The 57,177-nt window shown below is 62.9% G+C and carries 53 protein-coding genes (2 of these 53 only partly in view); 37 read left to right on the forward strand and 16 right to left on the reverse strand.

Annotated elements, in window-relative coordinates:
* The 5 genes in view from ASD12_RS09795 to ASD12_RS09815 are tightly spaced (at most 18 nt apart) and all read left to right on the forward strand, a layout consistent with a single transcriptional unit that may run on beyond the window.
* A protein-coding gene (locus tag ASD12_RS09795) for an ABC transporter substrate-binding protein (RefSeq protein WP_056584813.1) crosses the window boundary here: on the forward strand, nucleotides 1-876 show its 3' portion. It extends 768 nt beyond the left edge of the window; the window shows 876 of its 1,644 coding nt (coding positions 769-1,644); its start codon lies off the left edge, out of view; its stop codon occupies nucleotides 874-876.
* A gap of 18 nt (nucleotides 877-894) precedes the next feature.
* Complete coding sequence (locus ASD12_RS09800; protein WP_056584816.1) at nucleotides 895-1,962, forward strand: ABC transporter permease; 1,068 nt, start codon at nucleotides 895-897, stop codon at nucleotides 1,960-1,962.
* Nucleotides 1,959-2,879, forward strand: a complete 921-nt coding sequence (nikC, locus tag ASD12_RS09805) for a nickel transporter permease (RefSeq protein ID WP_056584817.1) — start codon at nucleotides 1,959-1,961, stop codon at nucleotides 2,877-2,879. Before ASD12_RS09800 ends, nikC begins: the two co-directional genes overlap by 4 nt.
* 10 nt (nucleotides 2,880-2,889) lie before the next feature.
* Nucleotides 2,890-3,723, forward strand: a complete 834-nt coding sequence (locus ASD12_RS09810) for an ABC transporter ATP-binding protein (RefSeq protein WP_056584819.1) — start codon at nucleotides 2,890-2,892, stop codon at nucleotides 3,721-3,723.
* Nucleotides 3,720-4,469, forward strand: coding sequence for an ABC transporter ATP-binding protein (locus ASD12_RS09815; protein ID WP_056584941.1), 750 nt, complete (start codon nucleotides 3,720-3,722; stop codon nucleotides 4,467-4,469). The genes ASD12_RS09810 and ASD12_RS09815 overlap by 4 nt, the downstream gene beginning before the upstream one ends.
* 6 nt (nucleotides 4,470-4,475) lie before the next feature.
* Here the strand turns inward: ASD12_RS09815 and ASD12_RS09820 are convergent, their stop codons facing one another.
* The 3 genes from ASD12_RS09820 to ASD12_RS09830 are packed head-to-tail and all read right to left on the reverse strand — an operon-like array spanning nucleotide 4,476 to nucleotide 9,780.
* On the reverse strand, nucleotides 4,476-7,577 hold the full coding sequence (locus tag ASD12_RS09820; RefSeq protein ID WP_056584823.1) for an efflux RND transporter permease subunit: 3,102 nt from the start codon (nucleotides 7,575-7,577) through the stop codon (nucleotides 4,476-4,478).
* Entirely contained in the window at nucleotides 7,574-8,647 is a 1,074-nt protein-coding gene (locus ASD12_RS09825) for an efflux RND transporter periplasmic adaptor subunit (protein ID WP_056584825.1), read from the reverse strand. The genes ASD12_RS09820 and ASD12_RS09825 overlap by 4 nt, the downstream gene beginning before the upstream one ends.
* A complete protein-coding gene (locus tag ASD12_RS09830) occupies nucleotides 8,644-9,780 on the reverse strand; it encodes an efflux RND transporter periplasmic adaptor subunit (protein WP_056584827.1) in 1,137 nt (378 codons plus the stop codon). The genes ASD12_RS09825 and ASD12_RS09830 overlap by 4 nt, the downstream gene beginning before the upstream one ends.
* A 240-nt stretch (nucleotides 9,781-10,020) precedes the next feature.
* Between ASD12_RS09830 and ASD12_RS09835 the strand changes: the two genes are divergently transcribed.
* On the forward strand, nucleotides 10,021-11,298 hold the full coding sequence (locus tag ASD12_RS09835) for a 4-aminobutyrate--2-oxoglutarate transaminase (RefSeq protein ID WP_056584829.1): 1,278 nt from the start codon (nucleotides 10,021-10,023) through the stop codon (nucleotides 11,296-11,298).
* Between the two features lie 30 nt (nucleotides 11,299-11,328).
* Here the strand turns inward: ASD12_RS09835 and ASD12_RS09840 are convergent, their stop codons facing one another.
* Nucleotides 11,329-12,582, reverse strand: a complete 1,254-nt coding sequence (locus ASD12_RS09840; protein ID WP_056584831.1) for an FAD-dependent oxidoreductase — start codon at nucleotides 12,580-12,582, stop codon at nucleotides 11,329-11,331.
* A gap of 433 nt (nucleotides 12,583-13,015) precedes the next feature.
* On the opposite strand from ASD12_RS09840, the gene ASD12_RS09845 reads away from it, so the two are divergent.
* The 18 genes from ASD12_RS09845 to ASD12_RS09930 all read left to right on the forward strand — a co-directional run bounded on the left by ASD12_RS09845 (nucleotide 13,016) and on the right by ASD12_RS09930 (nucleotide 30,287).
* Nucleotides 13,016-14,305, forward strand: a complete 1,290-nt coding sequence (locus ASD12_RS09845) for an imelysin family protein (RefSeq protein ID WP_056584945.1) — start codon at nucleotides 13,016-13,018, stop codon at nucleotides 14,303-14,305.
* A 114-nt stretch (nucleotides 14,306-14,419) separates the two neighbouring features.
* Nucleotides 14,420-14,731 (forward strand): (2Fe-2S)-binding protein, encoded by a 312-nt coding sequence (locus ASD12_RS09850; RefSeq protein ID WP_056584833.1) that lies wholly within the window; start codon nucleotides 14,420-14,422, stop codon nucleotides 14,729-14,731.
* Nucleotides 14,697-15,182, forward strand: a complete 486-nt coding sequence (gene bfr, locus ASD12_RS09855; RefSeq protein WP_056584835.1) for a bacterioferritin — start codon at nucleotides 14,697-14,699, stop codon at nucleotides 15,180-15,182. The genes ASD12_RS09850 and bfr overlap by 35 nt, the downstream gene beginning before the upstream one ends.
* Nucleotides 15,183-15,194: 12 nt before the next feature.
* On the forward strand, nucleotides 15,195-16,796 hold the full coding sequence (locus tag ASD12_RS09860) for a di-heme oxidoredictase family protein (RefSeq protein ID WP_056584838.1): 1,602 nt from the start codon (nucleotides 15,195-15,197) through the stop codon (nucleotides 16,794-16,796).
* Entirely contained in the window at nucleotides 16,796-17,875 is a 1,080-nt protein-coding gene (locus ASD12_RS09865; RefSeq protein WP_056584840.1) for an imelysin family protein, read from the forward strand. The genes ASD12_RS09860 and ASD12_RS09865 overlap by 1 nt, the downstream gene beginning before the upstream one ends.
* Nucleotides 17,876-17,877: 2 nt before the next feature.
* The gene (locus ASD12_RS09870) at nucleotides 17,878-18,981 is read left to right on the forward strand and encodes a DUF1513 domain-containing protein (protein ID WP_056584842.1); all 1,104 of its coding nucleotides are present in this window, start codon (nucleotides 17,878-17,880) and stop codon (nucleotides 18,979-18,981) included.
* A gap of 104 nt (nucleotides 18,982-19,085) precedes the next feature.
* Entirely contained in the window at nucleotides 19,086-19,763 is a 678-nt protein-coding gene (tsaB, locus tag ASD12_RS09875) for a tRNA (adenosine(37)-N6)-threonylcarbamoyltransferase complex dimerization subunit type 1 TsaB (protein ID WP_056584843.1), read from the forward strand.
* Between the two features lie 61 nt (nucleotides 19,764-19,824).
* Nucleotides 19,825-20,319, forward strand: coding sequence for a ribosomal protein S18-alanine N-acetyltransferase (rimI, locus tag ASD12_RS09880; RefSeq protein WP_056584845.1), 495 nt, complete (start codon nucleotides 19,825-19,827; stop codon nucleotides 20,317-20,319).
* A gap of 20 nt (nucleotides 20,320-20,339) precedes the next feature.
* On the forward strand, nucleotides 20,340-21,140 hold the full coding sequence (locus ASD12_RS09885) for a 1-acyl-sn-glycerol-3-phosphate acyltransferase (protein ID WP_056584847.1): 801 nt from the start codon (nucleotides 20,340-20,342) through the stop codon (nucleotides 21,138-21,140).
* Between the two features lie 73 nt (nucleotides 21,141-21,213).
* Nucleotides 21,214-22,626: a tRNA (N6-isopentenyl adenosine(37)-C2)-methylthiotransferase MiaB gene (gene miaB, locus ASD12_RS09890; protein WP_056584850.1), complete on the forward strand. Its 1,413-nt coding sequence runs from the start codon at nucleotides 21,214-21,216 to the stop codon at nucleotides 22,624-22,626.
* 84 nt (nucleotides 22,627-22,710) lie between these two features.
* Nucleotides 22,711-23,703: a PhoH family protein gene (locus tag ASD12_RS09895; protein WP_023758127.1), complete on the forward strand. Its 993-nt coding sequence runs from the start codon at nucleotides 22,711-22,713 to the stop codon at nucleotides 23,701-23,703.
* An 18-nt stretch (nucleotides 23,704-23,721) separates the two neighbouring features.
* Complete coding sequence (ybeY, locus tag ASD12_RS09900; protein WP_056584852.1) at nucleotides 23,722-24,222, forward strand: rRNA maturation RNase YbeY; 501 nt, start codon at nucleotides 23,722-23,724, stop codon at nucleotides 24,220-24,222.
* A gap of 28 nt (nucleotides 24,223-24,250) precedes the next feature.
* Nucleotides 24,251-25,333: a hemolysin family protein gene (locus ASD12_RS09905; RefSeq protein WP_056584854.1), complete on the forward strand. Its 1,083-nt coding sequence runs from the start codon at nucleotides 24,251-24,253 to the stop codon at nucleotides 25,331-25,333.
* A gap of 116 nt (nucleotides 25,334-25,449) precedes the next feature.
* Nucleotides 25,450-25,875: a VOC family protein gene (locus tag ASD12_RS09910; protein ID WP_244482812.1), complete on the forward strand. Its 426-nt coding sequence runs from the start codon at nucleotides 25,450-25,452 to the stop codon at nucleotides 25,873-25,875.
* A gap of 102 nt (nucleotides 25,876-25,977) precedes the next feature.
* Entirely contained in the window at nucleotides 25,978-27,570 is a 1,593-nt protein-coding gene (gene lnt, locus ASD12_RS09915) for an apolipoprotein N-acyltransferase (RefSeq protein WP_056584858.1), read from the forward strand.
* A gap of 137 nt (nucleotides 27,571-27,707) precedes the next feature.
* Entirely contained in the window at nucleotides 27,708-28,127 is a 420-nt protein-coding gene (locus ASD12_RS09920) for a helix-turn-helix domain-containing protein (protein ID WP_056584860.1), read from the forward strand.
* A gap of 169 nt (nucleotides 28,128-28,296) precedes the next feature.
* The gene (gene metK, locus ASD12_RS09925) at nucleotides 28,297-29,562 is read left to right on the forward strand and encodes a methionine adenosyltransferase (RefSeq protein ID WP_056584863.1); all 1,266 of its coding nucleotides are present in this window, start codon (nucleotides 28,297-28,299) and stop codon (nucleotides 29,560-29,562) included.
* 23 nt (nucleotides 29,563-29,585) lie between these two features.
* Nucleotides 29,586-30,287 (forward strand): tRNA (guanosine(46)-N(7))-methyltransferase TrmB, encoded by a 702-nt coding sequence (locus ASD12_RS09930; protein WP_056584866.1) that lies wholly within the window; start codon nucleotides 29,586-29,588, stop codon nucleotides 30,285-30,287.
* A gap of 164 nt (nucleotides 30,288-30,451) precedes the next feature.
* Here the strand turns inward: ASD12_RS09930 and ASD12_RS32970 are convergent, their stop codons facing one another.
* Nucleotides 30,452-30,616: a hypothetical protein gene (locus ASD12_RS32970; RefSeq protein WP_082525350.1), complete on the reverse strand. Its 165-nt coding sequence runs from the start codon at nucleotides 30,614-30,616 to the stop codon at nucleotides 30,452-30,454.
* Nucleotides 30,617-30,903: 287 nt separating this feature from the next.
* Here ASD12_RS32970 and rimP point away from each other — a divergent pair, with 287 nt between their 5' ends.
* The 10 genes from rimP (at nucleotide 30,904) to ASD12_RS09980 (ending at nucleotide 43,207) form a co-directional block, all read left to right on the forward strand.
* A complete protein-coding gene (gene rimP / locus ASD12_RS09935) occupies nucleotides 30,904-31,551 on the forward strand; it encodes a ribosome maturation factor RimP (protein WP_056584868.1) in 648 nt (215 codons plus the stop codon).
* A gap of 49 nt (nucleotides 31,552-31,600) precedes the next feature.
* Nucleotides 31,601-33,196 (forward strand): transcription termination factor NusA, encoded by a 1,596-nt coding sequence (nusA, locus tag ASD12_RS09940; RefSeq protein ID WP_056584870.1) that lies wholly within the window; start codon nucleotides 31,601-31,603, stop codon nucleotides 33,194-33,196.
* A 38-nt stretch (nucleotides 33,197-33,234) separates the two neighbouring features.
* The gene (locus ASD12_RS09945) at nucleotides 33,235-33,885 is read left to right on the forward strand and encodes an RNA-binding protein (RefSeq protein ID WP_056584947.1); all 651 of its coding nucleotides are present in this window, start codon (nucleotides 33,235-33,237) and stop codon (nucleotides 33,883-33,885) included.
* Entirely contained in the window at nucleotides 33,882-36,446 is a 2,565-nt protein-coding gene (gene infB, locus ASD12_RS09950; RefSeq protein WP_056584871.1) for a translation initiation factor IF-2, read from the forward strand. Before ASD12_RS09945 ends, infB begins: the two co-directional genes overlap by 4 nt.
* Before the next feature lie 126 nt (nucleotides 36,447-36,572).
* Entirely contained in the window at nucleotides 36,573-36,998 is a 426-nt protein-coding gene (gene rbfA / locus ASD12_RS09955) for a 30S ribosome-binding factor RbfA (protein ID WP_056584873.1), read from the forward strand.
* Nucleotides 36,998-37,975 (forward strand): tRNA pseudouridine(55) synthase TruB, encoded by a 978-nt coding sequence (truB, locus tag ASD12_RS09960; protein ID WP_056584875.1) that lies wholly within the window; start codon nucleotides 36,998-37,000, stop codon nucleotides 37,973-37,975. Before rbfA ends, truB begins: the two co-directional genes overlap by 1 nt.
* A gap of 144 nt (nucleotides 37,976-38,119) precedes the next feature.
* Nucleotides 38,120-39,214 (forward strand): magnesium/cobalt transporter CorA, encoded by a 1,095-nt coding sequence (gene corA / locus ASD12_RS09965; RefSeq protein ID WP_056584950.1) that lies wholly within the window; start codon nucleotides 38,120-38,122, stop codon nucleotides 39,212-39,214.
* Between the two features lie 77 nt (nucleotides 39,215-39,291).
* Nucleotides 39,292-39,666: a 30S ribosomal protein S15 gene (gene rpsO, locus ASD12_RS09970; RefSeq protein WP_274533684.1), complete on the forward strand. Its 375-nt coding sequence runs from the start codon at nucleotides 39,292-39,294 to the stop codon at nucleotides 39,664-39,666.
* A gap of 278 nt (nucleotides 39,667-39,944) precedes the next feature.
* Complete coding sequence (pnp, locus tag ASD12_RS09975) at nucleotides 39,945-42,092, forward strand: polyribonucleotide nucleotidyltransferase (RefSeq protein WP_056584877.1); 2,148 nt, start codon at nucleotides 39,945-39,947, stop codon at nucleotides 42,090-42,092.
* A gap of 95 nt (nucleotides 42,093-42,187) precedes the next feature.
* Entirely contained in the window at nucleotides 42,188-43,207 is a 1,020-nt protein-coding gene (locus ASD12_RS09980; protein ID WP_056584878.1) for a class I SAM-dependent methyltransferase, read from the forward strand.
* A 73-nt stretch (nucleotides 43,208-43,280) separates the two neighbouring features.
* Here the strand turns inward: ASD12_RS09980 and ASD12_RS09985 are convergent, their stop codons facing one another.
* The 4 genes from ASD12_RS09985 to fabA form a co-directional block, all read right to left on the reverse strand.
* Nucleotides 43,281-44,825, reverse strand: coding sequence for a bifunctional diguanylate cyclase/phosphodiesterase (locus ASD12_RS09985; protein ID WP_056584880.1), 1,545 nt, complete (start codon nucleotides 44,823-44,825; stop codon nucleotides 43,281-43,283).
* 206 nt (nucleotides 44,826-45,031) lie between these two features.
* On the reverse strand, nucleotides 45,032-45,844 hold the full coding sequence (gene fabI / locus ASD12_RS09990) for an enoyl-ACP reductase FabI (RefSeq protein ID WP_056584882.1): 813 nt from the start codon (nucleotides 45,842-45,844) through the stop codon (nucleotides 45,032-45,034).
* 13 nt (nucleotides 45,845-45,857) lie between these two features.
* The gene (gene fabB / locus ASD12_RS09995) at nucleotides 45,858-47,078 is read right to left on the reverse strand and encodes a beta-ketoacyl-ACP synthase I (RefSeq protein ID WP_056584884.1); all 1,221 of its coding nucleotides are present in this window, start codon (nucleotides 47,076-47,078) and stop codon (nucleotides 45,858-45,860) included.
* A gap of 49 nt (nucleotides 47,079-47,127) precedes the next feature.
* Nucleotides 47,128-47,643 carry a 3-hydroxyacyl-[acyl-carrier-protein] dehydratase FabA gene (fabA, locus tag ASD12_RS10000; protein WP_056584887.1) on the reverse strand — a complete coding sequence of 172 codons (516 nt, stop codon included), beginning with the start codon at nucleotides 47,641-47,643 and terminating at the stop codon, nucleotides 47,128-47,130.
* Nucleotides 47,644-47,886: 243 nt separating this feature from the next.
* Between fabA and irrA the strand changes: the two genes are divergently transcribed.
* Nucleotides 47,887-48,318 carry an iron response transcriptional regulator IrrA gene (irrA, locus tag ASD12_RS10005; RefSeq protein WP_056584952.1) on the forward strand — a complete coding sequence of 144 codons (432 nt, stop codon included), beginning with the start codon at nucleotides 47,887-47,889 and terminating at the stop codon, nucleotides 48,316-48,318.
* A 46-nt stretch (nucleotides 48,319-48,364) separates the two neighbouring features.
* Nucleotides 48,365-48,724, forward strand: coding sequence for a DUF4260 domain-containing protein (locus ASD12_RS10010; RefSeq protein ID WP_056584889.1), 360 nt, complete (start codon nucleotides 48,365-48,367; stop codon nucleotides 48,722-48,724).
* A 49-nt stretch (nucleotides 48,725-48,773) separates the two neighbouring features.
* On the opposite strand, the gene ASD12_RS10015 is transcribed toward ASD12_RS10010, so the two are convergent.
* Nucleotides 48,774-49,334, reverse strand: a complete 561-nt coding sequence (locus ASD12_RS10015) for an SH3 domain-containing protein (protein ID WP_056584954.1) — start codon at nucleotides 49,332-49,334, stop codon at nucleotides 48,774-48,776.
* A gap of 159 nt (nucleotides 49,335-49,493) precedes the next feature.
* Here ASD12_RS10015 and ASD12_RS10020 point away from each other — a divergent pair, with 159 nt between their 5' ends.
* Complete coding sequence (locus ASD12_RS10020) at nucleotides 49,494-50,495, forward strand: D-glycerate dehydrogenase (RefSeq protein WP_056584891.1); 1,002 nt, start codon at nucleotides 49,494-49,496, stop codon at nucleotides 50,493-50,495.
* 38 nt (nucleotides 50,496-50,533) lie between these two features.
* Here ASD12_RS10020 and ASD12_RS10025 read toward each other — a convergent pair whose 3' ends face one another.
* The 6 genes from ASD12_RS10025 to rpsT all read right to left on the reverse strand — a co-directional run.
* Entirely contained in the window at nucleotides 50,534-51,022 is a 489-nt protein-coding gene (locus ASD12_RS10025) for a GNAT family N-acetyltransferase (protein WP_056584892.1), read from the reverse strand.
* 4 nt (nucleotides 51,023-51,026) lie between these two features.
* Nucleotides 51,027-51,782: a molybdopterin-synthase adenylyltransferase MoeB gene (locus ASD12_RS10030; protein WP_056584894.1), complete on the reverse strand. Its 756-nt coding sequence runs from the start codon at nucleotides 51,780-51,782 to the stop codon at nucleotides 51,027-51,029.
* 100 nt (nucleotides 51,783-51,882) lie between these two features.
* A complete protein-coding gene (gene recF / locus ASD12_RS10035; protein ID WP_056584898.1) occupies nucleotides 51,883-53,022 on the reverse strand; it encodes a DNA replication/repair protein RecF in 1,140 nt (379 codons plus the stop codon).
* A 185-nt stretch (nucleotides 53,023-53,207) separates the two neighbouring features.
* Entirely contained in the window at nucleotides 53,208-54,326 is a 1,119-nt protein-coding gene (gene dnaN, locus ASD12_RS10040; RefSeq protein WP_056584900.1) for a DNA polymerase III subunit beta, read from the reverse strand.
* A 304-nt stretch (nucleotides 54,327-54,630) separates the two neighbouring features.
* Entirely contained in the window at nucleotides 54,631-56,106 is a 1,476-nt protein-coding gene (dnaA, locus tag ASD12_RS10045; RefSeq protein ID WP_244482813.1) for a chromosomal replication initiator protein DnaA, read from the reverse strand.
* A gap of 925 nt (nucleotides 56,107-57,031) precedes the next feature.
* Nucleotides 57,032-57,177 carry the 3' portion of a 30S ribosomal protein S20 gene (gene rpsT, locus ASD12_RS10050; protein ID WP_013533694.1) on the reverse strand. Its footprint extends 121 nt past the window's final position, so the window shows 146 of its 267 coding nt (coding positions 122-267); its start codon lies off the right edge, out of view; its stop codon occupies nucleotides 57,032-57,034.

Below are 57,177 nucleotides of genomic sequence, written 5' to 3' on the forward strand. Positions count from 1 at the left end.
AACATGAAGGAAAGCTCGGGCCAGCGCCTGGCGCTCGAAGCCGGCGACATCGACGTTGCCCGCAATCTCGAGCCGAACGACCTCGACGCCATCGCCAAGAACGCCGACCTCACCACCACCAGCGCGCCGAAGGGCACGGTCTACTACATCAGCCTCAACCAGAAGAACGCCAACCTGGCCAAGCCGGAGGTGCGCCAGGCGTTCAAATATCTGGTCGACTATGATGCCTTGAGCTCGACCATCCTCAAGGGTATCGGCGAGATCCACCAGACCTTCCTGCCCAAGGGCGTGCTCGGTGAACTCGACGAGAATCCGTTCAAGCTCGACGTCGCCAAGGCCAAGGAATTGCTGGCCAAGGCCGGTCTGCCCGACGGCTTCAGCGTAACCATGGACGTACGCACCGGCCAGCCGACGACCGGCATGGCGGAATCGATCCAGCAGACGCTCGGTCAGGCCGGTATCAAGCTCGAGATCATCCCCGGCGACGGCAAGCAGACTCTGACCAAGTATCGCGCCCGCAACCACGACATCTATATCGGCCAGTGGGGTCAGGACTATTTCGATCCGAACTCCAATGCCCAGACCTTTGCCTCGAACCCGGACAATTCGGATGCGGGCAAGTCCAAGACGCTGGCCTGGCGCAACGCCTGGGACATTCCGGACCTGACCAAGGAAACGGAAGCGGCGCTGCTCGAAAAGGATGCGGGCAAGCGTGCCGATATGTACAAGGACCTTGAGAAGAAGGTCCTAGACACCAGCCCCTTCGTCGTCATCCACCAGCAGCTGGAAGTCGCAGGGCTGCGCAAGAGCCTCAAGGGTTTTGCGCTCGGCCCGAGCTTCGACAGCAATTTCGTCGGGCCGGTTTCCAAGGAATAGTGTTCGCGGACACGCCGCATGAGCGCGGTTGAAAAAGAAGTGGCGGCGGGGCGCGACAGCGCCCGCGCCGTGGCCATTGCATCGTCGCTTGGCCGTTTCCTGGTCATCGCGATCACGACCTATCTTGGTCTGCTCGCGGTCACCTTCTTCATCGGCCGTGTCATCCCGATCGATCCGGTGCTGGCGGTGCTCGGCGACCGGGCGCCGGCCAATGTCGTCGAGCGAACGCGCCGCGAGATGGGCCTCGACCTGCCGCTGATCGAGCAGTTCTACATCTATGTGAAAAATGCCCTGAACGGTAATTTCGGCACCTCCGTGCTGACCACCAATCCGGTCATGAGCGACATTCGCCGCGCGCTTCCGGCCACCACGGAACTGGCGACGCTGGGGACGCTGATCGGTGCACTGTTCGGCGTGCCGCTTGGCGTACTGGCCGCAGTCAGGCGCGGCAGTCTCATCGACCAGATCGTGCGCATCATCGGCCTGATCGGCTATTCCGTGCCGATCTTCTGGCTCGGCCTGCTGGCGCTGGTGTTGTTCTACGCCAAGCTGCAATGGGTCGCTTTTCCGGCGCGGCTCGACGTCGTCTACGAATACACCTTCACGCCGATTACCGGATTCTATCTGCTGGATTCGCTATGGCAGGGGCAGTGGGATGTTTTCTATGACGCCTTCCGCCACATCATCTTGCCGGCCTCGCTGCTCGGCTATTTTTCGCTTGCCTATATCAGCCGCATGACGCGCTCGTTCATGCTCAACGAACTGTCGCAGGAATACATCGTCGCGGCGCGCGCCAAGGGCCTGTCGGAAACCCGCATCATCTGGGGCCACGCGCTGCGCAACGCGGCGGTGCCGATGGTGACGGTGATCGCGCTCTCCTATGCCGGGCTGCTCGAAGGCTCCGTGCTCACCGAAACCGTCTTCTCGTGGCCGGGCATCGGCCTCTACATCACCAACTCGCTGCAGAACGCCGACATGAATGCCGTGCTGGGCGGCACCATCGTTATCGGCTCGGTGTTCATCGCTATCAACCTTCTCTCCGATCTGCTCTACCGCGTGCTCGATCCGAGGACGAAGTCCGCATGAGCGTCGAGACCGTCCAGAGCCGTCGCGACTGGCTGCTCAGCGAGCGTCCGGCCTCGCGCACCCAGGCCAGGCTCGGCCGCGCCTATGTGGCGTGGCGGCGCTTTTCCGCCAACCGGCTGGCGTTTCTCGGCCTGCTTATCATTATTGCCCTGCTGGTCGTTGCCGCGCTTGCCGGCGTGCTGGCACCCTATTCGCCGACATTCGGCGATCTTAAGAACGCACGTCTGCTGGCGCCGAGCGCCGAGCACTGGTTCGGCACCGACGACCTCGGCCGCGATATCCTGTCGCGCATCCTCTATGGCTCGCGCTGGACGCTCTACGTGGTCATCCTGGTTGCCATCATCGCCGCACCCATAGGCCTCCTGGTCGGCACCGTTGCCGGCTATGCCGGCGGCTGGACCGATGCCGTCCTGATGCGCATCACCGACATCTTCCTCGCCTTCCCCAAGCTGATCCTGGCGCTCGCCTTTGTCGCCGCACTCGGGCCCGGTATCGAGAACGCCGTGCTGGCCATCGCCATCACCTCCTGGCCGCCTTACGCACGTATCGCGCGGGCAGAGACGTTGACGGTGCGCAATTCCGATTACATCAAGGCCGTGCAATTGATGGGCGCCTCGCCCTTCCGCATCGTGCTGCGCCACATCATGCCGCTTTGCATCTCCTCGCTGATCATCCGGGTGACGCTTGACATGGCCGGCATCATCCTGACGGCCGCCGGGCTCGGTTTCCTTGGCCTCGGCGCGCAGCCGCCGCTGCCGGAATGGGGCACGATGATCGCGTCGGGCCGCCGCTTCGTGCTCGACCAGTGGTGGGTGGCCGGTGCGCCGGGCTTCGCCATCCTCATCGTCAGCCTAGGCTTCAATCTGCTCGGCGATGGCCTGCGCGACGCGCTCGATCCACGCAGTGGTGACCAATGAGCGGTGATCAATGAGCACGCTGCTCGACGTCGACGACCTGCGCGTCACCTTCCCGACCCGCACCGGCCTGATCGAGGCGGTGCGCGGCGTCTCCTTCACGCTTGGCCGCGAACGTCTCGGCATTGTCGGCGAGTCCGGCTCCGGCAAATCGCAGACCGGCCGCGCCATCATGGGGCTGACGCCGCCGCAGGCGCGGATATCGGCCAACAAGCTTGCTTTCGACGGTATCGACCTGTTGGCGGCATCGCCACGCGAACGCCGGAAGCTGCGCGGCAAACGCATCGCCATGATCCTGCAGGATCCGAAATACTCGCTCGACCCTGTAATGAGCATCGGGCGCCAGATTGTCGAGACGCTGCGCACCCATGAAAAGGTCGGCAAGGCCGAAGCGCGTGATCGTGCAATGGCGATGCTGGAAGCGGTGCAAATTCGTGACCCCGCCCGCGTCTTCGACCTGCATCCGCATGAAGTGTCCGGTGGCATGGGCCAGCGCGCCATGATCGCCATGATGCTGATCGCCGGGCCGGAAATGATGATTGCCGACGAGCCGACCTCGGCGCTCGATGTGACCGTGCAGCTCGATGTGCTCGGCATCCTCGACCGGCTGGTCAGCGAGCGCGGCATGGGCCTGATCTTCATCTCGCACGATCTGCGCCTGGTCTCGTCCTTCTGCGATCGCGTCATCGTCATGTATGCCGGCAAGGTGGTCGAGCAACTCAAGGCGTCGGAACTCGGCCGTGCCCAGCATCCCTACACGCGCGGCCTGCTCAACTGCATGCCCAAGATCGGCGCCGACCGTCACCCGCTGCCGGTGCTCGATCGCAAGCCGGAGTGGGCGGCATGACCGCAGCGATCGCCGTCGACAGGCTGGAGGTAATCTTCGACCGTTTTCGCGCGCTGAAGGGCGTCAGCCTCGACGTGCAGCCGGGCGAATCCTTCGGCCTGGTCGGTGAATCCGGCTCCGGCAAATCGACGCTGCTCAGGGCCATCGCCGGCCTCGCGCCGGTCGCTTCGGGCAGCATCGCCGTCAATGGCAAGACGCTCGGCGCGCGCCGCGACAAGGCCTTTTATCGCGAAGTGCAGATGGTCTTCCAGGATCCGTACGGCTCGCTGCACCCGCGCCAGACCGTCGACCGGCTGCTGCAGGAGCCGCTTGCCATCCATGGCTTTGCCGATGGTGAAAAGCGCATCCAGCGGGCGCTCGACGAAGTCGGTCTGGGAAACGGTTTTCGGTTCCGCTATTCGCATCAGCTCTCCGGCGGTCAGCGCCAGCGTGTGGCGATCGCCCGTGCGCTGATCCTTGAACCATCGATCCTGCTGCTCGACGAGCCGACCTCGGCGCTGGACGCCTCGGTGCAGGCCGAAGTGCTCAACCTTCTGGAAGAGGTCCGCAAGCGGCGCAAGCTGACCTTCCTGATGGTCAGCCACGACCTCGCCATCATCACCCATATGTGCGAGCGGCTGATGGTGATGCAAAGCGGCGAGGCGGTGGAGAATCTGGCGGCGGCCGATCTCGTCGAGCGCCGCGTGACCAAGGACTATACGCGCAATCTCTTGCTAGCCAGCGACGGGTTTGTCAGGACAGCGTGAGCAGTCTCAGGCTGCGCCGCCTTCCGGTATGGCATCACCTGTCGGTTCAGCACTATCCTGCCCCTGCTTCGGCTCTTTGATCCGGAACCAAGCGACATAGAGCGCCGGAAGGAACAGCAGCGTGATCGCCGTACCAGCGATGATGCCGCCCATCATGGCAAACGCCATTGGCGCCCAGAACACCTCACGCGCGATCGGGATCAGCGCCAGGCTGGCGGCTGCCGCCGTCAGCGCAATCGGCCGCATGCGGTGTTCGGTGGCTTCAATGACTGCCGCCCATCGGTCCTTGCCCTCCGTGACGAGATCCTCGATCTGCACGATCAGGATGACCGAGTTGCGGATCAGGATACCGATCAGCGCCAGCACGCCGAGGATGGCGACAAAGCCGAGCGGCGCGCCGCTCGGCAGCAATGCCGCGACCACGCCGATCAGTCCCAGCGGTGCGACGGCAACCACCAGGAACAGGCGCTGGAAGCTTTGCAGCTGGATCATCAGGATCGTCGCCATGATGAACAGCATGAGTGGCACGACCGCCGCGATCGGCCCCTGGCTGTTGGCGCTCTCCTCGACCGAGCCCGCCGTGGCGATCGCATAGCCGACGGGCAGCTTGCCGATAAAGGCATCGACCGAGGGTTTCAGTTCGTTGACCACGGTGGCCGGCAGCGCGTCGCCGACCAATCCGGCGCGCACGGTGATCGTCGGCACGCGGCTGCGCCGCCACACCGTCGGCTGTTCCAGCTCGTAGTGGAAGTTGGCGACGGCGGCGAGCGGTATGGATTCGCCGGCACCGGTCGGCAATTGCATGTTGCGCAGCGTCTCGATCGAGCCGCGTTCGGCATCGCGGGAACGTGCCACGACGTTGATGAGGTAGGTGGCGTCGCGCACCTGGGTGATGGTGACGCCGCCGACCACGCTGTTCAGCGCGTTGGAAATGTCCGAGGAGGTGACGCCGAGCTGGCGCGCCTTGTCCTGCAGCACATCCACCTCCAGCACCCGCGACGGTTCGTTCCAGTCGAAGGTCGGCGCGCCGAGTTTCGGATTGGCTGAGATGACGCCCGCCAGTTGCTGCGACAGCGTCCTCACCGTCTGGATGTCGGGGCCGCTGACGCGGTATTGCACCGGCCGGCCGACAGGTGGGCCAAGCTCGAGCGTCTTGACGAAGGCATCGGTGCCGACGAAGTCATTGCGCAGCATCGTCTGGATGGCCGCCTTCACCCGGTCGCGCGCTTCGACGTTCTTGGTGACGATCACGGTCTGGCCGAAATAGGGATTGGCCGGCTGTACGTCATAGGCCAGCACGAAGCGCACCGCGCCCTGGCCGATATAGGAACTCCAATGGTCGATGTCGGGATTGCCGGCAAGCGCCGCCTTCTCGAAGCGCTCCATCTGGTCGCGCGTCTCGGCGATCGAAGAGTTCTGCGGCAGGTTCCAGTCGACGATCAGTTCGGGCCGGTCGGAGGACGGGAAGAACTGCTGCTGGACAAAACCCATGCCGACGATCGAGCCGGCGAACAACAGCACCGTGGCGATGATGGTCAGCCAATGTCGGCGCACCGATCCGACCAGCACGCTGCGAAACAGCGACGTGAAGCGGCCGGGCTTGTCATGATGCTTCTGCTTCATCGTCGCCGGCAAGATGGTGACGCCAAGCAGCGGCGCAAACAGCACCGCCACGATCCAAGACACCAATAGCGACACGGCAATGACGACGAACAGCGTGTAGGTATATTCGCCCGCCGCGCTGTTGTTGAGGCCGATCGGAATGAAGCCGGTGACGGTCACCAACGTGCCGGTCAGCATCGGGAACGCTGTCGACGTGTAGACATAGGTCGCCGCCTTGCGCAGATTGTCGCCGGCTTCCAGCCTGGCCACCATCATCTCGACGGCGATCATGGCATCGTCGACCAGCAGGCCGAGCGCGATGATCAGCGCACCCAGCGAGATGCGCTGCAGCGAGATGCCGAGATAGTCCATGAACAGGAAGGTGATGGCCAGCACCAGCGGGATCGACAGCGCCACGACGAAGCCGGCGCGCAGGCCGAGGCTGATAAAGGAGACGGCAAGCACGATGGCGACGGCCTCGAACAGCGCGCGGGTGAAGCCCGAAACCGCTTCCTCGACGATGACAGGCTGGTCTGCGACCAGATGCACGCCGACGCCGATTGGCAGGTCGGCGACGATCTTGTCCATCTCGACCTTCAGCGCCTTGCCGAAGTCGAGCAAATTGGCATTGGGCTTCATGCCGATGGCGAGCCCGATCGCATCTTCGCCGTTGAAACGGAACAGTGATGTCGGCGGATCGGCATAGCCGCGGGTGATGGTCGCGACATCGCTCAGCCGGAAGAAGCGGTCGTTGACGCGCAAATTGATGGCGCGCAGGCTTTCCTCCGAAGTGAACTGGCCCGAGACGCGCACGCTGACACGCTCGGGGCCGGTCTCGATGACGCCCGAGGGCGCGACCGCGTTCTGCGCCTGCAGGCTGGCGACGATCGCCTGCTGGTTCAGGCCAAGTGCGGCGATCTGGCGGGTCGAGAATTCGAGATAGATCGCCTCGTCCTGCGCGCCGATCAGGTCGACCTTGCCGGCATTGGGCACCGCCAGGATCTGGGTGCGCGCCTGCTCGACATAATCGCGCAGCTGGCGCGGCGTCAGCCCGTCCGCCGTGAAGGCGTAGACATTGCCGTAGACGTCGCCAAAACGGTCATTGAAGAACGGCCCTTGCACGCCCTCGGGAAACTGGGCGCGGATGTCGTTGATCATGTTGCGGATGCGCATCCAGGTAGGGGCCACGTCGCGCGCCTTGGTCGACGGCTTCAGATTGACGAAGACGACGGTCTTGCCGGCCGTGGTGACGGATTTGCTGTAGTCGAGGCTGTCGAGCTCCTCTAGCTTCTTTTCGATGCGGTCGGTCACTTGTCGGACCGTCTCGTTGACCGACGCGCCCGGCCAGCTGGCCTGGATCAGCATGGTCTTGATGGTGAAGGCCGGATCTTCCTCGCGGCCGAGATTGAGATAGGCCGAGACGCCGGCAACGACGAACACCAGCATGAAATACCAGACCAGCGAGCGATGGCTGAGCGCCCAGTCGGAGAGGTTGAAGCCCTTCACTTGGCGGCTCCTTCCAGGATTTTGACCGTCTCGCCCGGTGTCAGGCTGTGGACACCGGCGGTGACGACGCGCATGCCCGCATCAAGTCCGCCGGTAACGGTAAAGCTGCCGGCGCGTTTGGCGCCGATTTGGATATCGTGCAAGGTGGCCTTCGATTGCGCATCGACGGTCCAGACCTGCTGCTTGCCGTCCTTTTCCAGCAATGCCGACAGCGGCAGCTCGATCGTCGGGTCGATCGCTGTCACCCGTGTCGCCGTCACCGTCGAGCCGAGCCGGAACGCCGTCGGCGCGTTGAGCAGCGTCAGGCGCGTGCGGCGCGTGCGGGTCGAACTGTCGGCCTGCGGCGCGATCTCGCGCAATTTGGCCTCGGTGCGGATCGACGGCAGCGATTGCAGGATGACGTCGAAGCCGGTTCCGTCAGTCAGGTCGCCGGTCAACTGGTCGGGAATGTCGACGACGGCTTCGCGCACATCCGAGCGCGCTACCGTGACCACGGTCTGGCCGGCCGACACGGTCTGCCCGACTTCGGCCCCTGTCGCGGTGACGACGCCGTCGAAATCCGAAAACAGCCTGGCATAGCCGAGCTGTTCCTGCGATTTGGCCAGCGCCGCCTTGGCGCGCTCGACATTGGCCTGTGCGGCCTGGCGTGCCTGCTGGGCCGCCTCATAGGTGGCCTGCGAGGTGTTCTTGTCGGCCAGCAGCGCGCGTTGGCGCTCCTCGCTGGCGGCGGCGTTGGTGAATTCCGCCTGGGCGTTGGAGAGACCGGCCTTTGCCGCCTGCAAGGCGAGTTCCAGCGCCGTCGGATCAAGCGTGGCGATCGTCGTGCCCTTGGTGACGAGGTCGCCGATATCGACGTCGCGGCTGACGACGCGGCCAAGCAGGCGGAAGGCCAGGTTGGCGCTGAATTCCGGTTCGACGACGCCGGCAAAACCGAGCGTCTGGGTGGTGCGCGGCTCGACCACCACCGAAAGCACCGGCCGGATGATCTCGGGCGCCTTTTCCGGCTCGGCCGAACAGGCGCCGAAAAGGATCAGCGAAGACAGGGCGATCAATTGCACCGACCGGGTCATTGCGTTGCCCCTCCGGCGATCTCGACCGTCTGGCCTGGGCTGAGCAACTGACCGCCGGCGGTGATGACGTGCTGGCCGGGCTCCAACCCCTTGTCGACGACAATCACGCCGGAATCATAGGCGAGGATATCCACTGGCGCGATCGTGACCGCCTTGGAAGCCGGGTCGACGAGCCAGACCGCCGGCTTGCCATCGCTGGAGGTCAGCGCCTGCCAGGGCAGGATCACGGCTTTCACCGGTTTTGCGCTGACCGTGCCGGTGACGGCCGCACCAAGCGGCATGGCGGCGGGGGTATCGGGAATGGCGACTTTCACCCGAACTGAAGCCGAGGCCGCATCGACCACCGGCGAGATTTCGCGCACCTTGCCCGTCGCCTTGATCGTGGGATCCGACACCAGCGTGATCGACACGGGCGGCGCCGCCGAACTGCCGGCGACCAGCGTTTCATGGACATTGAAGACCGCGTCGCGGTCGCCGTCCTGGGCAAGGGTGAAGACGGTCTGCGCTGCCTGCACCACCTGGCCGGCTTCGACCGCGCGTGCGGTGACGATGCCTGGCGCGCCGGCCCTGAGTTCGGTGAAGGTGAGGCTCTCCCGGGCATTGTCCAACGCGCTCTGCGCCTGCTGGACGCTGCCTTGCGCCACGCTCTGCGCCTGCGCGGCCTGATCATAGTCGCGGCGTGTCGTGAAACCCTGGGCGAGCAGCGCCTTCTGACGCTCAAAGGCGGCGGAGGCTTGCGTCAATTGCGCTTGTGCTGCGTCGAGATCGGCCTGCGCCGAGCGCAGGTCCGATTCCTGCTCCTGCGGATCGATGCGGGCCAAAAGCGTGCCCTTGTCGACATGCTGGCCGATTTCCACCAGCCGTTCGGCAACTCGGCCGCCGACGCGGAAGGCCAGATTGTTCAGCGTGCGCGCGGCGATGACGCCAGTCAGCGACGTCGTCGGGGCGTAGCTGGAGATTTCGACCTCGGCGGTGCGCACCATGATCGGCAGCTTGTGTTCGGCCGCCGCCTGCTTCTGGCAGCCGGCAAGCAGCAGGCTCGCCACCGCGCAGACAAGGATTGGGGCGGTTCGAAATGGCAAAAAGCTGGAGGGCGATGGTTGCAAGGCGGACGATGTCGCGTTCCTGCTCATGGCTTCCCCTGCCTGCGTGGGACGCTCCCACTGCGGAGCCTCGTGGGCCGTTCGAAGATAATCGATCCCTTGGAAAAGGGAACCTACCCTCGTACGCGTATCGGTCGACTGGTTAAGGCCGCGGCGGGCGACAGGCCCAATCGCCTGTTGACGGTGCCGACTTGAGGAAAACGTGAAATAAGGTCAGAAGACATGTCAGCGACATCAACAAGAACGGGCGCCGGCCCGATGAGGGATACCATGAAGAATTCAGCCATTTCCGAGCGCAAGAACCAGTCGATCTCGCGCGGCGTCGGCATGACCACGCAGATCTATGCCGACCGGGCCGAGAATTCGGAGATCTGGGATGTCGAAGGCCGCCGCTACATCGACTTCTCGTCGGGTATCGCCGTCGTCAACACCGGTCACCGTCACCCGAAGGTGATCGAGGCGGTCAAGGCGCAGCTCGACCGCTTCACCCACACCTGCCACCAGGTTGTGCCCTATGAGAGCTATGTGCGGCTGGCGGAACGGCTGAACGGCATGCTGCCCGGCAAGTTCGAGAAGAAGACGATCTTCGTCACCACTGGCGCCGAGGCGGTCGAGAACGCCATCAAGATCGCCCGCAACGCCACCGGCCGCCCGGCGGTCATCGCTTTCGCCGGCGGCTTCCATGGCCGCACCTTCATGGGCATGGCGCTGACCGGCAAGGTCGTGCCCTACAAGGTCGGCTTCGGCGCCATGCCGGGCGACGTCTACCATGCGCCGTTCCCGGTGCCGCTGCACGGTGTGTCGGTCGCCGATTCACTGGCAGCACTGGACCGGCTGTTCAAGGCCGATGTCGACCCGGCTCGCGTCGCCGCCATCATCATCGAGCCGGTGCAGGGCGAGGGCGGCTTCTACGACGCTCCGCGCGAGTTCCTGACGGCGCTGCGCAAGCTCTGCGACCAGCACGGCATGCTTTTGATCGCCGACGAAGTGCAGACCGGCTTCGCCCGCACCGGCAAGATGTTTGCGATGGATCACCATGAGGTGGCGGCCGACATCACCACCATGGCCAAGAGCCTGGCCGGCGGTTTCCCGCTGGCCGCAGTCACCGGCCGCGCCGAAATCATGGATGCGCCCGGCCCCGGTGGGCTCGGCGGCACCTATGGCGGCAGCCCCATCGGTGTCGCCGCCGCACACGCCGTGCTCGACGTGATCGAGGACGAAAAGCTGTGCGACCGCGCCAACACGCTGGGTGCAAGGTTGAAACAGCGGCTGCAGTCGATCCGCGACGACGTGCCCGAGATCGTCGACATCAGAGGCCTCGGCTTCATGAACGCCGTCGAGTTCAACGACGTCAAGAAGGGCCTGCCGTCGGCCGAGATCGCCAACGCGATCCGGCTGAAGGCGCTCGACAAGGGCCTGATCCTCTTGACCTGCGGCGTCTATGGTAACGTCATCCGCTTCCTCGCCCCGATCACCATCCAGGACGGTGTCATGAACGAGGCGCTCGATATCCTGGAAAGCTCGATCCGCGAAGTCTGCGCCGCCTGATCGGCGGCGCGCCGGCTGGACGGCGCGGAATTATCCCGCCGCTCTAGCGGGTTCGCTATCGAGGAAAGCAGCCAGCGCCGCTTTCAGCCCTTCGGGGCCAGCCGCGATCGTCTGCGGCCTCGGCGAGAAGCCGGCGCCGAGCATCTTGCGGCCAAGCATGTGGTCGCCGGGTCGGTTGACCGATTCGATGCCGAGCAGCCGGTCGCCGGCATAGTGGTAGATCGAGAATTTGTTGTCGGGCAGGTCACCCAGCACGACATGGCTGTCGCCACCGGCGGTCAGACCGACCATTTGCAATTTCATGTCGCCGATGTCGGACCAGAACCAGGGCACAGCCGAATAGGCATCGGTGTGGCCTGTGATCGTGCGTGCGGCAAGCCGCGCCTGGTCGGTGGCGTTCTGCACCGATTCCAGCCGCACGTCGCCGCCGGTGAACCAGTGCCGGTAGGAAGCAGCGTCGCCGATGGCCAGGATTTCAGGCACCGAAGTGCGCATCTGGTGATCGACGCGGATGCCGTTGGCGATGCTGAGGCCTGCGGACTGCGCCAGTTCGACATTCGGCACGGCACCGATGCCGACGATGACCATACGCGCCGGCAGCCTTTCGCCTGACGAGGTGATCGCGGCCGCCACATGGCCGCTTTCGCCTTCGAGCCTGGCAATCGAAGTGCCGGTAAGGATGCGTACGCCTGCCGCTTCCAGCCGTTGCCGAACGTGGCTCGCCACGACCGGCGCCACGGCGCGGCCGAGCAGCCGGTCCACCGCTTCCACAACTGTCACCATGCGGCCGGCAGCCCTCAAGGTGGCTGCGATCTCCAGCCCGATGAAGCCGCCGCCTAGGATGACGACCTCGTCGCTCTGCGCGCTGAGCTCGCGGATCAGCCGCGCATCGGCCAGCGAGCGCAGCGACAGCACGCCGGACAGATCGGAGCCCGGCAGCGGCAGGGCGCGCGGGCGCGAGCCGGTCGCCAGGATCAGGTGGTCGAAGGCAAGCACACCGCCGTCTGATATCTCCAGGCTGCGGCGTCCGGCATCGATGCGATCGATCCTGACGCCCGGCCGGTAGTCGATGGCACTGCCGGTGTAGAAGGCCTCGCCACGCAAGGGTTGCGGTTTGGCCTCGGCATCCTTGATGAAGGTCTTCGACAAGGGTGGCTTGTGGTATGGCAACTCGTTCTCGTCACCGACGAGGATCACCTGCCCGTCATAGCCGTCCTCGCGCAGACTGGCAGCCGCTTGCACGCCCGCATGACCCGCGCCGACAATGACCACACCGTTCTTCATCGCATTCCAATCCCGCTTCTATCCTAGGATGTCTCGCCATGTGGCAATTGTCTGGCGACGCCGCAAGCTAGCTTTTGCGGGTCGCACCCGGGATGGCGGCTGTCAATCGTACAGTTCAGTTGCAAGACCGGCGCAGGAACAGCATAAAGTTGACAGTCGTAGTTTAGAATAATTCTAAACTATTGTTTCAATTGGCTTTTCTTGCGGATTGTCATTGACATTCGACGATGTCACAGCTTTATGGAAGCTCGCGCGTCAGCGCATCCCTTTAATGTCTGGGCCTTGAACCCTTTCGATTGGAGGCATTTTGGTGTCTTTCTTCCGCGAACCGCGCGATGGCGCGGCATCTCTTGCGCCCAATGGCATGCATATGGCGTGGCGCCTGTCGCCGCGCGCGCCGTTTACAGAAATTCCGAGAAACTGGAGAGTGATTGTGACAGCACGATATGGCGGCAGGCTCGCCGCGATCGGCGCCACGGCCCTGCTGACGGCGGCGGTGTTCGTGTTGCCGGCAAAGGCGGAAACCGATGCGAAGGCGGTCGTCAAGACCTATTCCGACATCGCGCTGGCCAAATATGAAGATTCGTTGACCACCGCGCAGGCACTCGACAAGGCGGTCGACGCATTGCTCGCCAAGCCATCGGTGGAAACCCTCAACGCTGCCCGCGAGGCATGGAAGGCATCGCGTGTGCCTTACCAGCAGACCGAGGTCTACCGTTTCGGCAACAAGATCGTCGACGACTGGGAAGGCAAGGTGAATTCCTGGCCGCTGGACGAAGGCCTGATCGACTATGTCGCCAAGAGCTACGGCACCGAATCGGACGCGAATGCGCTCTATACGGCCAATGTGATCGCCAACAAGGAGATCGAGATCAACGGCAAGAAGGTCGATGCTTCGAAGCTTTCGCCGGAATTCCTCTCCGGCACGCTGCAGGAGGCCGGCGGGATCGAGGCCAATGTCGCTACCGGCTATCACGCCATCGAATTTCTGCTCTGGGGCCAGGATCTGCATGGCACCGGCCCGGGTGCCGGCGAGCGCCCCTATACCGACTACGACCTCAAGAATTGCACCGGCGGCAATTGTGACCGCCGCGCCCAGTATCTGAAATCGGCAAGCGATCTTCTGGTTTCCGATCTTCAGGAGATGGTCGGCAACTGGAAGGAAGGCGGCGCCGCCCGCAAGGCCGTCGTCGACGGCGAGCCGAACGCTGCGATCTCGTCCATCTTCGCCGGCATGGGCTCACTGTCCTACGGCGAATTGGCCGGCGAACGCATGAAGCTCGGCCTGCTGTTGCATGATCCGGAAGAGGAGCATGACTGCTTTTCCGACAACACCTACAACTCGCATCTCTACGACGCCATCGGCATTCGCGCCGCCTACCATGCCAGCTATACCAGGCTCGACGGCACCGTCGTTTCGGGCCCCTCCGTGGCCGATATGTTGAAGGCGGCCGATCCGGCGATCGACCAGGAACTGTCGGACAAGCTCGATGTCGCGGTCGCCAAGATGGAGGCGATCAAGACACGGGCATTGGCCGGCGAGGCCTATGACCAGCAGATCGCCGAGGGCAACACGCAAGGCAATGCCACCGTGCAGGCAGCGATCGACGCGCTGATCGACCAGACCAAGTCGATCGAACGCGCCGTTGGCTCCCTGAAGCTCAGCACCATCGCCTTCGAAGGGTCCGACAGTCTCGACGCACCCGACAAGGTGTTCAAGTAGCCGCCGAAAGGCTGGAGCCTGATCCGGAGCTGGATAGCCGGCTTCGGAATGGGCTCCGGTTAAGAAATCAAGCCACACGGCGCGGGAGGCGCCGTCAGCCATCCGAGCAAATTGATGCTGATCTGCCATTGCAATATCATCACCGAGAAGGAGATCGAGCAGACGATCGTCGGGCTGCTGGATCAGGATTCCTGGCAGCTGATCGTGCCGGCGAAGGTCTATCACGCCATGCAAAAGCGCGGCCGCTGTTGCGGCTGCTTCCCAAATGTGGTCGAAACGATCATTCGGGTCACCGAAAACTACCACGCCCGCTCGGAGGCGAACGGCGTGGATGTCGTTTCACACCTGGATCGCGTCAGAGGCCTGCGCGTCCAATACGGGAGCAGAAATCATGAAAGGCGATCCGCAGATCATCGAGCGGCTTAACGAGGCTCTTTTTCTGGAGCTCGGCGCCGTCAACCAGTATTGGGTACATTTCCGTCTGCTTGAGGACTGGGGATACGCCAAGCTGGCCAAGAAGGAGCGCGCGGAATCGATCGAAGAGATGAACCATGCCGACAAGCTCGTGGCCCGCATCATCTTCCTGGAAGGCCATCCGAACCTGCAGTCCGTGGCGCCGCTGCGCATCGGGCAGAACGTCAAGGAAGTGCTCGAATCCGACCTTGCCGGCGAATATGACGCGCGTACAGCCTACAAGCGCTCGCGCGAAATCTGCAACGAAGCCGGCGACTACGTGACCATGAAATTGTTCGAGGAATTGCTGACTGACGAGGAAGGTCATATCGACTTCCTCGAGACGCAGCTCGACCTGCTTGCCTCGATCGGCGAGGAAAAATACGGCCAGCTCAACGCCGCATCGGCGGGCGAGGCGGAGTAAGGGCATGCGGGAATGCGGCGCCTGCTAGAATTCGTGCGCCGCTCGCGGCGGGCCGATGGCTCGCCGCCCCTTGAGAAAACGCCGGCCAGACTGGCGCGTCGGCGCTGCGTCATCCTCGTGGTGGCGCTCACCTCTTCCGCGATGGCCGGTGACCTTCAGCCTGCCGTCCTCGCCACCACGCGCACCGACCTCAATGTGAAGGATCAGGCGCGCGTCACCGCCATCACCAGGCCGACCACTGATTTTTCCAGACCCGAGCAATTCGAACTGATGCAAGGCGGCGCCGGTACGTCCAGGAAGGACGTCAGCCGCGATTCCTTCTCGCAACCCTCGGCCAACATCAACTTCGAGGAAGAGGGCGACTTCAAGCTCGGCAATGCCCTTTTCCGCAAGAACTGGGTGTCGTCGCCATCCTCGACGCAGGCGTCGGACGGGCTCGGCCCGCTGTTCAACGAACGCGCATGCCAGAACTGTCATCTGAAGGATGGCCGCGGCCGTCCGCCGCAAGGCGACGCCGGCACGACGTCGATGTTCCTGCGGCTGGCTCGGGAGGCCAGCAACGCGGAAGAGAAGGCAGCGCTTGCCGAACACAAGGTGCTCAACTTTCCCGACCCGGTCTACGGCACGCAGTTGCAGGAACTGGCCGTTCCCGGCCTGCGCGGCGAAGGCAGGATGCATGTCGACTATCAGGAACGTAAGGTGACACTGTCGGACGGCACCGTGATTTCCTTGCGCAAGCCCAGCTATTCGGTCACCAATCCAGACTATGGGCCGCTCGATCCGCGCACCACGCTGTCGCCGCGCCTGACGCCGCCGATGATCGGCCTTGGCCTGATCGAACAGATCGCACCGGCGGATATTCTTGCCCGCGCCGACCCCGACGACCGGGACGGCGACGGCATTTCCGGCGGGCCGAACATCGTGCGCGACGGCCAAAGCGGCGAACTGACGCTTGGCCGTTTCGGCTGGAAGGCGCAGACGGCGTCGATCCGCCAGCAGACGGCGGACGCCTTTGCCGGCGACATCGGCATCTCGACGCCGGAAGAGCCCAAACACTGGGGCGACTGTACAGCCGCGCAGGCCAAATGCCTCGCCATGCCGAACGGCGTGCAGCAGCGTCTCGGCCCAGTGGAGGCGCCGCCGCCGGTGACGGACCTCGTCACCTTCTATTCGCAGAACCTGGCCGTGCCGGCGCGCCGCGACCTCGACACGCCACAAGTGCTCGTCGGCAAGAAAATCTTCTACGAGATCGGCTGCATTGCCTGCCACACACCGAAATTCGTCACCCGTCGCGGCTCGCCCAACAAGGCGCAGGCCTTCCAGTTGATCTGGCCCTATTCCGACTTCCTGCTGCACGACATGGGGCCTGATCTGGCTGATGGCCAGGCGGTGGGTGATGCGACGGGCAATGAGTGGCGCACGCCGCCACTATGGGGCATCGGCCTGACCGAGACGGTCAACGGCAATTCTTTCTTCCTGCATGATGGGCGCGCGCGCAGCCTGACCGAGGCCATCCTGTGGCATGGCGGCGAAGCGCGGAAGGCACGCGACCGCTTTGCCGTCGCCAACGCGGCCGACCGCGATGCGCTGCTCAAATTCCTGGAGTCACTGTGATGCTCAAGCGCTCTGCATTGTTTCTCGTCCTTCCGCTGGCTCTGCTGGGCGTCGTCCCGGCGTCTGCTGCGGTCAAAGCCTCAGAAATCATCCAGCGGGCGATCGACGGCTTTGTCCGCCCGGCCTATGCAGGGCTGCATCAGCACGCGGAAGCCTTGACAAAGGCGATGCACGAGCTCTGCGAAGCGCCCTCGCAAGGAGAACTTGATGCCGTGCGCTCTGAATTTTCCGCCACAGTCTATGCCTGGTCGTCGGCCGAAATCATCGGCTTCGGACCGATCAAGGAGAACAACCGGCTGGAACGCATGCTGTTCTGGCCAGATCGCAAGAGCATCGGCCTGAAGCAGGTGCAGGCAGCGCTGTCGGCCAAGGATCCGACCGCAACCGACCCGGCACAGCTGGCCGGCAAGAGTGTCGCCATGCAGGGGCTGGGCGCGCTGGAGTTCGTGCTTTACGGCGACGGCGCCGATGCGCTGGCAGGCAAGGATGATCCCTATCGCTGCGCTTATGGCGCGGCGGTTGCCGGCAACATCGAAACCATGGCCGGTGAGGTCAGCGCCGCCTGGAACAAGCCGGACGGCTTTGCTGCACTTTGGGCCAATCCCGGACCGCGGACCGCGCTCTACCGCGACGGCAACGAAGCGGTGACGGAACTGGTCGGCGTCTTCATCAATGAGCTGGAAATGGTCCGCGATGTGCGCCTGAAAGGGTTTTTCGGCGGCAAGCCGGATGCGGACAAGCCGAAACAGGCGATCTACTGGCGCTCGCAAAACACTACCGCGTCACTGGCTGGAAATCTCTCCGGCATCGATACGCTGTTCCAAGCCTCGAAGCTCGGCGACGCCCTGCCGCCCGATGCTCGCTGGATGGCCGAATCGATCCACATCCAGCTGGTCAACGGTGTCGCCACCGCAAAATCCATTCAGGGACCGATCGACAAGGCGCTTGTCGATCCGGCGCTGCGGGACAAACTCGACCATTTCGCGCTGATCACCTCCAGCCTTTCGACCCTGATCGGCACCAGATTGACCGCTGAATTCGGCCTGACCGCCGGCTTTTCGTCGCTGGATGGGGACTGATTTTGAGGACGCCGCTGATCGACCGCCGCGATTTTCTGAGGGCCGCAGGCATGGGCTTTGCCGCCGCAATGGCGCCATCGGCTTGGGCGAAGACGCTCGCGGCGGACGCCGTTTTCGCCACCGCCTTCGTCAAGCGCGACGGCAGCTATGGCGCCGCCGTCCTGTCCGAGGCTGGCAAGGTCCTGCATGCGATCGACCTGCCCGATCGCGGCCACGACGTCACTTTCGATCCGGTGTCGAAACGCTCGGTGATCTTCGCTCGCCAGCCTGGCACCTTCGCCGTGGTTTTCGACCACTCGGGCCGTGACGCGCCGCTGACCATCGCCAGCGTCGCCGGCCGGCATTTCTTCGGCCATGGCGTGTTCTCGGCCGACGGTGCGCTGCTCTATGCCACCGAAAACGACTTCGACAACGCCGCTGGCGTCGTCGGCGTCTACGATGCGCGGGCGAAATTCAGCCGTGTCGGCGAGTTCCCGACCTATGGCATGGGTCCGCACGAGCTTCTGCTGCTGGGCGACGGCAGGACGATCGCGGTTGCCAATGGCGGCATCGAGACCCATCCGGATTACGGTCGCGCCGAACTCAACATAGCCACCATGAAGCCGTCCTATGCGCTCATAGACCGCGTCACCGGCGACCTCATCGAGAAACACGAATTGCCGGCCGCACTGCGCCAGCTGTCGATCCGCCACATGGACACGGATCCGTCCGGAACCGTCTGGTTTGGCTGCCAGTACAGGGGGCCGGGCACCGATCGTCCTTTGCTGGTCGGCCGCGCCGCGCGTGGCAAGGACCTGCAATTGCTCGACATGCCGCAGGACGTTTTGTCCGGCTTCCGCAACTATATAGGCTCGGTCGCCGCCAATCCGGCTGCCGGAACCGTCGCCGTGTCCTCGCCGGAAGGCAATTCGCTTGTCGTGATCGATTCGGCCAGCGGCCGGATCGTTTCGACCAGCGCGCTGGTCGAGGTCTGCGGCGTGGCGCCCGACGGAACCGGCTTCATGGCCACCACCGGCGCTGGCGAAATCATCGAGGGCAGCGGCACGACACGCTCCGAACCTGACTATGTCTGGGACAACCACATGCTGCGCATCGAGCAGGTCTGATAGCTCGCCAGCCGAAGCGAAGCCGCTTAACAAATTATGCACTATCCCCTTGCGGTGGCGGGCCGTGGCGGGCACAGGGAATTGTTTCTCGAACCGGTCGTTTCATGAAATTGCTTGCCATCGACTGTGCCGCCAACCTCTGCGCCGCCTGCGTCTATGACGCGACGGCGAAGCAGGAGCTTGGCCGTTCGGTGCTCGATCTCGGCAAGGGCCATGCCGAACAGCTGATGGTGGTTATCGCCGAAGCGCTGAAGGCAAGTGCAACCGACTATGCAGGTCTTGGCGCCATTGCCGTCTCCGTCGGCCCCGGTTCCTTCACCGGTCTGCGTGTCGGCGTCTCGACCGCGCGTGGCCTGGCGCTGGCGCTGAAGGTCCCGGCGATCGGGGTGACGACGCTCGGGGCGCTGGCCACTGAGGCAGCAGCGGCATTTCCAGGCCGCGCCGTGCTGGCGGCGCTCGATGCCGGGCGGGAGGAAATCCATGCCGCCCTTTACGATGAAATGTCGGTTTTGACTTACGGTCCGGCGGTGACCACACTGGCGGAAGCCGTGACCATGGCGACGGAAAGTTCTTCGGTGCTTGCCGGTACTGCGGCAGCGCAGATCGCCACATCGGCGGGGCGCGCTTTCGATATAGGCCCCGAGAGCGCCACCGCCGATATTGTCACCTATGCCCGTCTGGCCGCCGCCAAAGGCGAAAGCGATAAGCCTAAACCGCTCTATTTGCGCGGCGCCGACGCCAAGCCGCAGGCTGGGTTCATTCTCTCAAGGCTCAGACCATGATCCCGAAAAGTGGTAGCCGGTTTTCGGGAAAGATCATGGTCAAACAAGAAAACGAACATTAATGCGCATACCTTTTCTCCAACCACGCCGCCGCGACTATGCGCTCGAGCCGCTGAAGATCGCCGACAGCCGCGCGGTCTCGCTGCTGCATCGCGAGGATTTTGTCCGCCCCTGGACCGACGGCGAATTCGCCGCCTTGCTCGAACAGGATACCGTGTTCGGCTATGCGGCGCGGGAAACCGGACAGGGCGCCAAGCCTCCCGTCGGCTTCGTGCTGGCGAGGCTGGCGGCTGGCGAGGGCGAGATCCTGACTGTCGCGGTGGCGCGATCGCATCGCCGCCAGGGATTGGGCTGGCAATTGATGGACGCGGTGCTGCGCGAACTGCACGCGCAGCGCGCCGAAGCGCTGTTCCTCGAGGTCGACGAGACCAATGTCGCGGCGATCGCGCTCTATCGGCGACTGGGCTTCCGCGAGGTCGGCAAGCGGCCGAATTACTACAGGTCGCCGGAACACGGACCGACCGGCGCGCTTGTCATGCGCCGCGATCTTCGCTAGCGAGACGGCGGGGTAGGGCGATGATCAAGAAAATCAGGATTTTCCTGGCGCTGGGCCTCGTTGTCGCCGGCTCATTGGTCCTCGTGCCATTGCAGATACTGTCGATGAAGACCGGCTGGTGGCCGGAAACCGTCATCCTCAAGATCTGGCACAGGCTGATCATCAGGGCGCTCGGCATGCGCATCCATGTCAAGGGTACGCTCTCCGACAAGCGCCCACTGCTGGTTGCCTCCAACCACATCTCCTGGACCGACATCATGGTGCTCGGCTCCAAGGTCGATGTGAAGTTCATCGCCAGGGCGGATATGGAAGGCTGGCCGCTGATCGGCATGCTGTCGAAGCTGCAGCGCACCGTGTTCATCGAGCGCGAACGCAAGCGTTCCTCGGGCGACCAGGCAAGCGAGATCGCCAGCCGCATGGCCAAGGGCGATGCCATGGTGCTGTTTGCCGAGGGCTCGACGGGCGACGGCAACATGATCCTGCCGTTCAAGAGCACCCTCTTTGGCGCCGCCTCGATGGCCATTTCGGAAGGCGCCGCCGAGCAGGTCTTCATCCAGCCGGTGGCGATCGCCTACACGCGCCTGCACGGCGTGCCGCTCGGCCGCCGCCACCGGCCGCTTGCCGCCTGGATCGGTGATGAGGATTTGATGCCGCATCTCAAGGTTTTGCTGGCGGAGGGCGCCCTCGACGTCGAGGTGCATTTCGGCGAACCGATCGCCTTTTCCAAGGGTTCGAACCGCAAGGAAACGTCGAAACTGATGGAAAGCCAGGTGCGTGAGATGATGCAGGCAGGGCTTGCTGATCCGCGCCCGAGCCGCTAGCCCCGGCTGCGCCCACAGGCGCATGCCGAGAATCGTCTGTTTTTTGTCACGGAAAGGCGTTAGAAGCCGCCAGATGGACTTGAACACGATAGAGCGTGACGACATCGCCGCCACGGCCGAAGGGATGGCCGCCGCGCCGGCTGCAGCGACCAGGAAGGTCTTCATCAAGACCTATGGCTGCCAGATGAACGTCTATGATTCACAGCGCATGACCGATGCGCTGGCCGCCGACGGCTATTCCGCGACCGATGCCATCGGCGAGGCCGACCTTGTGCTGCTCAACACCTGCCACATCAGGGAGAAGGCGGCCGAAAAGGTCTATTCCGAGCTCGGCCGTATCCGCGATATGAAGGCCGAACGTGCCTTGGCCGGGCGTGGGATGCTGGTAGGTGTCGCCGGCTGCGTGGCGCAGGCCGAAGGCGCCGAGATCATCCGCCGTTCGCCGGCCGTCGACCTGGTCATCGGCCCGCAGACCTATCACCGGCTGCCGGACGTGCTGGCGCGGGTGCGCGGCGGCGAGAAGATCGTCGAAACCGACTACGCCATCGAGGACAAGTTCGAGCATCTGCCGCAGCCGAAGCGCGCCGAGGTCATCAAGCGTGGTGTCACCGCCTTCCTCACCGTGCAGGAAGGTTGCGACAAGTTCTGCACCTTCTGCGTCGTGCCTTACACCAGAGGCTCCGAAGTCTCCCGGCCGGTGGCGCAGATTGTTGCGGAGGCTGAGCGCCTGGCGGCAGCCGGCGTGCGCGAAGTGACGCTGCTTGGCCAGAACGTCAATGCCTGGCATGGTCGGGGCGAGAACGGCGAGGAGTGGGGCCTCGGCCGCCTGCTGTTCAGGCTCGCCGAAATTCCTGGCTTGGCGCGGCTGCGCTACACCACCAGCCATCCGCGCGACATGGATGACGAGCTGATATTGGCCCACCGCGATCTGCCGGCGTTGATGCCCTATCTGCATCTGCCGGTACAATCAGGCTCCGACCGCATCCTCAAGGCGATGAATCGCCGCCACACGGCGAAGGATTATCTGGCGCTGCTCGACCGCATCCGCGCCGCCCGGCCTGACATCGCGCTTTCCGGTGATTTCATCGTTGGCTTCCCCGGTGAGACAGAAGCGGATTTCGAGGCGACCATGGAACTGGTGCGCCAGGTGAATTACGCCTCGGCCTTCTCGTTCAAATATTCGCCTCGTCCCGGCACGCCGGGCGCCGAAATGCCCGATCATGTGCCGGAAAAGGTCAAGCACGAGCGCCTGCAACGGCTGCAGGCCCTGCTTCTGAAGCAGCAGCAGGATTTCGGCTTGAGCCTCGTCGGCAGCACCATCGACACGCTGATCGAGAAGCCCGGCCGTCAGGCTGGCCAGAAGGTGGGCCGCTCGCCATGGTTGCAGCCGGTTATTGTTGATGAAAAGGCCGGCGAAATCGGTGACATTATCCAGGTGCGAATCACGAAGACAGGTTACAACAGCCTGTTCGCCGAATTGGCCTGAGGGGTCTCGGCAGATGAGGAGAGACGGTTGAGCGCAGCAGAGCTGAAGAACCTGCCCCCGGTACCGGCATCTGGGGCTTCTGACATGGCGCACATCGTTCTGACTTTCGACAACAACAAGCTTGCCAGCGCCCTTTACGGTCAGTTCGACGAAAATCTCGCCCGGCTCGAGCAGAAGCTCGGCGTCGACATCCGCTCGCGCGGCAACCAGCTTACCATCAAGGGTTCGGCGTCGGCTGCCGAGCAGGCGCGCCGCGCCCTGGACAATCTTTATGGCATTCTCCAGAAGGGCGTCGATATCGGCCAGTCCGACGTCGACGGCGCCGTGCGCATGGCGATCGCCGCCGACGATCAGCTGACGCTGCCGACTCTGGAGCGCAAGGGCAAGGTCTCCGCCGCCCAGATCGCCACCCGCAAGAAGACGATCTATGCCCGCTCGCTCAACCAGGACGCCTATATGCGGGCGCTGGAACGGTCAGAGCTGGTGTTCGGCATCGGCCCGGCCGGCACCGGCAAGACCTATCTGGCGGTGGCGCATGCGGCGATGCTGCTCGAGCGCGGTATGGTCGAGCGCATCATTCTCTCGCGACCGGCGGTTGAGGCCGGCGAGCGGCTCGGCTTCCTGCCCGGCGACATGAAGGAGAAGGTCGATCCCTATCTGCGGCCGCTCTACGATGCGCTTTACGACATGATGCCGGCCGACAAGGTCGAGCGCGCCATTGCCGCCGAAGTCATCGAGATCGCGCCGCTCGCCTTCATGCGTGGCCGCACGCTGGCGCATGCCGCGGTTATCCTTGACGAGGCGCAGAACACCACGCCGATGCAGATGAAGATGTTCTTGACCCGTCTCGGCGAGAACTCGCGCATGATCGTCACCGGCGATCCGACCCAGATCGACCTTCCCTCGAACACCAAATCGGGGCTGGTCGAAGCCTTGCGGGTGCTGGACGGCGTGGCAGGCGCGGTCACCGTGCGCTTCAACGATGGCGACGTGGTTCGCCATCCGCTGGTGGCGGAAATCGTCAGGGCCTACGACCGGGACGCCAAGCTGGCGCGCGGCCTCGGCGCCGAGAATTGATTTTGACGATGCGGCTTCATGCCTGAGGACATAATATCCGGCGACGGGGCACTTCCCGTCGACATCGATATATCTGTCGAAGCGGGCAACTGGCCCGATGAGGCAAGCCTGACGCGGCTGGTCGATCGCGCTGTCGCGGCTGCTTTTGCCGAGTCCGGCGCGGCGGGCCGTTCCGAACTCAGCCTCGTTTTTTCCGACGACGCCCATATCCGGACCCTCAACGCCGGCTGGCGCGGCAAGGATAAACCGACCAACGTCTTGTCTTTCCCGGCTTTTCCGTTTGTGCAAGGCGGCCCGCTGCCGCCGATGCTGGGCGATATCGTGCTCGCCGCCGAGACGGTCACGCGCGAAGCGGCACTGGAAGACAAGCCTCTCGAGAACCATATCACCCATCTCGTCATCCATGGCCTGCTGCACTTGCTGGGCTACGATCACGAGACCGACACCGAGGCCGAGGCGATGGAAGCCATCGAACGCGCAGCGCTCGCAAGGCTTGCCATTCCCGATCCCTACGCGTAACTACTTCTGATCAATTGACCGGACGACGATGAACGACAAACCAGAGACTGCCGCCCGCCCCGACGCCGGCAGTGCGACCAAGGCTTCCGATACCTCGGAAGAGGGATCAAGTCCGAGTCCCGTTACCTCTGGCGCTGCCAGCGTTGCCAGCGAAACATCGCCTGCCGGTCCCTCCCTGTTCGACCGCGTTCTGGGCTTGTTTCGGCAACGCAATGGAACCAGCCTGCGTGAGGAAATCGCCGGCGCGCTTGCCGAGACGACGAGCGATGCCGAATCCTTCTCGCCCGGCGAACGCGCCATGCTCAACAACATCCTGCGGCTGCGCGAGGTGCGCGTCGAGGACGTCATGGTGCCGCGCGCCGACATCCAGGGGGTCGAGATCACGACGACGCTCGGCGATCTCCTGGGCACCTTCGAACAATCCGGCCATTCGCGCATGCCGGTCTATTCCGAGACGCTCGATGATCCGCGCGGCATGGTCCATATCCGTGACGTGCTGGCCCACATCACCAAGATCGCACGCGTCAAGAAGGGCCGCACGACCAGGAAAACCCCCGCCGCCACGGTTCTCGACCTCGCCCAGGTCGACCTCGCACGCACCATTGGCGACCTCAACCTGATCCGCCCGGTGCTGTTCGTGCCGCCGTCTATGCTTGCCTCCGACCTGATGGGTCGCATGCAGACGACGCGCACCCAGATGGCGCTGGTCATTGATGAATATGGCGGCACCGACGGCCTTGCCTCGCTGGAGGACATCGTCGAGATGGTGGTCGGCGACATCGAGGATGAGCATGACGAAGACGAGCCGATGATCACCCAGAGCGGTGACGGCGTGTTCATCGTCGACGGCAAGGCCGAGATCGACGACGTTGCCAAGATGATCGGCGAGGATTTCGCCGCCGGTGAACATGGCGAATATGTCGACACCATCGGCGGCATGATCTTCAACACGCTTGGCCGCGTCCCTGCCCGCGGCGAGGTGGTGCAGGCCATACCCGGCTTCGAGTTCCACGTGCTCGACGCCGATCCGCGCCGCGTCAAGCGCGTGCGCATCGTGCAGAGCCAGAAGGGCGAGCGCCGCCGGCGCGCCGCGCGCACCGAGCAGGCTTAAGCATGATGCCGAAAAGTTGCAGACTTTTCCGATAAACCTCATGCGACAAAACAAGGATCTAAGCGCTTACGAATGACGGTCGAAGACCCTTCAAGCACTCCACCCTGGGGTCCGGTGTGTTCTACAAGGATCCATGGGCCGCGCTGGCCTGGCTTGAAGCGGCCTTCGGTTTCGCGCGCAGCATGGTGGTCCGTGATGCCGAGGGAAGACTTGTTCACGCCGAGATGCGGTTCGGCGACTGCTACATCATCGTCGATTCCGAATGGGCCGATTATGTCACCAGCCCGGCTTCGGTCTCGGGCAAGAACACGCAATCGGTCTATGTCAGACTGAAGGATAGCATCGACGCACATTGCGAGCATGGTAGGGCCGCCGGTGCTGATATGATCCAGGAGCCGACGGATCAGCTCTACGGCGAGCGCCAGTATCGGGCGCGCGATCCCGAGGGCCATGTCTGGACCTTCACGCAGACCATCCTTTCGGTTCCGCGCGAGGAGGCCGAGCGGCTGGGCGATGTTCAAATCGAGGGTTGGCACCGGTAGAGCGGTGGCGGAGCTTGCATCACGGCCGGCCATCCGGCGTTTGGAGCGTGGACCGCGGCCTGTTAAATCTTGCGTCCTGATTCGCGCGACTCGGAAGTATGCATGGAGCGCCTGGCCGGCCGGATAATTCTGCTTTGGGGTTGGCGGCGCGCGCTCGTGGCGTTTCTCGCAGGCGCCCTGGCAGTGCTTGGGCAGGCGCCCTACGATTTCTTCGCCGCCTGTTTCATCTCGTTTCCGCTGCTGGTCTGGCTGATCGACGGCGCCACCGGTGAAGCCTCGGCCAGCCTGTTCCGGCGCCTGCGGCCGGCCTTCGCCGTCGGCTGGTGGTTCGGCTTCGGCTATTTTCTTGCCGGCCTCTGGTGGATCGGCTCGGCGCTGCTGGTCGAGGCCGACAGCTTTGCCTGGGCGCTTCCCTTCGCAGTAGTCGGCATTCCTTTCATGCTCGCCTTTTTCTACGGCTTTGCGGCCATGGTTGCCCGCCTGCTGTGGAGCAACGATATCGGCCGTATCGCCGCCCTTGCCTTCGGCTTCGGGCTGGCGGAGTGGCTGCGCGACTTCCTGTTCACTGGGTTTCCCTGGAATGCCATCGGCTATGCGGCCATGCCCGTGCCTTTGCTGATGCAGAGCGTTTCGGTCACCGGCATGATCGGCATGAACGCGCTCGCGGTGTTCGTCTTCGCCCTGCCGGCATTGCTGGCGGCACGCCGGCATCTGCGCCTCGGTGCGGCGCTGTTTGTCGTGCTTGCCGCCACCCATGTCGGCTTCGGCTATGTCAGGCTTGCCGCTGCCGAAAAGCCGGCGGCGCGCAGCCTGGACGTCCGCATCGTCCAGCCGGCCGTGGACCTGTCGGAAAAGTGGGACGCATCGGTGCGCGACCGCATCTTCGCCACCTTGATGGGGCTGTCGGCCAAGGCGCCGGACCCTGGCCATGAAAAGCCGCAACTGATCCTGTGGCCCGAAACCTCTGTGCCGTTCCTCTTCACCGAGCGTCCGGACGCATTGACGGCGCTGGGTGACATGCTCGGACCCGGCCAGATGCTGATCGCCGGCGTCGTCCGCGAGGAAGGCGGCTCGGCCGCGAATGCCGACAGCCGCTATTACAACTCCGTGGTGGCGATCGACGACAAGGGTGAGATCACCGACGCTGTCGACAAGGTTCATCTGGTGCCGTTCGGCGAATACCTGCCTTTCTCCGACCTGCTCGAGCGGTTCGGCATCGAGCAGCTGGTTGCCGGGCCGATGACGTTTGCGGCCGGCAACGAACGGCACGCCATCACCCTGCCTGACGGCATCCTCGCACTGCCATTTATCTGTTACGAGGTGATCTTTCCCGATCTGGTGGCAGTTGACGCAACGTCAGCACAGCTTATTGTGAACGTTACCAATGATGCGTGGTTCGGCGACACGCCGGGTCCGTATCAGCATTTCAGGCAGGCCCAGATCCGTGCGGTGGAAAATGGATTGCCATTGGTGCGTGCTGCCAACAACGGCATTTCGGCCGTCGTTGACCCGCGCGGCCGCATCGTTGATGCGCTGGCGATCGACGCGCGCGGCGCCATCGATGTGCATGTACCGATTTCCGAAAAGGCGCTCATATCTCCCGGCCAACGGCGCATTAACGGAATGCTGATCATGTTGCTGTTTGCCGTTGTGGCAGTGCTGTTGAACGTAAGGCAGAGGCTACGGGCGAATTGACAGCCCACACATTAGAAACTCATACTGTAAGCGCCTGAAATTTCTCGAAGTCGGTGGATCGTTCTGTTGGGGCAGTTGCCTCCGGCGTCGTTTGGGCAGGAAAAAAGAGAAAGCCGAAAAAATTCGGCGAGGAAAAAATGACAGAAGACAACAAGAAGAAACCGAATCCGATCGATATCCATGTCGGCAGTCGCATCCGGCTTCGCCGCAACATGCTGGGAATGAGCCAGGAAAAGCTCGGAGAAAATCTCGGTATCACATTTCAACAGATTCAGAAATATGAAAAGGGCACCAACCGCGTCGGCGCCAGCCGTCTGCAGGCGATCGCATCCATACTCGGCGTGCCTGTCGCCTTCTTTTTCGAGGATGCGCCCGGCCAGGAGCCCGTGGCGGGCCGTGGGTTTGCCGAGGATGCGTCGATGGCTTTCGCCGTCGAATTCTGCGGCAGCCCCGAAGGTCTTCAGCTCAACCGGGCCTTTGTCAAAATCGCCGACGCCAAGGTGCGCCGCAGGATCATAGATCTGGTCAAGTCCCTCTCCACTGACGATGCCGACTGATCCGCAATCGCGCTTGAACCGGCGGCGCCTTGCCGCCAGTGGCACAAGATAACTGCATCGAGATTCATGCCAGAACCGAAGCACCGCTTGACGAGCGGCGCTTCGCCCCGCTAACACGTGGCGCGCCAAAATCGGCAGCCTGCCGATCGTTTTTCAAGAGGGGACACCCGTGACGCGGCAGAACTACTTCTTTACCTCGGAATCCGTTGCCGAGGGCCACCCCGATAAAGTCTGTGACCGGATATCCGACGAGATCGTCGATCTGGTCTATCGCGAAGCCAAGAAAACCGGGATGGACCCGTGGAAAGTCCGTGTCGCCTGCGAGACGCTGGCCACCACCAACCGTGTCGTCATCGCCGGCGAGGTGCGCGTCCCCGAGACCCTGCTGAAGAAGGACAAGGCCGGCAATATTCTCAAGGATGCCGCCGGCCATCCGGTCGTCAATCCGGCCAAGTTCAAGTCGGTCGCCCGCAAGGCGATCCGCGAAATCGGCTATGAGCAGGCCGGCTTCCACTGGAAAACGGCGAAGATCGAGGTCCTGCTGCATGGCCAGTCGCCGGATATCGGCCAGGGCGTCGACAACGCCTCCGACCGTCAGGGCGAAGAGGGTGCCGGCGATCAGGGCATCATGTTCGGTTATGCCTGCCGCGAGACGCCGGATCTGATGCCGGCGCCGATTTACTACAGCCACAAGATCCTCGAACTGCTGGCTGCCGCCCGTCACGAGGGCAGCGGTGAAGCTGGCAAGCTCGGGCCGGACGCCAAGAGCCAGGTCACCGTTCGCTATGTCGACGGCAAGGCCGCCGAGGCGACGCAGATCGTGCTGTCCACCCAGCATCTCGATGCGAGCTGGGATTCGAAGAAGGTTCGCAAGGTTGTCGAACCCTATATCCGCGAGGCGCTGGGCGAACTGAAGATCGCCGACAACTGCATGTGGTACATCAATCCGACCGGCAAGTTTGTCATTGGCGGACCGGACGGTGACGCCGGGCTGACCGGCCGCAAGATCATCGTCGACACCTATGGTGGTGCCGCACCGCATGGCGGCGGCGCCTTCTCCGGCAAGGACACCACCAAGGTCGATCGTTCGGCGGCCTATGCGGCGCGCTATCTGGCCAAGAACGTCGTGGCGGCGAAACTCGCCGACCGCTGCACCATCCAGCTTTCCTACGCCATCGGCGTTGCCCAGCCGTTGTCGGTCTATGTCGACCTGCACGGCACTGGCAAGGTCGACGAGGCAAAGCTCGAGGAGGCGCTGCGCACCGTGATGGATCTGTCGCCATCCGGCATCCGCCGCCATCTCGATCTCAATAAGCCGATCTACGCCAAGACGTCGTCCTACGGCCATTTCGGCCGCAAGGCCGGCCGCGACGGGTCTTTCTCCTGGGAAAAGACCGATCTCGCCAAGGCGCTCAGGGACGCGGTCGCCGCCTGATTGCGGCGCCGCAAAGTCCCGCCATGGACCCGAAGGACAGACCAAGCCGCGCGACCGAAGCCTTCTTCGGTCGCCGGCGCGGCAAGACCATGCGTCCGCAGCAGGCGGCCGCATTGGAAAGCGGCTTCGGCACATACCGGCTCGATCTGGCGGCCGAACCGCCGGCTGATCTGCACACCCTGTTTGATGCCAACGTTTGCGCGATTCGCCTCGAGATCGGCTTCGGCGGCGGCGAGCATCTCCTGCATCGCGCGACCGAGGCGCCTTCGATCGGCTTTATCGGCGTCGAGCCCTTCGTCAACGGCATGGCCAAGATGATGATGGCGGTGCGGGAGAAACCGCTCGCCAATCTGCGGGTTTATGACGACGACGCCACCCGGCTGCTCGACTGGCTGCCGCAAGCCTCGCTCGACGGCATCGATCTGCTCTATCCCGATCCCTGGCCGAAGAAGAAACACTGGAAGCGGCGCTTCGTCAGCCCGGTCAATCTCGAGCGGTTCGCGCGTGTGCTGAAGCCTGGTTCAAAATTCCGCTTTGCGTCCGATATCGACACCTATGTCAACTGGACCCTGCTGCATTGCCGTGCGCATGGCGCATTCGCATGGCAGGCTTCGGAGGCGGCGGACTGGCACCGGCCTTATGCCGGCTGGCCGGGGACGCGTTATGAGGCGAAGGCCATTCGTGAGGGGCGGCGCCCGGCCTATCTCACTTTTGTCAGAACATAGGCCCGCTCACGGCGCACGAGAGCAATTCCAGGAAAAGTATGAAACTGTTTTCCGTCGGGGATTGGGTCAAAACAAAGAGTTAGAGCGGTTCGCCGTTTCCGTGAAACGGTGAACTGCTCTGGTCTCGGACCGTTGCAAAGGCGAGTATCATCCACTCGCCAAATTCAGAAACGGCCAATCCTGTTGAATACAGCTGGATCCATTCCGAGCTTGCGCAAGTCGTCGGCGCGCGGCTTGCGGCCCGCTTCCACGGCACGCGAGGCAGCGACCGCACTGCCAAATGTCGTGAAAAGTTCGCCTATGGCGGATAAGATCTTGCGGTTGGTCATGGTCATGCCCTTTCGGTGCTGTGTCGTGCAATCATCTTTGTGCGACGCACCATAGATGGGGATACAACGGCAAAGCTCACAGGGGTTTTGCCGCATGGAGGTCATGCGTCTGGCGCAACACTGGCGCTGCACGGCTTTTGTTCGGCCGGCACGGCGGGCTTGAAACACCGGCCATGATCGTTTATATCAGCCTCAAATTCTTGGTCGGTATGACGAAGAGTGGGTCCACCCGGTCCCGCTCTTTTTTATTACCTGCCGATAACTTCGGGTAGAACGACAGGGTCTCAATGACTGCAACGGCAAACGAGGGCGACGATCGCATCATCCGCGAAAGCGGCATCGATGCGCGCATCGCGCTGATCGTCCAGCCGGTCCTGCGTGGCATCGGCTTCCGCCTCGTGCGGGTGCATCTGTCGGGCCAGAACGGGCTGACGCTGCAGATCATGGCCGAGCGCGAGGACGGCACCATGACCGTCGAGGATTGCGAAGAGGTCAGCCGCGCGGTGTCGCCGGCGCTCGACGTCGATGATCCGATCGAAAAGGCCTATCACCTTGAAGTCTCGTCGCCCGGCATCGACCGGCCGCTGGTCCGCAAATCGGATTTCACGACCTGGACGGGTCATCTGGTCAAGATGGAAACATCGATCGTCGTTGCGGACCGCAAGCGGTTCAAGGGCAAGATAGTCGAGGCCGGTGAAGACGATGTGCTGATCGAGCGCGAAAAGGCCGCCTATGGCGAGGAGCCGACGGTGCGGGTTCCCTATGACGCGATTTCCGAAACGCGCCTGATCCTGACCGACGATCTCATCCGCGACGCCCTGTCGAAGGACAACAGGGCGCGCAAGGAAGCCAAAAAACGTCGCGGCGAACCGGACGACGATGCGCCCGAGGGTGCGGACGCGGACGCCACGGAAGAACACGAACAGGAACTATGATTGAGCTGCCGGGCGCAAAGGTCCGGCAAACAGGCTCGGGAGAAAAACGATGGTTGTAAGCGCCAACAGACTTGAACTGCTGCAGATCGCCGACGCGGTTGCGCGTGAAAAGTCGATCGACAAGTCGATCGTCATCGCCGCCATGGCCGACGCGATCCAGAAAGCGGCGCGCTCGCGTTATGGCCAGGAGACCAACATCCGCGCCGACATCAACCCGAACACCGGCGAGATGAAGCTGCAGCGGCTGATGGAAGTGGTCGAGAAGGTCGACGACTACGCCACGCAGATCGCCATTTCTTCGGCCCGCGAGCGCAATCCCGATGCCCAGCTCGGCGATTTCATCGCCGAACAGCTGCCGCCGATGGATTTCGGCCGCATCGCGGCCCAGTCGGCCAAGCAGGTCATCGTGCAGAAGGTGCGCGAGGCCGAACGCGATCGCCAGTATGACGAATACAAGGACCGCATCGGCGAAATCGTCAACGGCACCGTCAAGCGCGTCGAATACGGCAACGTCATCGTCGATCTCGGCCGCGGCGAGGCGATCATCCGTCGCGACGAACTGATCCCGCGCGAAAACTACAAATACGGCGACCGCGTCCGCGCCTACGTTTACGACGTGCGCCGTGAGCAGCGCGGCCCGCAGATCTTCCTGTCGCGAACCCATCCGCAGTTCATGGCCAAACTGTTCACCATGGAAGTGCCGGAAATCTATGACGGCATCATCGAGATCAAGGCGGTCGCCCGCGACCCGGGTTCGCGCGCCAAGATCGCCGTCATCTCGCGCGATAGCTCGATCGATCCTGTCGGCGCCTGCGTTGGTATGCGCGGCAGCCGCGTCCAGGCCGTCGTCGGCGAATTGCAGGGCGAGAAGATCGACATCATTCCGTGGTCGCCTTCGGCCGCGTCCTTCATCGTCAACGCGCTGCAGCCGGCGGAAGTCGCCAAGGTCGTGCTCGACGAGGATGCCGAACGCATCGAAGTCGTGGTTCCCGACGACCAGCTGTCGCTGGCCATCGGCCGCCGCGGCCAGAACGTGCGGCTCGCTTCGCAGCTGACCGGCTGGGATATCGACATCCTGACCGAGGCCGAAGAATCCGAGCGTCGCCAGAAGGAATTCGTCGAGCGTTCGTCGCTGTTCATGGAAGCCCTCGACGTCGACGAGATGGTCGGCCAGGTGCTCGCGTCCGAAGGCTTCACCAGCGTCGAGGAAGTCGCTTATGTCGATTCCGGCGAGATCGCCTCGATCGACGGTTTCGACGAAGACACCGCTTCGGAAATCCAGACCCGCGCCCGCGAATATCTGGAGAAGATCGAGGCCGAGCACGACGACAAGCGCAAGGCGCTCGGCGTCTCGGACGAATTGCGCGAAATCCCCGGCATCACCACTGCCATGATGGTGACGCTCGGCGAAGACGGCGTGAAGACGATCGAGGACTTCGCCGGCTATGCCGCCGACGACCTCACCGGCTGGAAGGAACGCAAGGACGGCGAAACCAAGGTATTCCCCGGCGTGCTGGCCAATCACGGCGTCGCGCGTGCCGATGCCGAGCAGATGGTTCTGGCTGCCCGCCTCAAGGCCGGCTGGATCACCGAAGACGAGCTTGCGGCCGAAGAAGTCTCGGCTGACGAAGCCGTTGGTGCGTGAGGTGAAACCGCATCGCACCGAACCCGCCCTTGGACGAGATGAACGATCGCACCTGCATCGTTACGCGCAAACAAGCCGAACCGGATGAACTGATCCGTTTCGTCGTCGGCCCGGATTCGGCCGTCGTTCCCGACATCAAGAGAAATCTGCCCGGCCGCGGTTGCTGGGTGAGCGCCGACCGCCTACATATCGACAAGGCTGCGGCGAAGAACCTCTTTGCCCGCGCCTTCAAGGCACAGGTGGTTGTGCCGCCCGATCTTGGCGGCATGGTCGACGGGCTGCTTTCCAGACACGCTCTGGGCATGCTTGGTCTTGCCCGCAAGGCAGGCGCAATTTCGCTTGGTGCTACCAAGGTCGAGAGCGCGGTGCGTAGCGGATTGGCGCTTTTCGTGCTTCACGCGATCGAGGCGTCCGACGACGGCGTGCGCAAGATCAGCCAGGCGCGACGGGCGACAGTCCATCTCGGCGGGCCCGCCATCCTTGCCTACAAACTTTTCTCCGAGGCCGAGTTGAGCTTGGCATTGGGGGGTACAAATGTGATACATGCTGCCGTTCTCGCGGGAGACGCGGGCAGGGCGGTCCAGAAGCGCATGGTTGCGCTCGACCGGTATCGGGGCGGTTCCCCGGACGATCTGGCAATGCTTGCGGCTGTTGCTGACGAAGATGATGCCGCAGAGGATATGGAATGAGCGATACGAAATCGGGTGACGACAATACGCTGAGTGTGACGCCGAAGAAGACCTTGACGCTAAAGCGCCCCGGTATGGAACAGGGCACTGTGCGCCAGAACTTCTCGCACGGCCGCACCAAGCAGGTCGTCGTCGAAACCAAGAAGCGCAAGTTCTCGATGCCCGGCGACAAGCCGGAGCCGGTTGCCGCCCCCGTCTTCACACCGAAGCCGCCGGTTGTGGCCGCGCCCGTTGTGCAGGAAGCACCGAAGGCGCCGCCGCCGCCGGCCCCGGTCGAACGGAGCGGCATGGTGCTGAACGAGCTGTCGCGCAGTGAAATGGAAGCGCGCCGCAGGGCGCTTGAAGGCTCCAAGGTGCGCGAGGTCGAGGATCGCCAGCGCGCCGCCGAGGACGCCAAGCGCCGTGCCGAGGACGAAGAGCGCCGCAAGCGCGAACGCGATGAATCCGCACGCCGCCAGGCCGAGGAAGAGGCGCGGTTGCAGACCGAGGCCGAGTCTCGCCGTCGGGCCGAGGAAGAGGCACGCCGCCGCGCGCCGCTGACCGCCGAACTGGCAACAGTCGACGACGAGGAAGAGGTCAAGCCGAAGCGGATTGGTGCCGCCGCACCGGTGCGCCGTCCGGTCACGCCCGAAGTGGCGCGTCCGGCCAAGCCGACCAAGAGCGAGGAAGACCGCCGCCGTGGCAAGCTGACGCTGAATTCAGCATTGTCCGACGAAGACGCGCGAGCCCGTTCGCTGTCGTCGATGCGTCGCCGCCAGGAAAAATTCAAGCGCGCGATGCATAATGAGCCGCGCGAGAAAGTCATGCGCGAAGTGATCCTGCCCGAGACCATCACCATCCAGGAACTGGCGCAACGCATGTCCGAGCGTGCGGTCGACCTGGTCAAGTTCTTCATGAAGCAGGGCCAGATCCTGAAGCCAGGCGACGTCATCGACGCCGATACGGCAGAACTGGTCGCCACCGAATTCGGGCATACGGTTCGCCGCGTCGCCGAGTCCGACATCGAGGAAGGCCTGTTCAACATCGCCGACAATGCCGAGGACCTGGTGTCTCGTCCGCCTGTCGTGACGATCATGGGCCACGTCGATCACGGCAAGACCTCGCTGCTCGACGCCATCCGCAACGCCAATGTCGTCTCCGGTGAAGCCGGTGGCATCACCCAGCATATCGGCGCTTACCAGGTCGAGAAGAATGGTCACAAGATCACCTTCATCGACACGCCTGGCCACGCCGCCTTCACGGCGATGCGTGCTCGGGGCGCCCAGGCGACCGACATTGCCATTCTGGTGGTTGCGGCCGATGACAGCGTCATGCCGCAGACGATCGAATCGATCAGCCATGCCAAGGCGGCCGGAGTTCCGATCATCGTGGCGATCAACAAGATCGACAAGCATGATGCCGATCCGCAGAAGGTGCGTTCCGAACTGCTGCGCCACGAGGTCTTCGTCGAATCCATGGGTGGTGAAGTTCTGGACGTCGAAGTGTCGGCGACCAAGGGCACCAATCTCGACAAGCTGCTCGAAGCGATCCTGCTGCAGGCCGAAATTCTCGACCTGAAGGCCAATCCGGATCGTACCGCCGAGGGTGTCGTCATCGAAGCCCAGCTCGACAAGGGCCGTGGTCCCGTTGCCACCGTTCTGGTGCAGACCGGCACGCTGATGCCGGGTGACATCCTTGTTGCTGGCAACGAATGGGGCCGGGTGCGCGCGCTGGTCAACGATCGTGGCACGCAGATCAAGGAAGCGCCGCCGGCGATGCCGGTCGAAGTGCTTGGCTTGCAGGGCACTCCGCAGGCCGGCGACCGCTTCGCCGTGGTCAACAACGAGGCCCGTGCCCGCGAGATCACCGAATATCGCCAGCGTCTGGCGCGCGAGAAGGCGGTTGCCAAGCATGCCGGCCAGCGTGGGTCGCTCGAGCAGATGATGTCGCAATTGCAGACGAGCGGGCTGAAGGAATTCCCGTTGGTCATCAAGGGCGACGTGCAAGGCTCGATCGAAGCGATCAATGCGGCGCTCGACAAGCTCGGCACCGACGAAGTGCGTGCGCGCATCGTCCATGCCGGCGCCGGCGCCATCACCGAAAGCGACGTGTCGCTGGCGGAGACTTCGGGTGCGGCGATCATAGGCTTCAACGTCCGCGCCAACGTCCAGGCGCGTGCCGCTGCAGCGGCGGCGGGCATCGAGATCCGCTATTACTCGATCATCTACAACCTTGTGGATGACGTGAAGGCGGCTCTGTCGGGCCTTCTGTCGCCGGAGCGTCGCGAGACCTTCATCGGCAATGCGCAGATCCTTGAGATCTTCGACATCACCAAGGTCGGCAAGATTGCCGGCTGCCGTGTCACCGAAGGCAAGGTCGAGCGTGGCGCGGGCGTGCGCCTGATCCGCGACAACGTCGTCATCCACGAAGGCACGCTGAAGACGCTGAAGCGCTTCAAGGACGAAGTTTCGGAAGTCCCCGGCGGCCAGGAGTGCGGCATGGCCTTCCAGAACTACGAGGACATGCGCGTCGGCGACGTCATCGAGTGCTTCCGCGTCGAGATGGTGACTCGGACACTCTGAGTTCGAGTGACTTGTCCATACCGGGCGGTGGCCGAAAGGCCGCCGCCCAAGGTCTATTGAGAATGGCCCATATGAGACATGCGGCACGGTCCCATCCCGCGCCTCACGCTTTCAGGATTGAGAAAAATGCCCCGTCCAACCACATCCAGCCCATCCCAGCGCATGCTGCGCGTCGCCGAACAGGTGCGCCATGCGCTGTCCGAAACCCTGCAGCGCGGCGAGATCATCGATCCGCTGATCGAGAACACCGTGGTGTCGGTCTCGGAAGTGCGCATGTCGCCCGACCTCAAGGTCGCCACCGCTTTCGTCTCGCCACTTGGCGCGAAGGATACCGATGCGGTCGTCGAGGCGCTGAACAAGCATGCGAAATTCGTCCGCGGCCGTGTCTCCGGCGCACTGCGGCAGATGAAGTTCATGCCGGAGTTTCGCTTCAAGCTCGACACCTCCTTCGACAATTTCGCCAGGATCAACGACCTGTTGAAGTCGCCCGAAGTAGCACGCGATCTGGGTCCTGAGGACCAGGACAAAGACGACAGCAAGGACACCGAATAGTGGCGCGCCGCGGCAAGAAGAAGGGCCGGCCGATCTCGGGCTGGCTGATCCTGGACAAGCCGGTCGGCATGGGCTCGACCGAAGCCGTCTCCAAGATCAAATGGCTGTTCCAAGCGGAAAAGGTCGGCCATGCCGGCACGCTTGACCCGCTCGCCTCCGGCATGCTGCCGATCGCGCTTGGCGAGGCCACCAAGACCGTGCCTTACGTGCAGGACGGGGCCAAGATCTATCGCTTCACCGTTGCCTGGGGGCAGGAGCGTTCGACCGATGACCTCGAAGGTCCGGTGACGAAGGAGTCCGACCTGCGTCCATCGGAAGCCGAGGTCAAGGCGTTGCTACCGAAATACACCGGCGTCATCATGCAGACGCCGCCGCAATTCTCGGCCATCAAGATCGCGGGCGAGCGCGCCTATGATCTTGCCCGCGACGGCGCGACAGTCGACATACCCGCGCGCGAGATCGAGATCGGCCGTTTGGACGTTGTCGAGCATAGCGCCGACCATACTGTTTTCGAGGTCGAATGCGGCAAGGGCACCTATGTGCGCTCGCTGGCCCGCGACATGGGCCGCGACATGGGCTGCTTCGGCCATATTTCCGAATTGCGCCGGGTCGAGGTCGAGCCGTTCACCCCGGAGGATTTCGTCACCATCGCCGAACTGGAAGCCGCCCGTTTCGGTGTGCAGGAGGAAGGCGGCGCGGACGCGGCGGACGTCGCTGACGCAGTGGAAGCGCCAATCGACTTCGACGCCATCGATGCACTTCTGGTCGATACATCGGCTGCCCTTGATTGCCTGCCGCAGATCGCCATCAGCGACGACGCGGCGACCAAGATCCGCCTTGGCAACCCGGTCATCATTCGTGGTCGCGATGCACCGGTGGAAGCCGAGGAAGCCTGCGCCACGGCGCGCGGTAAGCTGGTCGCCATCGGTGCCATCGAGCAAGGCATGTTCAAGCCCAAGCGGGTCTTTGCCGGCTGACTCCTGTCGTCTAGAGCAAGTCCAGGAAAAGTGTGAACGGTTTTCCGTTCGGAATTGCGTCAAAACAAAGAGTTAGAGTGGTTCGCCGTTTCCGTGAAACGTTGAACTGCTCTAATGTCGGGTCAGGACTCGCGCGAGGGGCATATGGCAAAGGCTGAGGCGATCAAGAAGCGGGCGCCGGTGAAAACAAGGCGGCCGCCGGTCGGTGCATCGCCCGGCACGCTGATCGCCGACCCCTCGGCGCGGCGCAGCGAACTTAGACTGACCTTGATCTCGCCGCAGAAATTCAAGACCATCGAAAATGCCAGCATCGACGACCTCAACACCCATTGCGACAAATGGCCGGTCCTTTGGCTCGACTGCACCGGCCTCGCCAACATCACGCTGATCGAGGAGATCGGCCGCATTTTCAGCCTGCATCCGCTGGCGCTGGAGGACGTCGTCAACACCGGCCAGCGGCCGAAGGTTGATTTCTTCGAGGATCATGCCTTCGTCGTCGTCAGAATGATCGACGATGTCACGTCGCACCGTTATGAGCAGATCGCCGTCTTCTTCGGCAACAACTTCGTCGTCACCTTCCAGGAGCGGGAAGGCGATCCGTTCGATCCCGTGCGCAAGCGTATCGAAAGCTCGGCGCCCAACCGGTTGCGCGCGCGCGGCGCCGACTATCTCGCCTATGCGCTGATCGACGCCGTCGTAGACAGTTATTTCCCGCCGATCGAAGCGACAGGCGAGCTGGTCGACAGCATCGAGGACGAGATGCTGCATTCGCCGCACAAGCACCAGATGCGGCAGCTGCATGAATTGCGGCGCGATGCCAATGTGCTGAAGGGGGTGCTGTGGCCGATGCGCGATGCGCTGGCGACGCTGATCCGCAACGACGTGCCCTATGTGAAGGCCGAAACCAAGATCTTTCTCAACGACACGCTCGACCATTCGCTCCGGCTGATCGAACTGGTCGAAACCCAGCGCGACATGCTGACCGGCCTGATCGAGATGCATCTGTCGCTGAGCCAGGCGCGCACCAACGACGTCATCAGCTATCTCACCATCGTCTCGATCATCTTCTTGCCGCTGACCTTCCTCGTCGGCATCTGGGGCATGAATTTCGATCCGGAGACTTCGCCCTGGAACATGCCGGAACTGAAGGCTTACTATGGCTATCCGGCATCGCTGCTGTTCATGGCGCTTGTCGCGTTCGGGCTGATCGCCTTCTTCAAATGGAAGAAATGGCTCTGACAAGGATAAATCAGGCCATTTCGACCAGAAAAGCCGGCTTGTGAATTGGGCTGGTGTTTTCCGGGGAATTGCACTATATGCGCCGCAGCATAGCGCTAAGACGCTTTGCGTGCACCGGCCCCTGCTGGACGACATCCCGGCTGAGGGCGACCCGTTTCCTCAAACAGATAAGGAAAAACACGATGTCGATTACTGCCGAGCGCAAACAGGAATTGATGGGTGAATTCGCAACCGCCAAGGGCGACACCGGGTCTCCGGAAGTCCAGGTGGCCATCCTTTCCGAGCGCATCAAGAACCTGACCGACCATTTCAAGGACCACAAGAAGGATAACCATTCCCGCCGTGGTCTGCTCGCCCTCGTCTCCCAGCGCCGCAGCCTGCTTGATTATCTCAAGCGCAAGGACGACGCGCGCTACCAGACGTTGATCGAGAAGCTCGGTCTGCGCCGTTGACGAATTGACCGGCGGGCTTTCTTCGGAGAGCCCGCCGGTCGCGCATTCTGCCAGTCGCATCGACTGGCCAGACCCGGTTTCGATCGTGCAGAGGGCACTCGAAACCGCCCATGGACGGTCATGGGGCAGGATTGCAGGACGCTCGCGCGCGCTCGCCGCGCCGAAATTACCCGAGCTTCCCGTTGTCTTGCCCGTGGCTGCCCGAGAAAGGAAGCCAGGGAAAGGGCATCCGCGCACGGTGAAACGGCGCGGCCCTTTCCTAATATCAAGGACAAGAAATGTTCAATCACCACAAAGTGGAAATCGAATGGGGCGGCCGTCCGCTCATCCTCGAAACCGGCAAGATCGCACGCCAGGCTGACGGCGCGGTGCTCGCCACCTACGGCGAGACCAAGGTCCTCGCCACCGTCGTGTCGATGAAGGAGCCGAAGCCCGGTCTCGATTTCTTCCCGCTGACCGTCAACTACCAGGAAAAGACCTACGCCGCCGGCAAGATCCCGGGCGGCTATTTCAAGCGCGAAGGCCGTCCGAGCGAGAAGGAAACGCTGGTTTCCCGCCTCATCGACCGCCCGATCCGCCCGCTCTTCCCCGCAGGCTACAAGAACGACACCCAGATCGTCGTGACCGTCGTCCAGCACGACCTCGAGAACGATCCCGACATCCTGTCGATCGTCGCCACCTCGGCTGCCTTGACGCTGTCGGGCGTCCCCTTCATGGGCCCGATCGGCGGCGCCCGCGTCGGCTACATCAACGGCGAATATGTACTGAACCCGCATGTCGATGAGATGCAGGAATCCAAGCTCGACCTCGTCGTCGCCGGCACCACCGACGCCGTGCTGATGGTTGAGTCCGAGGCCAAGGAATTGGGCGAAGAGCTGATGCTCGGCGCTGTCATGTTCGGCCACAAGGGCTTCCAGCCGGTCATCGACGCCATCATCAAGCTGGCCGAAGTCGCCGCCAAGGAGCCGCGCGACTTCACAGCGCCGGACTATTCCGCGCTCGAAGCCGAAATGCTGAAGATCGTCGGCGACGAACTCAGCTCGGCCTACAAGAACGTCGACAAGCAGAAGCGCTACGCCGCAGTCGACGCCGTCAAGGCGAAGGTCAAGGCAGCGTTTGCCCCGGCTGAAGGCGAAGACGCCAAGTACACCTCGGAGCAGATCGGTTCCGTGTTCAAGGAACTCCAGGCCAAGGTCGTGCGCTGGAACATCCTCGACACCGGCTCGCGCATCGATGGTCGCGACCTCAAGACGGTCCGCAAGATCGTCTCCGAAGTCGGCGTCCTGCCGCGCACCCACGGTTCGGCACTGTTCACCCGCGGCGAAACCCAGGCGCTGGTCGTTGCCACGCTCGGCACCGGCGAGGACGAGCAGTATGTCGACTCGCTGACCGGCATGTACAAGGAGAAGTTCCTCCTTCACTACAACTTCCCTCCCTACTCCGTCGGTGAGACCGGCCGCATGGGTTCGCCGGGCCGCCGCGAAATCGGCCATGGCAAGCTCGCCTGGCGCGCCATTCGCCCGATGCTGCCGAGCGCTGACCAGTTCCCCTACACGCTGCGCGTCGTCTCGGAGATCACCGAGTCCAACGGCTCGTCGTCGATGGCGACCGTCTGCGGCACCTCGCTGGCGCTGATGGATGCCGGCGTGCCGCTGGCCAAGCCCGTCGCCGGTATCGCCATGGGCCTGATCAAGGAAGGCGAGCGTTTCGCCGTTCTCTCCGACATCCTTGGCGACGAGGACCACCTCGGCGACATGGACTTCAAGGTCGCCGGCACCGCCAACGGCATCACCTCGCTGCAGATGGACATCAAGATCGATGGCATCACCGAGGAGATCATGCAGATCGCGCTTGGCCAGGCCAAGGACGGCCGCCTGCATATCCTCGGCGAAATGGGCCACGCGCTCTCCGGCGCGCGTTCGGAACTCGGTGAGTTCGCACCGCGCATCGAAGTGATGCACATCCCGACCGACAAGATCCGCGACGTTATTGGTTCGGGCGGCAAGGTCATCCGCGAGATCGTCGAGAAGACCGGCGCCAAGATCAACATCGAGGACGACGGCACGGTCAAGATCGCTTCGTCCAACGCCAAGGAGATCGAGGCGGCGAAGAAGTGGATCCACACCATCGTCGCCGAGCCGGAAGTCGGCGAGATCTACGAAGGCACGGTCGTCAAGACCGCCGACTTCGGCGCTTTCGTCAACTTCTTCGGTCCGCGTGACGGCCTCGTCCACATCTCGCAGCTTGCCAACGACCGGGTCGCCAAGACCTCGGACGTGGTCAAGGAAGGCGACAAGGTCTGGGTCAAGCTGATGGGCTTCGACGAGCGCGGCAAGGTCCGCCTGTCGATGAAGGTCGTCGACCAGGCCACCGGCAAGGAACTCGCCCGCGACAAGAAGACCGAAGGCGAAGAGAACGCCGCCTGATCGGCCTGAGATCATGAAGCGAAGCGGGCGCGGCTTAGGTCGCGCCCGTTTTCATTTTCGGGCTGTAGAGACAGACCTCATTTCGAGACCGAACGATGTCCGCCGAGCCGCTGAAGACGCTTTTTCATCCCTTTGAAGCCGAGGCCGTTGCTCTGCCGGGAAAGGGCGAGCGCGCGCTGTTTCTCGGCGCTGAACCGGGTTTTCGGCTGCCCGAGGGCTTCGAGGCCGCGCTTCACCTCGTGCAAGGCTTCCGGCCGCATTTTCGCGCGCTACAGGCATCTGGCTTCGTCGTCACCGCGCAATCGGAAGGCGACGGCTTCGATATGGCACTTGTGCTTGCCGGCCGGCATCGCGGCTTGAACGAAGTGCGCATCGCTGAAGCGCTTGAGCGCGTGGCGCCGGGCGGCCTGGTCGTCGTTGCCGGTGGCAAGGACGATGGCATTGCCAGCCTGCGCAAGCGCGTTGACGAGCTTGTGCCGCTAGAAGGCCATCTGCCGAAATATCACGGTATCGCCTTCTGGTTACGCCGTCCCGCCGATCTGGCCGCCGCGGAAGAATTGCGCACCGCCAATCCCGCCTTGCTGGTTGAAAACCGGTTCCACACCGCGCCCGGCATGTTTTCCTTCGACCGGATCGATACCGGCTCGAAATTGCTGGTCGAGAACCTGCCCAATGATTTGCGTGGCAACGTTGCCGATTTCTGCGCCGGCTGGGGTTATGTGGCTGCCGAGATCGCCGCCCGATCCCTCGGCGTTCCGGCGCTCGACCTCTATGAAGCCGATTTCGCCTCGCTCGAAGCCGCGAAGCTCAATCTGGCAGGGGTGAGCCAGTCGATCGCCAGGAGTTTCTTCTGGGTCGATCTGCTGAAGGAACCGGTCGAGAAACACTACGACGCGATTGCCATGAATCCGCCCTTTCATCGCAGCCGGGCGGCCGAGCCGGAGATCGGCGCCGGCATGATCCGTGCGGCGGCTAAGGCCTTGAAGCCAGGTGGGCGGCTGTTCATGGTCGCCAACCGGCAGCTTCCCTATGAGCCGATCCTGGCGGCTGCCTTTTCGAGCCATGCCGAACTCGTTCGCGACGGTATGTTCAAGGTGCTTGTCGCGCGGCGTTGAAGCATGATTCCGAAAAATGGATGCCGGTTTTTCGGAAGAGATCATGCTCAAACGAAAACAGAGTGCGCCGCGCTCAATGCAGATTGGCGATGCGTCGGACCTCGTCGGTGACATGCGCGTCGCCAACCCTGATCTTGAGCGGCGCCGGCCTGCCGAACAGGTAGCCCTGCACCACCTCACAGCCGGCTGCTCTGAGCAGCGTCGCCTGGCTCTCGGTCTCGACGCCCTCGGCGATGATGCTGACGCCAAGCGCGCGCGACAGCCCGACGATGGTCGAGACGACCGCGCCGGAGCTGGAATCCGTATCGATGCGGCTGACGAAGGAACGATCGATCTTCAGCTTGCCAAACGAGAAATCGATCAGGTAGCTCAAATTGGAATAGCCGGTGCCGAAATCGTCGACGGCGACCGAGATGCCCATGTCCGCAAGCTGCTTCAGGATCGTGGCGGCGCGGTCGCGGTCCTGCATCATCGCCGTCTCGGTCACTTCCAGTTCCAGCCGCGATGGCTTGATGCCGGTGCTCGTCATGGTATCGCGCACGATACCGACGAAGTCCTTGGTCATGAACTGCACGGGCGAGATGTTGACGGCGACGAAGCAGTCGTCGGGCAGATGCCGGGCGTCACTGCACGCCCTGCGCAGCACCCATTCGCCGATCGGGCCGATCATGCCGGTTTCCTCGGCGATCGGGATAAACTCCATCGGCGGGATCATGCCGCGTTCGGGATGCCGCCAGCGGATCAATGCTTCGTAGCCGACGATGCGGCCGGTCGGGAGATCGAGCTGGGGCTGGTAGTGAAGATCGAAGTCACCGCGCTCGAAGGCTGTATTCAGTTCGGATTCGATCCATTGGCGATGGTCGGCGACCCTGCCCATTTCGGCATGGAAGACCGACCAGTTGCCGACGCCGCTGGCGCGCGCATTCTGCAGCGCCAGATTGGAGCGGCGCAGGATGAGGACGGGATCGACGCCGTCCTTTGGCATCGCCACGATGCCGACCGACAGGCTAACCGATTGCAGGTGCGTGCTGAGCTCATAGGGCTCCATCATCTCGTCGATGAGCCTCTCTATGGTGCTCTCCAGCGACCCGGACAGCTGATTGTCGGGGAGCAGAATCGCGAATTCACCGGCGCCGATGCGTCCGATCAGTGCGCGCTGCGGCGTGCAGGTCTTCAAGCGCTTGGTGAAGGCGCGGATCAACTCGTCGCCCTGGCTGTAGCCGATGGCGTCGTTGATCTGTTTGAACCGGTCGATGTCGATATCGATGAGAAACATCGGCTCGCCGGTCCGGCTTGTGGAACATGCCGCTTCGGCAATCTTGCCGACCATCGCCGGGCGCGCCAAAAGGCCCGTCAGCTTGTCGAAATGAGTTTCCGTGAAGACGAAATCCGCAGATTCATCGACGCCGGCGAAGAAGGACATCGCGGCTAACGACGCCGCCAGTGCGCAAAGGGCGGCCATCACTGCGACCATCATGTCCGCGGAGATGCCGGCAAAGCCATCGCCGAGACCGAGCTTCAGGCCCCAGAGCCCGAGGACGAAACTGCCGATACCCGAACTCGCTATTGTGAGCAGTCGGAACACCGGTGTTCGCTTCGGGTCGCTGACGGCGGACATTGAAGAATCCCCAGAGTACGGGGCTTTCTAGCGGATATGTCCTTAAAATGCGTTTCCGCGAATGCGTCCAATTTTATTGGAGCGAAAGTATTTCATGAGCGGATTAAACCGAGTGGGGTTGAAACGGGTTCAGTCGGCGCATTTTAAGCTTTTGTTTTATAAATGTCGTTGTCCCGAAACCGCTGCGCACTTTTAGGCGACATGCATTAGTCTCGTCCGCCGTCGGTCTGCTTCAATTCGTCGAGCGTCGGCATGGAAACAATGTGATAGCCGGAATCGACATAGTGGATTTCGCCGGTAACGCCGGAAGACAGATCGGACAGCAGATAAAGCGCGGAGCCGCCGACCTCGTCGATGGTCACTGTGCGGCGCAGCGGCGAGTTGCGCTGCTGGTAGGAGAACATGTGGCGGGCGTCGGAAATGCCGGCGCCGGCGAGCGTACGCACCGGTCCAGCCGATATGCCATTCACCCTGATGCCGCGCGGACCATAGTCGTTGGCGAGGTAGCGCACACTGGCCTCCAGTCCGGCCTTGGCGACGCCCATGACATTGTAGTTCGGCATGACGCGGACCGACCCTGCATAGGTCAGCGTGATCATCGATCCGCCGTCCTGCATCAAGGCGGCGGCATGGCGGGCGATCTCGGTGAAGGAGTAGCAGGAGATCACCATAGTGCGGACGAAATTGTCCCGGCTGGTGTCGGCGTAGAGGCCCTTCAACTCGTTCTTGTCGGAAAAGCCGATGGCGTGGACGACGAAATCCAGCCCGCCCCATTCCTTGCCCAGGGTTTCGAACGTGGCGGCGACCGAAGCGCTGTCCTCGACGTCGCATGGCAGGACCAGCGAGGCGCCGAGCTTGTCGGCCAGCGGCTTGACCCGCCGCCCGAAGGCATCGCCCTGATAGGTGAAGGCGAGTTCCGCCCCATGTTCGGACAATTTCCGGGCGATTCCCCAAGCGATCGAATGATCGTTGGCGACGCCCATGACAAGCCCGCGCTTGCCCTTCATCAATCCGTCCATGGTCGGCAAATCCTTATGCGGAATAGCGCTGGAAAACGAGCGTGGCGTTGGTGCCACCGAAGCCGAACGAATTTGACAAAACAGTGTCGATCCTGGCGTCGTCGATGCGCTTTCTCACGATCGGCATGCCCTCGAATTCGGGGTCGAGGGTCTCGATATGGGCGCTTTCGCCGATGAAACCGCCTTGCATCATCAGGATCGAGTAGATGGATTCCTGCACGCCGGCAGCGCCCAGCGAATGGCCGGTCAGCGATTTCGTCGAGGTGATGTACGGCATCTCTGGGCCGAACACCTCGCGGATCGCGCCCATTTCCTTGGAATCTCCCACCGGCGTCGACGTGCCATGGGTGTTGATGTAGTCGACCGGCGTGGAAACCGTGGCCAGCGCCTGGCGCATGCAGCGGACCGCGCCTTCGCCTGAAGGGGCAACCATGTCGTGGCCGTCGGAGGTCGCGCCGTAGCCGACGATCTCGGCGTAGATCTTGGCGCCGCGCGCCTTGGCATGCTCCAGCTCTTCCAGCACCAGCACGCCGGCGCCGCCGGCGATGACGAAGCCGTCGCGGTTGACGTCATACGCGCGCGAAGCGGTCGATGCCTTGTCGTTGAATTTCGACGACATGGCGCCCATCGCGTCGAACAGGTCCGACATCGTCCAGTCGAGATCCTCGTGGCCGCCGGCAAAGACCATGTCCTGCTTGCCCCACTGGATCAATTCATAGCCATTGCCGATGCAATGCGCCGAGGTCGAGCAGGCCGACGAGATCGAGTAGTTGACGCCGTGGATCTTGAACCAGGTGGCAAGCGTTGCCGATGCGGTCGACGACATCGCCTTCGGCACCGCGAACGGTCCGATGCGCTTGGGACTGCCGTTCTTCAGCGTGATTTCGGCCGCTTCGACGATGGTGCGGGTGGATGGTCCGCCCGACCCCATGACGATGCCGGTGCGCTCATTGGTGATGTCGCTCTCGCCGAGGCCCGCATCCGCGATCGCCTGATCCATGGCGACGTGGTTCCAGGCCGCACCTTGGCTCAGGAAGCGCATCGCACGGCGATCTATCATCGCCGATGGATCGAGCGTCGGCGCTCCCCAGACCTGGCAACGGAAGCCGTGTTCGGCGAAGGAATCGGAGAAGCTGATGCCGGATCTGGCGTCATGCAGCGAGGCTTGCACTTCGTTGGCATTGTTGCCGATCGACGACACGATGCCGATGCCTGTGACTACGACACGTCTCATTCGCAACTCCTTCCAGGGGTGCTGGCCAGACAGCTGGCCAGGGCTGTGGTCAAGCGGCCGCCGACTGCTTGGACAGACCGACTTTCAAATCCGTTGCCGCGTATATGGGTTCGCCATCTGCCTTCAGCCAGCCATCGGCGATGCCGAGCACCAGCCGGCCTCGCATCACGCGCTTGAAGTCAATGCCATATTCGACCTTCTTGACCGAGGGCGTCACCATACCCTTGAATTTCACTTCGCCGGTCGACAGCGCCATCCCCTTGCCGGGTTCGCCGAGCCAGCCAAGATAGAAGCCCGTCAATTGCCACATAGCGTCGAGGCCGAGGCATCCCGGCATGATCGGATTGCCGATGAAATGGCAGGCAAAGAACCACAGGTCCGGCTTGATGTCGAATTCCGCGCGGATGAAACCTTTCTCGAAGGCGCCGCCCGTCTCGCTGATCTCGGTGATACGGTCGAACATCAGCATGGGCGGATAGGGAAGCTGGGCATTGCCCGGTCCGAACAGTTCGCCGCGGGCGCAGGCCAGCAATTCGTCGTACTCGTAGCTGGATTTACCCGCCATCAATCTCGTCCCCATATCGTTCCGGGCTATCGGGTGCCCTTGTCGTTGGTTTCCTAACACAATCTGTTTCAGGCCGGAAACCGGCGTTTGCGCTTAACCTGCTCGTCTGCCTGGGTCAATGCGCGCTATTGATCGCTTTCCGGCGACAGAATATATGTCCTGAGAGGTTCGGTTTCGGCAGACGTTCATTTTTTTGCCATTCTGGGCGTGTCTTGGGGCGGAACTGTGGGGTTCGACGAGAAGATGAACCTGGACGGCCGGAAGGAAAATGTCGCTGTGGACAAGCGGGTCCGTGAAGCCGGCCTGAGGCCGACGCGTCAGCGCATTGCGCTGGCCGACCTGCTTTTCGCGAAGGGCGACCGTCATTTGTCGGCGGAGGAACTGCACGAGGAGGCGGTTGCCGCCGGCGTGCCGGTATCGCTGGCCACCGTCTACAATGCCCTTCACCAGTTCACCCAGGCGGGACTGTTGCGCATCCTCGCCGTCGAGGGGGCGAAGACCTATTTCGACACCAACACCTCCGACCACCACCATTTCTACATCGAAGGCGAAAACCGTATCTTCGACATCGACAGCGGTCCGGTGACGGTTGCCAACCTGCCGGAGCCGCCGGAAGGGATGGAGATCGCCAATGTCGACATCGTGGTAAGGCTGCGCCCCAAACGCCGCGAATGATCGGCCGGGCCAGCATCATCGGCCAGGCCAGGAGCATCGGCCAGGGATGAAACCCCTTGATCTGGCAATCCGGCTCGAATGGGCTTTTGTGGCTGCTGCTGCCGTCGTTTTCTACGGTTCGACCGGCATGTCCTGGTGGCTGTTCGGATTGCTTATCCTGGCGCCGGACCTGTCGATGTTCGGCTATCTGGCGGGGTCTCGCGTCGGTGCTCTTGCCTACAATGCCTTGCACATCCTGATCTTGCCCGTGCCGCTGCTGATCGCCGGCTATATGTCCGGCAATGCGACCGCAATCGCGGTTGCGCTGATCTGGATCGCCCACATCGCCATCGACCGTGCGCTGGGCTACGGCCTGAAGCTGTCAACCGGCTTCCGGGACACCCATCTGGGCCGTATCGGGCGCTAAAACCACGACCGCGAATCTTCAAAAGATCGCGCTCAAATGGGCAAAAAAATCAGTCCTTGACCCGTTCGCCGGGATAGGCACCCCAGACAACCGACTGGGCAAGCCAGCCGGTGTGGCCATCGAACGTCATTTCGCACCACTGGCCGTCGCAGGATTTGATCGTGCCCATGACACCAGGCTCGACCATCGCGACCACCCTTGCGTCCTTGTCGGGGCTGTTGAGAAGGTTGATCTGGGCTCCCTTGCCGCGCTGCCACGGGGCGACGATTGCCGTCCGCCGGCCGGAAAGCAGCGATTGGTTGATCCAGCCTTCCGAACCATCGGCATCGCGCACGCGGCGCCATGTGTCGAATTCCTGGATGATCTCCATCGGCAGCCCGGCCTTCATATACATCCAGTCGACCGAGTAGTTGGCGCCGGGGCCGACGCGCGAGTTGACGCGGCCGGATTTCAGGCTGACGAATCGCGGCAGCGGCAAACCGCTCGGCCCGAGCGTGACGACGCTCTGGGCAGGTGCCGCCGCACTCTGCGCCGCGGCAAGCGGAGGATAAAGCAAAGCGCCGAGAAATGCTGCGCTGAGGGTCAGGCGAAGCGACGCGAAACCAGACACTTTCATTCCTTTCGGCGCTTGCCCATCGGCCTCGGCGCCCCTTTTTCTTTGTCTTCGGCGGCACCGCTTGTTACATGGGGTAATCGGCACCGCGACCGGCTTTCAGTTTCGCCGGTCTTGGTTAAAGAGGTCTCAACGAGATCGGGGTACGAGGAAACAATGGTAGGCAAAAAGAAGCCTCTCGTCGTCATCACGCGAAAGCTGCCCGACCCGGTCGAGACCCGCATGCGCGAACTGTTCGACGCAAGGCTGAATGTCGAGGACCGGCCGATGACGCAGCCTGAACTGGTTGCGGCGGTCAAGGAGGCCGACGTGCTGGTGCCGACGGTAACCGACCAGATCGACGCGGCACTGATCGCCCAGGCCGGCGACAATCTCAAACTGATCGCCAATTTCGGCAACGGCGTCGACAAGATCGATGTCGCGGCCGCGGCCAAGAGGGGCATCACCGTCACCAACACGCCGAATGTGCTGACCGAGGACACCGCCGACATGACCATGGCGCTGATGCTGGCGGTGCCGCGGCGGCTGGTGGAAGGCGCCAACGTGCTCACAGGCGACAAGAAATGGGCCGGCTGGTCGCCGACCTGGATGCTTGGCCGGCGCATCTGGGGCAAGCGGCTGGGCATTGTCGGCATGGGCCGCATCGGCACCGCCGTCGCCAGGCGGGCCAAGGCGTTCGGACTGTCGATCCACTACCACAACCGCCACCGCGTGCTGCCGGCCGTGGAAGACGGGCTGGAGGCGACCTATTGGGAGAGCCTCGACCAGATGCTGGCCCGCGTGGACATCATCTCGGTCAATTGCCCGTCGACGCCGGCGACCTTTCATCTGCTTTCGGCGCGGCGGCTGGCGCTGCTGCAGCCCACGGCCTATATCGTCAACACGGCGCGCGGCGACATCATCGACGAGGAAGCGCTGGTCAAGCTGATCCAGGACGGCAAGATCGCCGGAGCCGGTCTCGACGTCTACGAGCACGAGCCGGCTTTGAACGGCAAGCTGCTGAAGCTCGCGGCCAAGAACAAGGTCGTGCTTCTGCCGCATATGGGCTCGGCGACGCTCGAGGGCCGCATCGACATGGGCGAAAAGGTCATCATCAACATCCGCGCCTTCGTCGACGGCCACCGCCCGCCGGATCGCGTGCTGCCGCTCAGAACCTGACGCTGTCGTTTCGCGACCTTTCGAATGAAAGGTCTGGCTTACGGAAGTGCCTTGCGCATGGTGATCGAGGTCGGCCTGACGTAGCCCTCATGCGCCGTCCGCTCGGTCTCGTGAAAACCGAAGCGGGCAAAGGCCGCATGATTTGCGGTCAGCTCGATCCGCGTCTGAAGCTCGATGGCGGCCTTGCCGCGGCTGCGGGCAAGGTCTTCGACAGCCTGCATCAGCCGTCGGCCAATGCCGTGTCCCTGGCAGTCCGGCGCGACCGCGAGTTTGCCGACATAGAGTTCCGCCTCCCTTTCAAGGGCAAAGATACAGCCGACGATCCTGTCGTCCCTGAGTGCCACGAAGCCGGTCTCCCGCCGCGCCTTGTCCCGCAGGCTGTCGGCGGTCAGCAGGTGGGCCGAGGAGGGCGGGTCGATCACGCCGTCCATGGAGGCGAAGGCGCGCATGATCAGTGCGAGCACATCGTCCCAACGGTCGAAATCGGCCGCGATCAGTGTGATGAGGACAGCGTCGGCCCGCTCCACGGGGTCAGTTTCTCTTGTAGCGGATCGTGTCAAAGCGCGCCGCCAACGCATCATAGAGCAGCAGCCGGCCGACCAGCGGTTCGCCGATGCCGGTGATCAGCTTGATCGCCTCCATCGCCTGCAGCGTGCCGACGACGCCGGTCAGTGCACCAAGCACGCCGGCTTCGGCACAGGACGGCACCAGGCCCGGCGGTGGCGCTTCCGGGAACAGATCGCGATAGCCTGGGTTGGGCTTGCCGTCCTTGCCGTCTTCGAATGGCTTCAGCACCGTGACGGAGCCGTCGAAACGTCCGACCGCGGCGTGAACCAGCGGCTTGCCTTCGCTCGCACAGGCATCGGCCACCGCATAGCGGGTTTCGAAATTGTCGGAGCCGTCGACGACGATGTCATAGCCGGCGACGAGGGCTGGTGCATTGTCTGCGGTCAGCCGGTATGTGTGCGTTTCAACCGTTGTGTTGGGATTGATGCGGGCGATTGCCGCCTTGGCGCTATCGGCCTTCAGCATGCCGACTGTGTCGGTGCCGTGAATGACCTGACGCTGCAGGTTGGACAGCGAAACGGTGTCATCATCGACCACGCCGAGCGTGCCAACGCCGGCGGCGGCAAGATATTCAAGCACCGGCGCGCCCAGCCCGCCGGCGCCGATGACCAGCACCCGCGCCTGCTTCAGCCTCTGCTGGCCGGCGCCGCCGATTTCGGGCAGCACGATGTGGCGGGCATAGCGTTCGATCTCGTCGGCGGTCAGGGCGGCAGTAGTCATTGCCTGACCATATAGTGGCTGAAAAACCTTGTCAGGAGCTAATGCATGTCGCCCAAAAGTGTGAAGCTGTTTTGGGATAACGGCATGCATGAACAAAGATTTAGATCGTTGGCCCGACCGTACCATGGTCGACCGTCAGGAACTGCGCGCGACCCGCCAAGCTGGAAAACAGCGCTGCATCGGTTCCGGTCATGAACGCCTGGCAGTTCAAGTCTTCGAGGATGGAAAACAGCGCCGCGCGCCGCCCGCTATCGAGATGCGCGGCGATCTCGTCGAGCAACAGGATCGGCGTCATGCCCGACATTTCGCCGGTCAGCCGGGCATGCGAGAGCACGATGCCGACCAGCAGCGCCTTCTGCTCACCTGTCGAACAGAGTTCGGCCGGCATCGCCTTGGGACGGTGCCGAACAACCAGATCCGAGCGATGCGGGCCCTCGAGCGTGCGTCCGGCGGCACGATCACGGTCACGGCCCTCGACAAGCGTCCGGCGGAAGCGCTCCTCGACATCGACTGCCGGCGCGGCGGCGATCTCGGCTTCCAGGTCGCCCGAAAGGCCGATATCGGCCTGCGGAAACGGTCCCGTGTCGGGCAGCCTGTCGATCATCGCGGCCAGAAGGCGCACCATCTCGGCTCGCGCCGCGGCTATCGCCACACCGGTTTCGGCCATCTGCGTCTCGATCGCGTCGAACCAGCGGTCGTCTCGGGAGCCTTCGATAAGCAGACGGTTACGACCACGCATCGCCTTCTCGTAGTCGATCGCACGTTGCCCGTGGCCGGGGTCGATCGCCAGCACCAGCCGGTCGAGAAAGCGGCGGCGATCCGCGGCAGGCCCGGTGAACAACGCGTCCATAGCCGGCGTCAGCCACACCACGCGCAGCCATTCCAGCATATCCTCGGCGGAACGCGCTGGAGCTCCGTTGATACGCACCCGCCTGCCGCCTTCGCCGGCGGTGTCGCCGCCGGAAATGCCTGTTCCGATTTCGATCTGGCCGTCGGGTCCATCGAGCCGGGCATGCAGCGCAAAGCCGCCGTCGCCACCTTCGCGCGCGACATCAGCGTAGGGGGCGCGGCGCAGGCCACGCCCCGGGGTCAAAAAGGAAATCGCTTCGAGGAGATTGGTCTTGCCGGCACCGTTGTCGCCGGAAAAAACCACTGCACCCGGCGCCAGATCGATCGTCAGCGCCGCGTAGTTGCGAAAATTAGTAAGTGTTAGCTTACTTATATGGTTCTGTACCGGCAACCGCTATCCGCCTATAGAGCGGCCCATCGTTTCACGGAAACGCAGAACCGCTCTATCTCTTTGTTTTAACGCAATTCCGAACGGAAAACCGCTTCACACTTTTCCTGGAATTGCTCTAGAAGTTGCCGCAAACATCGCTCTTGCCTTCGGTCCATCACAGGACCGAATTGCTGACACCGCGCCGGCTACACCCGCATCGGCATCAGCACATAGAGTGCGGTCTCGTCGGCCATATCGTGGATCAGCGTCGGCGAACCGGCATCGGCCAGCATGAACTTGGCCTCCGTGCCGGTCAGCTGCGCGGCAACGTCGAGCAGGTACTTGGCGTTGAAGCCGATCTCGATCGGGTCCGATGAATAATCCGCGGCCAGCTCCTCGGTGGCGCTGCCCGAATCCGGATTGTTGACCGCAAGCGTCACCTGACCCTCGCTGATCGACAGCTTCACCGCGCGGCCGCGTTCGGAAGAGATGGTCGAGACGCGATCGACAGCGGCGGCGAAGCTTTGGCGGTCGATGATCAGCTTCTTGTCGTTGCCGGTCGGAATGACCCGCTGATAATCAGGGAAGGTGCCGTCGATCAGCTTCGAGGTCAAAATCACACTGCCGATGGTGAAGCGGATCTTGGTGTCCGACAGTTCGGTGGTGACCGCGATATCCGGATCGTCGACCAGCTTCTGCAGCTCGCTCACCGTCTTGCGCGGAATGATGATGCCCGGCATGCCCTCGGAACCCGCTGGCGCGTCGATCTCGGCGCGCGCCAGGCGGTGGCCGTCGGTCGCCACCGAGCGCAGCTTCAGCTTGCCGCCGACCTCATGCGTGTGCAGGTAGATGCCGTTCAGGTAGTAGCGTGTCTCCTCGGTGGAGATGGCGAACTGGGTCTTTTCGATCAGGCCTTTCAGGGCAACCGAGTCGAGACGGAAGATATGCGAGAAGGATCCGGCCGAAAGTTCCGGGAAGTCGGATTGTGGCAGGCACTGAAGGCGGAAGCTCGAGCGGCCTGACGTCACCGTCATGGCGTTGCCGTCCTCATCCGTCTTCAGCATCACCTCGGCGCCATCGGCGAGCTTGCGCACGATGTCGTAGAGCAGATGTGCCGGAACCGTCGTCGCCCCGCCGCGCTCCACCTTGGCGGGCGTCGCTTCCGTCACCTCGAGGTCGAGGTCGGTCGCCTTCATCTCAAGGCTGGCGCCCTCGGCGCTGAGCAGCACGTTGGACAGGATCGGTATGGTGTTGCGCCGCTCGACCACACGGTGGACGTGGTTGAGCGACTTCAGGAGATTTGACCGTTCCAGGATAACACGCATGACGAAACAGGCTCGCTTGAATGAATGACGGGTCACCAGTGGGCGGCGCCCCGCGAAAGGTCTGAACAGGCTCAGAATCTGCGTAAACTGACAGGAAAAAACCAGCAAACGCAAGCCCGTGCCACCGGTTCGGGCAGGCTACGCGGGCTTTCTGGGGATAAAGGGCAAGAAGTCCGCGAGCCGGTGTCGTAAAACCGAAATCCGGGCCGCTTCCAGGCGGCGCCACGAGCCGATTCCGGGCCCCGGGCCACACTGGCAAGCCATTGAATTCCGGTGTTGTTCCGGCTCGAGCTCCCCCGGACGGTCAGGCCTGATCGTTGATCAACCGCCTCAAGAGCTCGAGTTCCTGCGCCAGCGTGTTGTCGTTGCCGGAAAGGTCCTCGATCTTGCGTACGGCATGCAGCACCGTGGTGTGATCGCGGCCGCCGAAACGCCGTCCGATCTCGGGCAGCGAGCGCGGCGTCATTACCTTCGACAGGTACATGGCGACCTGCCGCGGCTTGACGATGGTGCGCGTGCGCCGGTTGGACAGCAACTCGGTCTTCGACACATTGTAGTGGCGTGCGACGATGCGCTGGATGTCCTCGATGCGGACCCGCTTCGGCTCGCCGGTGCGATAGATGTGGCCGAGGATCTCGTCGATCCGGTCGATGGTGATCTGCGGCTCGAAGGATTGACGGAACAGCAGCTGGTTGAATGCGCCTTCCAGTTCGCGTCCGCTGCCGGTCACGGTGCGTGCGACGTGATTGAGGATCTCTTCCGAAATGTTCAGCGACGCGTCATCGACCCTGGCGGTGGCAAGGCGCAATTTGAGCATGCCGAGGCGCATGGCGAAATCGGGCGCCGACATTTCAAGCGCGACACCGCCATTGAGGCGCGAACGGACCCGCGGCTCGAGCGATTCCAGTTCCGACGGCGGCCGGTCGGCGGCAACGACGACCTGCTTGGCGCTGTCGAGCAACATGTTGATCAGGTGGCAGAATTCATGCTGGATCGACTTGCCCTGCAGGAACTGCATGTCGTCGATGATGAGCAGGTCGATGTCTCGCAGCTGCTCCTTGAGCGTCAGCGCATTGTTGTCACGGATCGCGGTGGCGAAGCGCCACATGAAATACTCGGCCGTGAGATAGACGACGCGCGATTTGGGGTTCTGCTTCAGCGATTCCGCGGCGATTGCCTGCAGCAAATGTGTCTTGCCGAGCCCGACGGTTGCGTGAAGGAAAAGCGGATTGAAGCGCACCGCGCTCGATTGCGATTCCGCCACTGCCTTGGCGGCGGCGAAGGCCACCCGGTTCGACGGTCCCTCGATGAAGGAGCCGAACGTGTAGCGCGGATCAAGCGGTGACCCCAGCACATTGTGGCGGAATTCGCTCTCGATCGGTGTGCCCGGACGAGGAGCCGGTGCACGCTCCACCCGGCCGGGGCTGACGGTGCCGGCGGCAAGCGCCGTCTGCGTCTGCCGCGTCATCTTGCTGCGTGCAGGGACCACCTCCGGCTCGGCCTGGCTGCGTCCCTGACGGGTCGCCGTGCGCACGACGATATCGATCTTGAGGAGATCGGGATCCTCCTGCTTCCACAGTTCTGAGATGAGGTCGAGATAGTGGCCGTTGATCCACGAGCGCAGGAAAGCGGTGGGCACCGAGATGCGGACAATGCCCTTGGAAGCCTCCGCGACCTTCATGCGGCCAAACCAGCTCGAATAGACTTCGGTTCCCAGGCGCGCCTTCAACTGGGTCTTGACCCGGTCGAATTTCTGTTCCGCGTCGCTGGACACCGCCATGTCGTTTGCTCCGATCAAAGTTCCAGGAAATGGGAGGTCGCCCGTAAGTTCCCTTTCGATGCCGCTCTGCATGATCTTTTCCTTGTCCTTCCGTACCTGTTTTCCACCGGGGATGCGCCTCCTGCATCCGGTTCCGGCGACCTAAGTCTTTGCTACGATGTCCGCTGCCGCCGCCGGCAGATGAACGTCGCCCATTATCCGAGGGAACCGGTGCCGGCCCATGGAAGCCAGCCCGCGTTGGGTATGTCAGGGCAATACAGCACCGTCCGGCGAAAAGAGCGCCGGCGCGCCGTCTACCTGCCATGTCTAGTTACGCCAGTCCCCTACCGTATCGAAAAAGACAAACCAAATCCGTCCGCGGACTTGATCCGCGTTGCAAATCCCGCCAATTTAAGCTGGCCGATTCAGGCTGGGTTTAAGGCCCAGAGCCCGTCCCTTTCGATAGACCAACATTACCGAAATCGCTGTGGATAGGGCAAGGCCACGTCTAACGGATTTTTAAGGAATCTGGTTACTGGAGACGGGTTCGAGTGGCGTGCCGCAACGACACATTTTAACAAAGCCATTGTGATTCAAACCCTTTTCCGGCGAATATGAAAAACCGGACCCTGAGAGAAATATTCTGAAATAATTCGCTTGACAGCTACTTGTCCCCCATCGGGTTGGCCCGGTGTGGACAAGCTGTGGATCACCATCTGTAAGTGTCTGAAAAATATAGGCTATTTCTGATAGGTAAGAATCTTTAAGTCGGCCATTTTCAAGCATGCCGACCAACAGCAGGCATGCATATGCCGGCAAAGTATTCCCAATCGTGAAATCTGCATAAGACGCCGTTTCCGGACATTCTTTTTAAGTGCTTGCCGGCAAACGAAAAAACCCGGCACGAGCGGCCGGGTTTAAAGAACGTCAGTCTAGGGAAGTAATGTCAGGCCGACAGAACTTTGACCCGCTGGGCCAGCCGCGACACCTTGCGGGACGCCGTGTTCTTGTGGATCACGCCCTTGGTTGCGGCGCGCATCAATTCCGGCTCCGCGATCTTGAAGGCAGCCTGTGCGGCAGCCTTGTCACCGG

This window comes from Mesorhizobium sp. Root102, from assembly GCF_001425625.1.
Lineage (GTDB): Bacteria > Pseudomonadota > Alphaproteobacteria > Rhizobiales > Rhizobiaceae > Mesorhizobium.

Excerpts from the sequence above, each read along its gene's own strand:
- lnt (WP_056584858.1), top strand. The coding sequence starts at position 25,978 with ATGGAGCGCCTGGCCGGCCGGATAATTCTGCTTTGGGGTTGGCGGCGC.
- corA (WP_056584950.1), top strand. The coding sequence starts at position 38,120 with ATGGCAAAGGCTGAGGCGATCAAGAAGCGGGCGCCGGTGAAAACAAGG.
- fabA (WP_056584887.1), bottom strand. The coding sequence starts at position 47,643 with ATGGCGGGTAAATCCAGCTACGAGTACGACGAATTGCTGGCCTGCGCC.
- ASD12_RS10030 (WP_056584894.1), bottom strand. The coding sequence starts at position 51,782 with ATGACTACTGCCGCCCTGACCGCCGACGAGATCGAACGCTATGCCCGC.
- nikC (WP_056584817.1), top strand. The coding sequence starts at position 1,959 with ATGAGCGTCGAGACCGTCCAGAGCCGTCGCGACTGGCTGCTCAGCGAG.
- bfr (WP_056584835.1), top strand. The coding sequence starts at position 14,697 with ATGAAAGGCGATCCGCAGATCATCGAGCGGCTTAACGAGGCTCTTTTT.
- infB (WP_056584871.1), top strand. The coding sequence starts at position 33,882 with ATGAGCGATACGAAATCGGGTGACGACAATACGCTGAGTGTGACGCCG.
- pnp (WP_056584877.1), top strand. The coding sequence starts at position 39,945 with ATGTTCAATCACCACAAAGTGGAAATCGAATGGGGCGGCCGTCCGCTC.
- ASD12_RS10020 (WP_056584891.1), top strand. The coding sequence starts at position 49,494 with ATGGTAGGCAAAAAGAAGCCTCTCGTCGTCATCACGCGAAAGCTGCCC.
- miaB (WP_056584850.1), top strand. The coding sequence starts at position 21,214 with ATGGACTTGAACACGATAGAGCGTGACGACATCGCCGCCACGGCCGAA.
- ASD12_RS09850 (WP_056584833.1), top strand. The coding sequence starts at position 14,420 with ATGCTGATCTGCCATTGCAATATCATCACCGAGAAGGAGATCGAGCAG.
- ASD12_RS09920 (WP_056584860.1), top strand. The coding sequence starts at position 27,708 with ATGACAGAAGACAACAAGAAGAAACCGAATCCGATCGATATCCATGTC.
- ASD12_RS10010 (WP_056584889.1), top strand. The coding sequence starts at position 48,365 with ATGAAACCCCTTGATCTGGCAATCCGGCTCGAATGGGCTTTTGTGGCT.
- ASD12_RS09830 (WP_056584827.1), bottom strand. The coding sequence starts at position 9,780 with ATGAGCAGGAACGCGACATCGTCCGCCTTGCAACCATCGCCCTCCAGC.
- rimI (WP_056584845.1), top strand. The coding sequence starts at position 19,825 with ATGCGCATACCTTTTCTCCAACCACGCCGCCGCGACTATGCGCTCGAG.
- ASD12_RS09980 (WP_056584878.1), top strand. The coding sequence starts at position 42,188 with ATGTCCGCCGAGCCGCTGAAGACGCTTTTTCATCCCTTTGAAGCCGAG.
- ASD12_RS32970 (WP_082525350.1), bottom strand. The coding sequence starts at position 30,616 with ATGACCAACCGCAAGATCTTATCCGCCATAGGCGAACTTTTCACGACA.
- ASD12_RS09815 (WP_056584941.1), top strand. The coding sequence starts at position 3,720 with ATGACCGCAGCGATCGCCGTCGACAGGCTGGAGGTAATCTTCGACCGT.
- dnaN (WP_056584900.1), bottom strand. The coding sequence starts at position 54,326 with ATGCGTGTTATCCTGGAACGGTCAAATCTCCTGAAGTCGCTCAACCAC.
- ASD12_RS09865 (WP_056584840.1), top strand. The coding sequence starts at position 16,796 with ATGCTCAAGCGCTCTGCATTGTTTCTCGTCCTTCCGCTGGCTCTGCTG.
- rpsO (WP_274533684.1), top strand. The coding sequence starts at position 39,292 with ATGCGCCGCAGCATAGCGCTAAGACGCTTTGCGTGCACCGGCCCCTGC.
- ASD12_RS09985 (WP_056584880.1), bottom strand. The coding sequence starts at position 44,825 with ATGTCCGCCGTCAGCGACCCGAAGCGAACACCGGTGTTCCGACTGCTC.
- ASD12_RS09945 (WP_056584947.1), top strand. The coding sequence starts at position 33,235 with ATGAACGATCGCACCTGCATCGTTACGCGCAAACAAGCCGAACCGGAT.
- rbfA (WP_056584873.1), top strand. The coding sequence starts at position 36,573 with ATGCCCCGTCCAACCACATCCAGCCCATCCCAGCGCATGCTGCGCGTC.
- ASD12_RS09835 (WP_056584829.1), top strand. The coding sequence starts at position 10,021 with ATGAAGAATTCAGCCATTTCCGAGCGCAAGAACCAGTCGATCTCGCGC.
- tsaB (WP_056584843.1), top strand. The coding sequence starts at position 19,086 with ATGAAATTGCTTGCCATCGACTGTGCCGCCAACCTCTGCGCCGCCTGC.
- ybeY (WP_056584852.1), top strand. The coding sequence starts at position 23,722 with ATGCCTGAGGACATAATATCCGGCGACGGGGCACTTCCCGTCGACATC.
- ASD12_RS09860 (WP_056584838.1), top strand. The coding sequence starts at position 15,195 with ATGCGGCGCCTGCTAGAATTCGTGCGCCGCTCGCGGCGGGCCGATGGC.
- ASD12_RS09895 (WP_023758127.1), top strand. The coding sequence starts at position 22,711 with ATGGCGCACATCGTTCTGACTTTCGACAACAACAAGCTTGCCAGCGCC.
- ASD12_RS09800 (WP_056584816.1), top strand. The coding sequence starts at position 895 with ATGAGCGCGGTTGAAAAAGAAGTGGCGGCGGGGCGCGACAGCGCCCGC.
- ASD12_RS09905 (WP_056584854.1), top strand. The coding sequence starts at position 24,251 with ATGAACGACAAACCAGAGACTGCCGCCCGCCCCGACGCCGGCAGTGCG.
- nusA (WP_056584870.1), top strand. The coding sequence starts at position 31,601 with ATGGTTGTAAGCGCCAACAGACTTGAACTGCTGCAGATCGCCGACGCG.
- fabI (WP_056584882.1), bottom strand. The coding sequence starts at position 45,844 with ATGGACGGATTGATGAAGGGCAAGCGCGGGCTTGTCATGGGCGTCGCC.
- irrA (WP_056584952.1), top strand. The coding sequence starts at position 47,887 with ATGAACCTGGACGGCCGGAAGGAAAATGTCGCTGTGGACAAGCGGGTC.
- ASD12_RS09930 (WP_056584866.1), top strand. The coding sequence starts at position 29,586 with ATGGACCCGAAGGACAGACCAAGCCGCGCGACCGAAGCCTTCTTCGGT.
- rimP (WP_056584868.1), top strand. The coding sequence starts at position 30,904 with ATGACTGCAACGGCAAACGAGGGCGACGATCGCATCATCCGCGAAAGC.
- fabB (WP_056584884.1), bottom strand. The coding sequence starts at position 47,078 with ATGAGACGTGTCGTAGTCACAGGCATCGGCATCGTGTCGTCGATCGGC.
- dnaA (WP_244482813.1), bottom strand. The coding sequence starts at position 56,106 with ATGGCGGTGTCCAGCGACGCGGAACAGAAATTCGACCGGGTCAAGACC.
- ASD12_RS09825 (WP_056584825.1), bottom strand. The coding sequence starts at position 8,647 with ATGACCCGGTCGGTGCAATTGATCGCCCTGTCTTCGCTGATCCTTTTC.
- ASD12_RS09840 (WP_056584831.1), bottom strand. The coding sequence starts at position 12,582 with ATGAAGAACGGTGTGGTCATTGTCGGCGCGGGTCATGCGGGCGTGCAA.
- ASD12_RS09885 (WP_056584847.1), top strand. The coding sequence starts at position 20,340 with ATGATCAAGAAAATCAGGATTTTCCTGGCGCTGGGCCTCGTTGTCGCC.
- ASD12_RS09810 (WP_056584819.1), top strand. The coding sequence starts at position 2,890 with ATGAGCACGCTGCTCGACGTCGACGACCTGCGCGTCACCTTCCCGACC.